General features: G+C 59.2%; 48 protein-coding genes and 1 riboswitch (2 of these 49 cut by a window edge). Of the genes, 30 read left to right on the top strand and 18 right to left on the bottom strand.

From position 1 onward, the window contains the following. Nucleotides 1–876, top strand: the 3' portion of a protein-coding gene (locus tag NF685_RS02060) for a zinc-binding metallopeptidase family protein (protein WP_252848392.1). It extends 255 nt beyond the left edge of the window; the window shows 876 of its 1,131 coding nt (coding positions 256–1,131); the start codon falls outside the window, past its left edge; it ends in the stop codon at nucleotides 874–876. 148 nt (nucleotides 877–1,024) lie between these two features. Here the strand turns inward: NF685_RS02060 and NF685_RS02065 are convergent, their stop codons facing one another. Further along, on the bottom strand, nucleotides 1,025–1,771 hold the full coding sequence (locus NF685_RS02065; RefSeq protein WP_252848393.1) for a methylenetetrahydrofolate reductase: 747 nt from the start codon (nucleotides 1,769–1,771) through the stop codon (nucleotides 1,025–1,027). Then, nucleotides 1,768–2,664: a bifunctional methylenetetrahydrofolate dehydrogenase/methenyltetrahydrofolate cyclohydrolase FolD gene (gene folD, locus NF685_RS02070; protein ID WP_222546629.1), complete on the bottom strand. Its 897-nt coding sequence runs from the start codon at nucleotides 2,662–2,664 to the stop codon at nucleotides 1,768–1,770. Before folD ends, NF685_RS02065 begins: the two co-directional genes overlap by 4 nt. 75 nt (nucleotides 2,665–2,739) lie before the next feature. Between folD and NF685_RS02075 the strand changes: the two genes are divergently transcribed. Further along, nucleotides 2,740–3,786 (top strand): threonine aldolase family protein, encoded by a 1,047-nt coding sequence (locus NF685_RS02075; protein ID WP_252848394.1) that lies wholly within the window; start codon nucleotides 2,740–2,742, stop codon nucleotides 3,784–3,786. A 106-nt stretch (nucleotides 3,787–3,892) separates the two neighbouring features. Here NF685_RS02075 and NF685_RS02080 read toward each other — a convergent pair whose 3' ends face one another. After that, complete coding sequence (locus tag NF685_RS02080) at nucleotides 3,893–5,080, bottom strand: outer membrane beta-barrel protein (protein ID WP_252848482.1); 1,188 nt, start codon at nucleotides 5,078–5,080, stop codon at nucleotides 3,893–3,895. 538 nt (nucleotides 5,081–5,618) lie between these two features. Here NF685_RS02080 and NF685_RS02085 point away from each other — a divergent pair. Both NF685_RS02085 and NF685_RS02090 read left to right on the top strand, forming a co-directional pair. Next, on the top strand, nucleotides 5,619–6,272 hold the full coding sequence (locus NF685_RS02085; RefSeq protein ID WP_252848395.1) for an SGNH/GDSL hydrolase family protein: 654 nt from the start codon (nucleotides 5,619–5,621) through the stop codon (nucleotides 6,270–6,272). Between the two features lie 130 nt (nucleotides 6,273–6,402). Continuing rightward, a complete protein-coding gene (locus NF685_RS02090) occupies nucleotides 6,403–8,655 on the top strand; it encodes a TonB-dependent siderophore receptor (protein WP_252848396.1) in 2,253 nt (750 codons plus the stop codon). A gap of 103 nt (nucleotides 8,656–8,758) precedes the next feature. Here NF685_RS02090 and NF685_RS02095 read toward each other — a convergent pair whose 3' ends face one another. From NF685_RS02095 to NF685_RS02105, 3 genes are all read right to left on the bottom strand, one after another. After that, nucleotides 8,759–9,703, bottom strand: a complete 945-nt coding sequence (locus tag NF685_RS02095; RefSeq protein ID WP_252848397.1) for a nucleoside hydrolase — start codon at nucleotides 9,701–9,703, stop codon at nucleotides 8,759–8,761. A gap of 4 nt (nucleotides 9,704–9,707) precedes the next feature. Further along, nucleotides 9,708–9,965 carry a DUF3297 family protein gene (locus tag NF685_RS02100; RefSeq protein WP_222546638.1) on the bottom strand — a complete coding sequence of 86 codons (258 nt, stop codon included), beginning with the start codon at nucleotides 9,963–9,965 and terminating at the stop codon, nucleotides 9,708–9,710. 207 nt (nucleotides 9,966–10,172) lie between these two features. Continuing rightward, nucleotides 10,173–11,669 (bottom strand): CoA-acylating methylmalonate-semialdehyde dehydrogenase, encoded by a 1,497-nt coding sequence (locus tag NF685_RS02105; protein ID WP_222546639.1) that lies wholly within the window; start codon nucleotides 11,667–11,669, stop codon nucleotides 10,173–10,175. 654 nt (nucleotides 11,670–12,323) lie between these two features. Between NF685_RS02105 and NF685_RS02110 the strand changes: the two genes are divergently transcribed. After that, on the top strand, nucleotides 12,324–13,475 hold the full coding sequence (locus NF685_RS02110) for an alpha/beta fold hydrolase (protein WP_252848398.1): 1,152 nt from the start codon (nucleotides 12,324–12,326) through the stop codon (nucleotides 13,473–13,475). Nucleotides 13,476–13,764: 289 nt separating this feature from the next. Here NF685_RS02110 and NF685_RS02115 read toward each other — a convergent pair whose 3' ends face one another. Next, complete coding sequence (locus NF685_RS02115) at nucleotides 13,765–15,456, bottom strand: hypothetical protein (RefSeq protein ID WP_252848399.1); 1,692 nt, start codon at nucleotides 15,454–15,456, stop codon at nucleotides 13,765–13,767. A gap of 143 nt (nucleotides 15,457–15,599) precedes the next feature. Here NF685_RS02115 and NF685_RS02120 point away from each other — a divergent pair, with 143 nt between their 5' ends. Together NF685_RS02120 and NF685_RS02125 are read left to right on the top strand one after the other, a co-directional pair. Further along, nucleotides 15,600–15,980 carry a hypothetical protein gene (locus NF685_RS02120; protein WP_252848400.1) on the top strand — a complete coding sequence of 127 codons (381 nt, stop codon included), beginning with the start codon at nucleotides 15,600–15,602 and terminating at the stop codon, nucleotides 15,978–15,980. Further along, the gene (locus tag NF685_RS02125; RefSeq protein ID WP_222546643.1) at nucleotides 15,977–16,165 is read left to right on the top strand and encodes a helix-turn-helix transcriptional regulator; all 189 of its coding nucleotides are present in this window, start codon (nucleotides 15,977–15,979) and stop codon (nucleotides 16,163–16,165) included. Before NF685_RS02120 ends, NF685_RS02125 begins: the two co-directional genes overlap by 4 nt. Before the next feature lie 62 nt (nucleotides 16,166–16,227). On the opposite strand, the gene serB is transcribed toward NF685_RS02125, so the two are convergent. After that, on the bottom strand, nucleotides 16,228–17,118 hold the full coding sequence (gene serB / locus NF685_RS02130) for a phosphoserine phosphatase SerB (RefSeq protein WP_222546644.1): 891 nt from the start codon (nucleotides 17,116–17,118) through the stop codon (nucleotides 16,228–16,230). 41 nt (nucleotides 17,119–17,159) lie between these two features. Between serB and miaA the strand changes: the two genes are divergently transcribed. Genes miaA through ilvC form a run of 4 tightly spaced genes read left to right on the top strand, consistent with a single transcriptional unit; the run spans nucleotide 17,160 to nucleotide 21,518 of the window. Continuing rightward, complete coding sequence (gene miaA / locus NF685_RS02135) at nucleotides 17,160–18,143, top strand: tRNA (adenosine(37)-N6)-dimethylallyltransferase MiaA (protein WP_252848401.1); 984 nt, start codon at nucleotides 17,160–17,162, stop codon at nucleotides 18,141–18,143. A 32-nt stretch (nucleotides 18,144–18,175) separates the two neighbouring features. Beyond that, nucleotides 18,176–19,972: a biosynthetic-type acetolactate synthase large subunit gene (ilvB, locus tag NF685_RS02140; RefSeq protein ID WP_222546646.1), complete on the top strand. Its 1,797-nt coding sequence runs from the start codon at nucleotides 18,176–18,178 to the stop codon at nucleotides 19,970–19,972. Beyond that, nucleotides 19,972–20,499 (top strand): acetolactate synthase small subunit, encoded by a 528-nt coding sequence (gene ilvN / locus NF685_RS02145; RefSeq protein WP_222546647.1) that lies wholly within the window; start codon nucleotides 19,972–19,974, stop codon nucleotides 20,497–20,499. The genes ilvB and ilvN overlap by 1 nt, the downstream gene beginning before the upstream one ends. Then, the gene (gene ilvC, locus NF685_RS02150) at nucleotides 20,499–21,518 is read left to right on the top strand and encodes a ketol-acid reductoisomerase (protein WP_222546648.1); all 1,020 of its coding nucleotides are present in this window, start codon (nucleotides 20,499–20,501) and stop codon (nucleotides 21,516–21,518) included. Before ilvN ends, ilvC begins: the two co-directional genes overlap by 1 nt. A gap of 156 nt (nucleotides 21,519–21,674) precedes the next feature. Here ilvC and NF685_RS02155 read toward each other — a convergent pair whose 3' ends face one another. Beyond that, nucleotides 21,675–22,121 (bottom strand): DMT family transporter, encoded by a 447-nt coding sequence (locus NF685_RS02155; protein WP_252848402.1) that lies wholly within the window; start codon nucleotides 22,119–22,121, stop codon nucleotides 21,675–21,677. A gap of 511 nt (nucleotides 22,122–22,632) precedes the next feature. Between NF685_RS02155 and NF685_RS02160 the strand changes: the two genes are divergently transcribed. The 3 genes from NF685_RS02160 to NF685_RS02170 all read left to right on the top strand — a co-directional run bounded on the left by NF685_RS02160 (nucleotide 22,633) and on the right by NF685_RS02170 (nucleotide 26,569). Then, on the top strand, nucleotides 22,633–24,726 hold the full coding sequence (locus NF685_RS02160; RefSeq protein ID WP_252848403.1) for a hypothetical protein: 2,094 nt from the start codon (nucleotides 22,633–22,635) through the stop codon (nucleotides 24,724–24,726). Beyond that, the gene (locus NF685_RS02165; RefSeq protein WP_252848404.1) at nucleotides 24,723–25,433 is read left to right on the top strand and encodes a histidine phosphatase family protein; all 711 of its coding nucleotides are present in this window, start codon (nucleotides 24,723–24,725) and stop codon (nucleotides 25,431–25,433) included. The genes NF685_RS02160 and NF685_RS02165 overlap by 4 nt, the downstream gene beginning before the upstream one ends. 212 nt (nucleotides 25,434–25,645) lie before the next feature. Then, nucleotides 25,646–26,569, top strand: a complete 924-nt coding sequence (locus tag NF685_RS02170; RefSeq protein ID WP_252848405.1) for a polysaccharide deacetylase family protein — start codon at nucleotides 25,646–25,648, stop codon at nucleotides 26,567–26,569. Nucleotides 26,570–26,648: 79 nt separating this feature from the next. Here NF685_RS02170 and NF685_RS02175 read toward each other — a convergent pair whose 3' ends face one another. Continuing rightward, nucleotides 26,649–26,936, bottom strand: a complete 288-nt coding sequence (locus tag NF685_RS02175) for a putative quinol monooxygenase (RefSeq protein ID WP_252848483.1) — start codon at nucleotides 26,934–26,936, stop codon at nucleotides 26,649–26,651. A gap of 261 nt (nucleotides 26,937–27,197) precedes the next feature. On the opposite strand from NF685_RS02175, the gene NF685_RS02180 reads away from it, so the two are divergent. The 3 genes from NF685_RS02180 (at nucleotide 27,198) to NF685_RS02190 (ending at nucleotide 31,990) form a co-directional block, all read left to right on the top strand. Then, a complete protein-coding gene (locus NF685_RS02180) occupies nucleotides 27,198–28,226 on the top strand; it encodes a LacI family DNA-binding transcriptional regulator (RefSeq protein ID WP_252848406.1) in 1,029 nt (342 codons plus the stop codon). Beyond that, complete coding sequence (locus NF685_RS02185) at nucleotides 28,223–29,104, top strand: sugar phosphate isomerase/epimerase family protein (protein ID WP_252848407.1); 882 nt, start codon at nucleotides 28,223–28,225, stop codon at nucleotides 29,102–29,104. The genes NF685_RS02180 and NF685_RS02185 overlap by 4 nt, the downstream gene beginning before the upstream one ends. 363 nt (nucleotides 29,105–29,467) lie before the next feature. Beyond that, a complete protein-coding gene (locus NF685_RS02190; RefSeq protein ID WP_252848408.1) occupies nucleotides 29,468–31,990 on the top strand; it encodes a membrane-bound PQQ-dependent dehydrogenase, glucose/quinate/shikimate family in 2,523 nt (840 codons plus the stop codon). A gap of 212 nt (nucleotides 31,991–32,202) precedes the next feature. On the opposite strand, the gene NF685_RS02195 is transcribed toward NF685_RS02190, so the two are convergent. The 3 genes from NF685_RS02195 to NF685_RS02205 form a co-directional block, all read right to left on the bottom strand. Then, nucleotides 32,203–34,914 (bottom strand): glycosyltransferase, encoded by a 2,712-nt coding sequence (locus NF685_RS02195; protein ID WP_252848409.1) that lies wholly within the window; start codon nucleotides 34,912–34,914, stop codon nucleotides 32,203–32,205. A 144-nt stretch (nucleotides 34,915–35,058) separates the two neighbouring features. After that, complete coding sequence (locus tag NF685_RS02200; protein WP_222546658.1) at nucleotides 35,059–36,498, bottom strand: beta strand repeat-containing protein; 1,440 nt, start codon at nucleotides 36,496–36,498, stop codon at nucleotides 35,059–35,061. A 672-nt stretch (nucleotides 36,499–37,170) separates the two neighbouring features. Next, on the bottom strand, nucleotides 37,171–39,207 hold the full coding sequence (locus tag NF685_RS02205) for an NAD(+) synthase (protein WP_252848410.1): 2,037 nt from the start codon (nucleotides 39,205–39,207) through the stop codon (nucleotides 37,171–37,173). A 188-nt stretch (nucleotides 39,208–39,395) separates the two neighbouring features. Between NF685_RS02205 and NF685_RS02210 the strand changes: the two genes are divergently transcribed. Then, nucleotides 39,396–39,566, top strand: a complete 171-nt coding sequence (locus tag NF685_RS02210) for a DUF1328 domain-containing protein (protein ID WP_222546660.1) — start codon at nucleotides 39,396–39,398, stop codon at nucleotides 39,564–39,566. A gap of 159 nt (nucleotides 39,567–39,725) precedes the next feature. Here NF685_RS02210 and NF685_RS14255 read toward each other — a convergent pair whose 3' ends face one another. Both NF685_RS14255 and NF685_RS02220 read right to left on the bottom strand, forming a co-directional pair. Beyond that, nucleotides 39,726–40,427 (bottom strand): hypothetical protein, encoded by a 702-nt coding sequence (locus tag NF685_RS14255; protein ID WP_264813726.1) that lies wholly within the window; start codon nucleotides 40,425–40,427, stop codon nucleotides 39,726–39,728. A 330-nt stretch (nucleotides 40,428–40,757) separates the two neighbouring features. Further along, complete coding sequence (locus NF685_RS02220; RefSeq protein ID WP_306414245.1) at nucleotides 40,758–41,381, bottom strand: DUF721 domain-containing protein; 624 nt, start codon at nucleotides 41,379–41,381, stop codon at nucleotides 40,758–40,760. 9 nt (nucleotides 41,382–41,390) lie between these two features. On the opposite strand from NF685_RS02220, the gene NF685_RS02225 reads away from it, so the two are divergent. Together NF685_RS02225 and NF685_RS02230 are read left to right on the top strand one after the other, a co-directional pair. Continuing rightward, entirely contained in the window at nucleotides 41,391–42,431 is a 1,041-nt protein-coding gene (locus NF685_RS02225; RefSeq protein WP_252848411.1) for an A/G-specific adenine glycosylase, read from the top strand. A 135-nt stretch (nucleotides 42,432–42,566) separates the two neighbouring features. After that, nucleotides 42,567–43,169: a hypothetical protein gene (locus tag NF685_RS02230; protein WP_222546662.1), complete on the top strand. Its 603-nt coding sequence runs from the start codon at nucleotides 42,567–42,569 to the stop codon at nucleotides 43,167–43,169. Between the two features lie 45 nt (nucleotides 43,170–43,214). Here NF685_RS02230 and NF685_RS02235 read toward each other — a convergent pair whose 3' ends face one another. Beyond that, nucleotides 43,215–44,663, bottom strand: coding sequence for a cryptochrome/photolyase family protein (locus tag NF685_RS02235; protein ID WP_252848412.1), 1,449 nt, complete (start codon nucleotides 44,661–44,663; stop codon nucleotides 43,215–43,217). Nucleotides 44,664–44,961: 298 nt separating this feature from the next. On the opposite strand from NF685_RS02235, the gene NF685_RS02240 reads away from it, so the two are divergent. From NF685_RS02240 to NF685_RS02275, 8 genes are all read left to right on the top strand, one after another. Continuing rightward, nucleotides 44,962–45,156: an entericidin gene (locus NF685_RS02240; RefSeq protein WP_252848413.1), complete on the top strand. Its 195-nt coding sequence runs from the start codon at nucleotides 44,962–44,964 to the stop codon at nucleotides 45,154–45,156. 162 nt (nucleotides 45,157–45,318) lie between these two features. Continuing rightward, nucleotides 45,319–45,466: riboswitch (FMN riboswitch) on the top strand. A 124-nt stretch (nucleotides 45,467–45,590) separates the two neighbouring features. Continuing rightward, nucleotides 45,591–46,640 carry a bifunctional diaminohydroxyphosphoribosylaminopyrimidine deaminase/5-amino-6-(5-phosphoribosylamino)uracil reductase RibD gene (gene ribD / locus NF685_RS02245; RefSeq protein WP_373317832.1) on the top strand — a complete coding sequence of 350 codons (1,050 nt, stop codon included), beginning with the start codon at nucleotides 45,591–45,593 and terminating at the stop codon, nucleotides 46,638–46,640. Next, entirely contained in the window at nucleotides 46,640–47,251 is a 612-nt protein-coding gene (locus NF685_RS02250; RefSeq protein WP_252848415.1) for a riboflavin synthase, read from the top strand. The genes ribD and NF685_RS02250 overlap by 1 nt, the downstream gene beginning before the upstream one ends. After that, nucleotides 47,248–48,537, top strand: coding sequence for a 3,4-dihydroxy-2-butanone-4-phosphate synthase (ribB, locus tag NF685_RS02255; RefSeq protein ID WP_373317828.1), 1,290 nt, complete (start codon nucleotides 47,248–47,250; stop codon nucleotides 48,535–48,537). Before NF685_RS02250 ends, ribB begins: the two co-directional genes overlap by 4 nt. A 10-nt stretch (nucleotides 48,538–48,547) precedes the next feature. Beyond that, a complete protein-coding gene (gene ribH, locus NF685_RS02260) occupies nucleotides 48,548–49,021 on the top strand; it encodes a 6,7-dimethyl-8-ribityllumazine synthase (RefSeq protein WP_252848416.1) in 474 nt (157 codons plus the stop codon). A gap of 115 nt (nucleotides 49,022–49,136) precedes the next feature. Further along, nucleotides 49,137–51,731 (top strand): MMPL family transporter, encoded by a 2,595-nt coding sequence (locus NF685_RS02265; protein WP_252848417.1) that lies wholly within the window; start codon nucleotides 49,137–49,139, stop codon nucleotides 51,729–51,731. Between the two features lie 131 nt (nucleotides 51,732–51,862). Then, complete coding sequence (locus NF685_RS02270; RefSeq protein WP_222546669.1) at nucleotides 51,863–53,317, top strand: carbohydrate porin; 1,455 nt, start codon at nucleotides 51,863–51,865, stop codon at nucleotides 53,315–53,317. Nucleotides 53,318–53,425: 108 nt separating this feature from the next. Continuing rightward, nucleotides 53,426–54,214, top strand: coding sequence for a TIGR00266 family protein (locus NF685_RS02275; RefSeq protein WP_252848418.1), 789 nt, complete (start codon nucleotides 53,426–53,428; stop codon nucleotides 54,212–54,214). A gap of 7 nt (nucleotides 54,215–54,221) precedes the next feature. Here NF685_RS02275 and cysE read toward each other — a convergent pair whose 3' ends face one another. Both cysE and NF685_RS02285 read right to left on the bottom strand, forming a co-directional pair. After that, the gene (gene cysE / locus NF685_RS02280; protein ID WP_252848419.1) at nucleotides 54,222–55,052 is read right to left on the bottom strand and encodes a serine O-acetyltransferase; all 831 of its coding nucleotides are present in this window, start codon (nucleotides 55,050–55,052) and stop codon (nucleotides 54,222–54,224) included. Next, nucleotides 55,049–56,263 (bottom strand): UbiH/UbiF/VisC/COQ6 family ubiquinone biosynthesis hydroxylase, encoded by a 1,215-nt coding sequence (locus tag NF685_RS02285; protein WP_252848420.1) that lies wholly within the window; start codon nucleotides 56,261–56,263, stop codon nucleotides 55,049–55,051. The genes cysE and NF685_RS02285 overlap by 4 nt, the downstream gene beginning before the upstream one ends. Nucleotides 56,264–56,442: 179 nt before the next feature. Here NF685_RS02285 and glnK point away from each other — a divergent pair, with 179 nt between their 5' ends. Together glnK and NF685_RS02295 are read left to right on the top strand one after the other, a co-directional pair. Continuing rightward, entirely contained in the window at nucleotides 56,443–56,781 is a 339-nt protein-coding gene (glnK, locus tag NF685_RS02290; protein ID WP_023977809.1) for a P-II family nitrogen regulator, read from the top strand. Nucleotides 56,782–56,819: 38 nt separating this feature from the next. Then, on the top strand, nucleotides 56,820–57,671 hold the 5' portion of the coding sequence (locus NF685_RS02295) for an ammonium transporter (RefSeq protein WP_373317831.1). 447 nt of this gene lie beyond the right edge of the window; 852 of the gene's 1,299 nt are visible here — the first part of the coding sequence; it begins with the start codon at nucleotides 56,820–56,822; its stop codon lies beyond the right edge, outside the window.

The raw sequence follows: 57,671 nt of genomic DNA on the forward strand, positions 1-57,671 counted from the left end.
TGCTTTGCCTGTCAGTTCAACCGCACCATTCCCGATCTCAACGATCCCCATAACCTCGAACGCTGGCGCAAGATCGAAACCGCGAAGCATCGTCTTTTCCATGCCCTGATCCGGCTCGACCTGCCTATGGTCAATAGGGGTCAGGATCCTGAAAACGGTCTCGCTTTCGACTTTCTCGATGATGGACCGGAAGGTTCGGCTCCTGTCATGACAGGACATGATAACGGACTCATCACACTTGCCGTACGCGAGGCGGATGACGATCAGCGTGAGCGCATGCGTGTCGAAATGGGGGAGTATTACCGCACGCTGCTCGGTCATTTCCGTCACGAGATCGGTCATTATTTCTGGAACGTCCTGATACGCGACGGCGGCAGGCTGGAACGTTGCAGGGCGATATTCGGCGATGACAGGCAGGATTATCAGGAGGCCCTGAAGGCGCATTATGCCAGCCCGCCCTCGGAGGACTGGAGAGAGACGCATGTCAGTGTCTATGCAGCGTCTCACCCCTGGGAGGATTTTGCCGAAACCTGGGCGCATTATCTGCATATCGTCTCGACGCTGGAGACAGCCTGGCTCTATGGCATCGCTATCGCTCCCAGAACCCCCGAGGCAGCGCAATATTCAAGTCCGGCCTTGCGCGGCGATCCATATCACGACCTTGGTATCGACGATATCATGAACGCCTGGCTGCCTTTGAGCATGGCCGTCAACAGCCTGAACCGGTCCATGGGGCTACAGGATTTCTATCCTTTCGTGCTGACCCCTGCCATCAGGCACAAACTCGCGTTCATCCACGATGTCATCAGGGAAACACAGGCGAGCCGCAAGCGCGACGAAGCCGGTTCTGCTCAGCCTCTTGCCAGTCCCACATAGCCCGGTCTCAGAGCGTACAGGGCTGGCTCCTGTGGGGGAGGCAGGTTGCGTTGGAACCGCTGGCGGGTGCTGAGCGCCGGTAATGCAGGGCCTCTAACCCGATATCGGTCAAGCCAGTCGGCAGATATCTTGCCCCGGGGGCTCGGGTTCAGGCCGTCAGGAGATCGGCCAACGGCGCAAGATAGGCTTCGAGAGGCACGCGCAGGGGCATGAGATAGGCACTCTCGCCACGGGCACGAATGGCTGTAAGGATCGTTCTGGCGAAAGCAATGTTCGCTTCAAGCGCAGGTTCGAATTCCGACGGGAACACCACGTGATTGACGCGCTCCCAATAGGCTCGGGCTTTCGGTCCGATGACAGGCGAAAGTCCCCAGAAGACATCGTCGTTTTCGAGCCAGGAGGCACAGAGATCGAACATGCGCATGTCGAAAAGAGGCTGGGTGAAGAACCCTGCAGCGCCAGCATCGCGCTTTCTCTGAATATCTTCGAGTTCCTGCCATGGCGCACGCCGGTAGGGATCGAATGCGGCGTAGATCCTGAGATGAGGCGCCTCCCGCCGGTAACGGGCGATGATCGAGGCGCTGCTGTTGGGCCAGGTGCGATGCGTCTCATCGGGCGGCGGATCGCCGGCGATAACCAGAACCTCCTGCAAACCTTCCTGTTCGGCGCAGGGCAGGGGGCCATCAGGATCGATATCGATGGCGCGTATATGCGGTATGGCGGCATAGCCCTGTGCGCGGGCAAGGTCGGCACCCTGCCAGGAACGCAGGGGCAGGCGCAGCAGATCGGGCAGATTGATGGTCGAGACTGAGGACGCAATGCGCTTTACGGTAGCCAGATCGTCGTTCAGACAATCGGCATCGCGTGGGATCAGCTCGATGGCAACGCGGCTCATGGGGTCTCGCTATCCAGAATCTGTCGTGCGGCCTGCAGGGTGTTATGCAGCAGGCAGGCAATCGTCATGGGGCCGACACCGCCCGGCACGGGGGTAATGTGCCCGGCAATGGGCGCTGCCTCGTCGAAAGCGACATCGCCCACCAGACGAGTCTTGCCATCGGGCAGGGAAATGCGCGTGATGCCGACATCGATCACCGTTGCGCCGGGTTTGATCCAGTCGCCACGCACCAGACCGTTCTTGCCTGTAGCGACCACAAGAATATCGCCCTCACGTGCAAGGGCACGCGTATCGCGGGTGTCGATATGTCCGATGGAAACCGTGCAGCCCTCCTTGAGCAGAAGCTGCGCCATGGGTTTGCCCACCAGATTGGAGGCGCCGATAATGACGGCATTGAGTCCGCGCAGTTCGGGCAGCGTCTCTTTCAGCAGCATGAGGCAACCCAGAGGGGTGCAGGGTACCAGCCCGTCTATGCCAAGGCTCAGCCTGCCGGCATTGACCTCGCCAAGCCCGTCCACATCCTTGTGAGGTGCGATGGCATTGGTCACCAGAATGGGGTCGATCTGCTTGGGAAGGGGAAGCTGGACAAGAATGCCATGGATCTGCGGATCCGCATTCAGGCGTTCGATCAGCTCCAGCAGCTCGTCCTGCGAAGTGGTTTCAGGCAGCATGTGCATGAAAGAGCGCATGCCCGCGCGATGGGTCTGGATGGCCTTGTTCTTGACATAGACCTCGCTCGCCGGATCGTCGCCCACCAGCACCACGGCCAGACCGGGTATCTTGCCCGTACGTTCGCGCAGGGCCTCCGCCTCGGCCTTGACGCGATCCGTCAGGCGACGCGCGATGGCCTTGCCGTCGATGAGCTTTCCTGAAAGCGCCGGATCGTGTTTCATGGCTGAAATTCCTGTGGCAGGGGGACGCGAAGGGCAAAGCCCCGGGGCGGCCTCGAAAACAAGTGAGGAACAGACGTGACCGAGGCAATACGCAAGAACTTTGCAAGTGACAATATTGCGCCTGTCTGTCCCGAGGTGATGGCAGCGCTCTCACGGGTCAATGAGGGCTCTGCCCCAGCTTATGGCGAAGATAGCGAGACGCAGCGCCTGTCGACCTGCATGGAGGAATGTTTCGGCGCGCCTGTCTGGGTGTTTCCCGTTGCGACGGGCACGGCTGCCAACAGTCTTGCCCTTTCTGCAGCAACGGCACCTTTCGGCGCGGTTATCTGCGATCAGAGCGCCCATATCGCCAATGATGAAGGGGGCGCACCGGAGTTCTTCATGCATGGGGCACGTCTCATGCCCTTGCCCTCACCGGATGGGCGTATGGACCCGGTTGCGCTCGATCGCGCCATGATCGCTAATGTCGGGGGAGGGGTCCATACCAGCCCGATACAGACGCTTTCGCTGACGCAGAGCACCGAATGGGGCACGATCTATACGCTTGATCACCTTAAGGCTCTCACAAAGCGTGCAAGGGAGGCGGGTCTTGCGACCCATCTTGACGGAGCGCGACTGGGTAATGCCATTGCCGCACTGGGATGCGCACCTGCCGATGTGACCTGGAAGGCCGGGTTCGACATGGTCAGTTTCGGCGGCACCAAGAACGGCGCCATGGCCGCAGAGGCCGTGCTGATTTTCAGGGAAGACCTGGCACAGAATTTTGCACGTCGTATCAAGCGCAGCGGGCATCTCTGGTCAAAGCAGCGTTATCTCAGTGCGCAGCTTGTCGCATTGCTTGAAAACGGTCTCTGGCTGCGTCATGCCGCGCACGCCAATACCATGGCCCAGAGACTGGCTCACGGGCTGCGCCGCCACCCGGCGGCTTCGCTTCCTTTCGAGGTGCAAAGCAACGAGGTTTTCGTGGTGCTTCCCGAACGCACAGTCGAGGAACTCGAGGCGCAGGGCTTCGAGTTCTATCGCTGGGCTACGCCGCCGGGGATCGACGGGGTACTGATCCGCTTCGTTACCTGCTGGGCCACGGAAGCACGTGACGTCGATCACCTGCTCGACGCCCTTTAAGAACCTTTATCCGGCCCGAACCTACTGTTGATTTATCGAACGAAAGGGGCGTCAGGATCATTCCTGACGCCCCTTTTGCATTGCGGGTCAATGACGGGGTGAGCGCTTAGAAGCCGATCATCGCATCGCCACCGAAGGTGAAGACGCCGGTATTACGGTTATTGTTGAATGGCGAGGTGCCGTTGAGAGAACGGTCGAAACGGATTTCCGGACGTATGGCAAAAACGCGGACATGATGACCCAGATCCGGATGATAGGTCACGCCAAGGGTCAGGGCACCGTAGGTGGTCGGCGCCGCAGTTTCCGCAGGAGAATACTTGCCGGCGATGGCATCCATGTAGGACTGGTTGGTCAAAAAGCTCGCCACGAACAGACCTGTATTGTCGCGATAGAGCTCGCCACGATAGTTGAATGTCAGGCTGGGCGTGATTTTATAGGCGGCAAAGGTCACGACACTCCATGTCTCGGCCCGTAGCCCGTCATCATGAAGGAAGTTGAATTCGCCCGTCAGGCTGAGCTTGTCGTTGACCGTATAATAGGCCGAGATATCGTTCCACCAGCGCTGCGCCGTATTGGCGCGCGGGCCGAGAACCGAAACCGCATTCTCGGGTCCGACACGCGATAGCTCGACGATATTGAGCTTGCCATCGGCAAGCCCGTTGACATTGAAGCCGAAATACCCGGCAGCGGCGTTGTTGTTGTCGCTTTTGCCGAACGTGGTCTGGTTGCCCGTATCGACGCCGAAATTGAAATCGAATGTCTTGTTGATATGCCAGTGGAACATGGCGCCGAGATGTTCGAACGGCACGGAATACTGCGATGTATAGGCCAGCGTATAGAACGGACGCACGGTCGGATCGAGCACCTCAACCCCCATCGGAGCCTGAAGAATACCGGCCTGCATATCGAGACCGCCCTTGGTCACCCAGGGGAGGTGCACATCGACATGGGCCTGCGCCGGAATGATCTGATAGCGGTCTTTCATCCATACATCCGAGACGCCGAGCAGATGATAATAGCGACCGTCCGAACCGTAGAGACCCTGCAGGACAAAGCCGACCTGATAGGCGTCTTTTGTGGGGTCGATGGCTTTGGTGAGCGTGAGATCGACCTGGTTAAGCTGGGGCTGATTGGCCCTGTTGCCGAAGAAGTTGCCGAAATCGACCCCGTTATCGGGACGGGCCGGGTTGGCCGTGATGCCGCCTTCGAGCAGTCCGGTCAGTGCGATATCCTGCAGCCATGGGCTCTGGGCCGATTTGAAAATGGCGATCTGCGCATGGGCCTCATTCTGCATCGCCGCAGTTGCGACGACCGTGAAAGCACCAGTTGCAATCACCTGACGAAAACGGCTCGAAACACGGCTGAGCAGGTCCATGAGCGATTCCTATTCCAGGGCCACGGGGGCGGGTCGATTCAATCCGTCTTTTTTATTTTGGATTGATAATTGTATCAAGAAGGCAACATATTTTGTTGTCCATTGTGGTTTTCAGATAACAGAGTCCGGCCGCATGCAACGATGCGATGTAGAGCAGGAATTCGCTCGTCCTTGGTGTATTATATTATAATATGTGGCGCGTCTTTGTAGAATGAGTGCTTTGTATGGGAGGGGTAATTATCTATTTACATTATGTGGAACTGATAAATATAGAAAGATTCCATATCGAAATAAGAAGCAAGGGCAGATCCGGCATTTCTGAATGGGCCTGAAACCCCCTGATGCCGACGAGGGTGAAGCACCTGAGCCACGATGAAAGTCTCTCCTTTTCATGGGTCTTTTTCAGGCTCATGATTTCTGTCCTGACAAGGTGCCCGGACTCGACTGGAGTTGAGACATGACCATCAGACATATCCTGTGTTTCGGCGATTCCCTGACCTGGGGCTGGAAACCTGTCGCGGAAGGAACGCCCACGACGCGCTACGCTTTTCACGAGCGATGGACCGGTGTCATGGCCGAAACCCTTGGCGAGGGATGGTGCGTAATCGAGGAAGGGCTGAGCGCACGCACGACTTCCATCCTCGATCCGAACGATCCGAGGCTGGACGGGTCTGCCTATCTGCCCGCAGCTCTGGCGAGCCATATGCCGCTCGATCTGGTTATCATCATGCTTGGCACCAACGATACCAAGAGTGCCTATAAACGAACGCCCCATGAAATCGCCCTGGGTATGGCGAAGCTCGAAGCGCAGGTGGCGAAAAGCGCAGGCGGGGTCGGGACAGCTTATCCTTCACCGGCCACGCTGATCGTCGCACCGCCCCCTCTGGGGTCGATATCCGGGTGGCTGGCAGCGCAATTCGACGGAGCCGATGAAAAAGCCAGGGCCTTGCCTGCGCAATATGAGGCTCTTGCTTGCGCCCGCAGGGCCAGTTTTCTCGATGCCGGAAAGCATATGACGACGGATGGATCGGATGGCGTGCATTTCACAATCGAGAATAACCGTGTTCTGGGCCGGGCGATGGCGGCGAAAGTAAGGGAAATTCTCGTATGATCTCCCATCACGAAGGGGTGATATTTTGGCCACAGTCCTGCGAGAGAACCTGACTAAAGTGTTAACTTAAATTGCGAATGACTCGCAGTATCGATATGTCTCTGCCGTTTCTTACGACAGGACATTTTTCATGCGCGCGGATTTTACCCGAACGGGTCTGGTGGTTTGTGTTTCCCTAACGGCGCTGATGGCGGGAAGCGCTTACGCCCAGGACAAACAGGAAGCGCCGGGGCAAGTGGGAGACACGCGCCACGCACAGACCGCGGCTGCACCGAAAATCGTGACGAGAGGGACCGGGTCGAGAGGGGCTGCGGCACCCGTGAAAGAGCCTTCCCCGAAGACAGAGCATCTTGTCGTGCGCGGCCAGAAAGCGGCCACAATGGCGTCTTCCGCCACCAAATCGAACACACCGCTGATCGAGACAGCACAATCCGTGACGGTGATAACGCGTAATGAAATGGATATACGCGGCGTGCTGACACTCAATCAGGCTGTACGTTATGCCGCCGGTATCACGCCCGATCTGCGTGGCGGTGTCGGAACACGCTACGATCTGTTCCAGCTGCGTGGCTTCACCATTCCCGAATTTCTCGACGGGTTGCGCCTGCAGGACAGTCCGACCGGTTATGCCATCGCGCAGATCGACACATCGCGCCTCGAACGTCTTGAAATCCTGAAAGGTCCCGCTTCGGCACTTTACGGACAATCGAGCCCCGGCGGTCTTGTTGCCCTGCAGAGCAAGCTGCCTACGGACAAGGCATTTTATGGCGCGATCAACAGCACGGGTGGTATGTTCGACCTTTATCGTGTCGATGCGGATATGGGCGGTTTCGCGACGAAAGACGGCCAGATACGCTATCGCCTGTATGGCACGGTCAACGGCCAGCATACGCAGCTGACACGCACGGGAAGCCGCCGTTTTTCCATAAGTCCGTCTGTCAGTTTCGGCGGCAATGGCCCTGACACACTCACCCTGCTGGGTAATTACCAGTACGATCCCGAAGCCGGCACCTATGGCGGCGTGCCTTTGCAGGGCTCACTCAAGCCGGCCCCGTTTGGCGGATATCTGCCACGCAATTTCTATGATGGCGATGCGCGGTTCGAGAAATTCAACCGCAAGCACGGTGCCTTCACCTATATCTATAACCATCGTTTCAACGAGGACTGGAATTTTTCGACCCGCGGGCGTTACGACGATATCAGGACACAGTATCGCAGCGTCTATAATGCGGGCTACTGGGACAGCGACAGCCTTCTGCCGCGTTATGGTTTCGGAACCACGGAACACACACGCAACCTTGCGTTCGACAGCAATTTTCATGGCAAGCTGCGCACCGGCCCCTTCACCCATCTGCTCATGACGGGTTTCGATTATCAGCAACAATGGGCCAATGAGACCGCAGGGCAGAGCGCTGCCCCCGACCTGGATGTGTTTGCGCCGAATTACGACATGGGCATTGCACCGCTTGCAACCTATGCGCGCTACAAGGTTGATTCACATCAGATCGGTGCTTACGGGCAGGATGAGATTCACTGGGGCGGGCTGGTACTGACCGGAAGCATACGCAATGACTGGTTCCGCTCGCGCCAGATCGAGTATTACTCGGCGTCGAATTCCAAGCAGAGCCCGAGCCAGATTACCTGGCGTGCAGCAGGGCTGTATCATTTCAAATTCGGCCTCGCGCCCTATATCAGCTACGCCACCTCATTCCAGCCCCAGACGGGTGTGGTCTCCAATGACGGTGGCAAGACGCAGGGTCAGGCCAGCCCAAGCATTGGCAAGCAGCTAGAGGGCGGTCTGAAATATCAGCTGCCCGGTACCCCCATCCTGCTGACCGCCGCCGGGTTTCACATCGAGCAGACCAATGTGCTCGTTTCGGTGCCCAACACGGTTTACAGCGTGCAGAACGGTCTGGTCCATTCCGATGGGTTCGAATTCGAGGCCCATATCGATAACTGGCATAACTGGACGGTCGATGCGGCTGTCAGTGTGCAGCGCGTCAAGGATGACTCGACCGGCAAGCCTCTTATCCAGTCCGGTCGTGGCAATGCATCCCTGTTCGGGTTTTACACGATTCCCAAAGGGCGTCTCAAATCGCTGGGTCTGGGCGCGGGTATGCGTTATTCCGCATCGGCCTATGGTGGCGAGGCCAGCTATGGCAGTGTGAAAGTGCCGCAATATGCGCTGTTCGATGCATCGCTGCGCTACGATCTGGTCAATGTTTCGAAATCGCTCAAGGGCTGGACGGTTGGCGCCAGTGTGCGCAATCTGTTCGACAGGAATTACGTGACCAACTGCCTTGCCTATGCCTCTTACGGGCAGGAATTCTGCTATTATGGCGAACGCCGCAATGCGCAGGGTACGATCGGATTTGCCTGGTAAAGGCGTCAGGTAAGGAAATCCTGGCCGGAACGATTTCCAGCCCGATATGAAAAACCCCGGAGTGCCAAGGCATTCCGGGGTTTTCCTGTGGCGGATGGCCGGTTTACGGCAGGCGTGACAGACGTTCTGTCAGCACCTGATAAAACCCGTCTGAATCCACATCGCGCATATAAAGTGCGTTGGCGGGGCGTCCCGTTACGCTCCAGTAATCGACCACGGTCTGACCGGCAGAGAGCGGGCTTTGTGTCTCGATCTCGACATTGATCAGACGCCCCTGGAACAGATCGGGGCGCAGCAGCCACATGATGGTGCAGGGGTCATGCAAGGGGGCGCCGGGCCAGCCGTATTTTTCGAGGTCGAAACGCTCCGAAAAGCCCAGCATACCGCCTACGCAACGTCCGGCAGCATTGCCGATGGCACGAATGCGCCCAAGACGTGATGGGGTGGTGAGCACCTGATGCGTGACATCGAGCGGCAGCATGACGACCGGCACGCCGGAGGCGAGTACGATGGCAGCGGCCTCGGGATCGACATAGGCATTGAATTCGGCGTTGGGGGTAATATTCCCCCCTTCGAAACAGGCACCCAGCATGGACACGACGCGATTGATGCGCGGTGCGATATCGGGAGCCTTCTGCAGGGCCGTGGCCAGATTGGTCATCGGGCCGAGCGTCACGATGGTCAGGCTGCCTTCGGGCTCATGGCGCAGCGTCTCGATCAGGAATTCCACGGCATGAGGGGAGTCGGCCTGTTTTGTCGGGGCGGGGAGATCCGCACCGTCCAGTCCGCTCTCGCCATGAACATGATCGGCCCGTACGGGTGGGCGCTTCATCGGCAGGTCGCATCCGCTATGCAGCGGGATATCCGCACGTCCTGCCAGTTCCAGAATAGCGGCGGCATTGCGCGTGGTATTGGCGATGCCGCTATTGCCGCCCACAGTGAGGATCGCCTCGACCCTGATATCCTCGGGTGAAGCCAGCGCCAGAAGAATGGCGACGGCGTCGTCCTGACCGGGGTCGGTATCGATGATGATCCGTGTGGGCGTCATGGGCTTATTCCTTGCTGTCTTCCTCAGGACCCTTGACCCAGGCTTCGACCTTGCCGGAGACCTTGATGGTCATGGGGTTGCCCTTGCGGTCGAGCGTCTTGCCGACGGCCAGACGCACCCAGCCTTCGCTGATGCAGTATTCCTGCACATTGGTGCGCTCCTCGCCATTGAAGCGGATGCCGATGCCTTTTTCCAGCAGGGCCTCGTTATAGAACGGGCTGCCCGGTGTGGCGCTCAGACGGTCTGGCATGGTGTCGCTCATGGGAATTCCTCCGGTTTGGCGCGTGTTCCAGTTCTTGTCATGGGACATAGCCCGAGTTCCGGCCAGCGCAAAGCGCCGGAACGCAAAACGGGCGCGAGGGGGATACCCTTGCGCCCGTTTGGGGCCGTTTTGCGGCGGGTTTTCAGTCTGTCATCCCGGTCGTGCCGATCTGACAGACTGGCCGATTTGACAGACTGCCCCGGCGGATCAGCCGAGCGTCGGCATGACGAAATCCGCGCCCTGACGGATGCCCGTCGGCCAGCGCGAGGTGACGGCCTTGTATTTGGTAAAGAAGCGCACGCCTTCGGCACCGTGCATATGATGATCGCCGAACAGCGAGGCTTTCCAGCCGCCGAAGGAGTGGAACGCCATGGGCACCGGAATCGGCACGTTCACGCCTACCATGCCCGCCTGCACACGATGGGTGAACGCACGTGCGCTATCGCCATCGCGCGTGAAAATCGCCGTGCCATTGCCGAATTCATGCTCGTTGACCAGTTTCAGCGCGGTCTCGAAATCGGGCACGCGTACCACGGCCAGAACAGGGCCGAAGATCTCTTCACGGTAGATGCGCATGTCAGGCGTCACATGATCGAACAGCGATCCGCCAAGGAAGAAGCCATCAGGATCCTGGGTCGATCTGAAATCGCGTCCGTCGACAAGAAGCTTTGCCCCTTCCTCGGCGCCGAGCGTGACATACGAGGCCACCTTGTCGCGGTGAACCTTCGTGACCAGCGGCCCCATTTCTGTCGCATCATCGGTGCCGTTGCCGATTTTGAGCGCCTTGACCTTGGGGATCAGTTTTTCGATCAGCGCATCGGCCACGGGGCCGACAGCGACAGCCACGGAAATGGCCATGCAACGCTCACCGGCCGACCCGTAGGCCGCGCCCATCAGGGCATCGACGGTCTTGTCGAGATCGCAATCGGGCATGATGACGGCATGGTTCTTGGCGCCGCCCAGAGCCTGAACGCGCTTGCCGTGAGCGATGCCGGTCTCGTGGATATAACGCGCGATCGGGGTGGAGCCCACAAAGCTGATGGCCTGCACATCGGCGTGCTTGAGCAGGGCGTCCACTACGGTCTTGTCGCCATGCACGACCTGGAACACGCCATCGGGCAGACCCGCCTGCTTGAGCAGATCGGCCAGGATCAGCGAGGCCGAAGGGTCGCGTTCCGAAGGCTTGAGAATGAAGCAGTTGCCGCAGGCCAATGCCATGGGGGCCATCCAGAGCGGCACCATGACCGGAAAGTTGAACGGTGTGATACCGGCCACCACGCCAAGAGGCTGGCGCATCGACCAGGCGTCGATGCCGCGGCCGACCTGTTCGGTAAATTCGCCCTTGAGCAGTTCGGGCGCACCGGTGGCAAATTCCACCACTTCCATACCGCGCGTGACTTCGCCCAGCGCATCGGAGAGGACCTTTCCATGCTCTGAGGTAATGACTGCAGCCAGATCGCGTGCGTGTTTCTCGATCAGATCGCGAAAGCGGAACAGGACGCGTGCACGCGCCAGAGGGGTCGTCTGCGACCAGGCAGGGAAGGCGGCTCTGGCAGCAGCCACGGCATCATCGACGTCCCGTGTGTCACCCAGAGTCAGCTGGGCCGTCACTTTGCCCGTTGCCGGGTTGAACACGTCACCGCGGCCGCTTCCATGACCGTCGGTGCGCGATCCGTTGATGTAATGCTGGATCAGACTGCTCATAAACGTCTTCCTCTCGTCTGCGGCCTTGCAATGGCCCCACTGGACCGTTGCGCTTTGTCCGCCTTATAGCATCCGTCCCGGCTTGAGGATTTCAACTCTTGCGGCAGGACTCCGCCATTGCCTATATGGAAATTAATATTCTCTTTTGTATCTCAGAAAAGAAAAATTATTCTATTTATCGCTTCGAGCAGTCACGTTCCGGTGAACTTTCGGGCTCGGTTCTGTTGTCCGCAGCTTCCTTGAGAACGAGCGAAGGGCAAAATCCGGAAGACAGGATAATGCCCCCATAGCTGGGCGTATGGGCGATAGCCCCTTGTCTGGTCTGACACGCGGTCTGGACAGGGACAGGGGAGGCGGGTTCGGGCTGTGTCGATGGCTGTTGACCGGAAAATTCCCTTTGGCCGTTCAATCGTGTCCGATAATTCCGCACATATGAGAAAACATCTGGCCCGACGCAGAAAGCTCCGGCAAAACCTGTCATGATTTTGCCGAACCTGCAGGTCAGGTTCATGCTTTCGGGACCTGAACCGGCAGGATCGGCGGGCGTTTCCCCTGTCTTCGCTCCCCTGTTTCCGCCGTTCAGGTTTCACTCCATGCCGGACACATTTTCATCGGTCCGGACGGATTTTCCACTTTTACGATCGACGAGGTCTGATGCGTTCTGCTCTTGCCATGATGGCCATTTCCGCCCTGACGCTCACTGCCTGCGCCATGGATGCCGATGAGGATGCCGAATCCCGCTACGCACCCGTGGCAGCCGGGCAGGCCATCAAGCTCGAACAGAAAAACGCCCCCATTCCCGGCACGGCCTATCGCATGGCCTATCGCAGCACGGATGCCCATGACCCGACCCATCTGGTGGCGGTCTCGGCCGAAGTCATGCTGCCACGCGGTACGCCGCCTGCGGGCGGCTGGCCTGTCATGGCCTGGGCGCATGGCACGAGCGGTATCGGTCTGACCTGCGCGCCGTCCATTATGGGGATTGGCGGCCCGCAGGCCAGTTTCTATGGGAGCTGGCTGCGTCGTGGGTATGCCGTAGTGGCAACCGATTACCCCGGTCTCGGCGAGCCGGGTGCCGCACTCTATCTGAATGCGAAATCGGAAGGCATGGCAGTGCTGGACTCGGTACGCGCTGCGCGCCGCCGTTTCTCCTCGCTCAGCGGTCATGTGGTCCTGCTCGGTCACGATCAGGGGGCACAGGCGGTGCTTGCCGCTTCCGCCCTTGCCCGATCCTACGCGCCGAGCCTGCAGATCAAAGGCACGATCGCACTCGGTGCGCCCTATTTCGACGGGGATTCGGGCCATATCCTGACGCAATCCCATGGCGCGCGCCGGTTCGCCCCCGGGGTGGTGTACGGGCTTCTGCTCGGGGCATCGCTGGGTAAGGCAGATCCGTCTTTCGACCCATCCTCCGCATTCAAGCCCCGTGCCTTGCCGCTTTATCGCAAGGCTTCGGAGCTTTGCCGTGGCGATTTCTTCGGGGCGGTCGAACATGCTGGACTGACGCCCGACAACACCTTCCAGCCCGATGCTGAAAACGCCCTTGCTCCCGCGCTGCAATGGGCGCGTTATCCTTCGCTCAAGCTGTCTTCACCGGTCATGCTCGGCATTGCGTCCAACGATACGCAGGTGCCCCCCGCCCAGCAGGAGAAGCTGAAGCAGGCGCTATGCTCTGCCGGAACGGTCGTGAGCGTGCATCACTATCGCGTCGAGCATTCTCCCTTGCTGAATGCAGCCGAAAGCGAGGCACAGGCCTTTGCCGATCGCAGCCTGCAAGGCGATGCGATTTCTTCTGACTGTCAGTAATCGCGGGCGGTATCTGGAGGCTGACGGGCCCGGTGCGGATCTTGGGATCGTCAGGAACAGCTGTGCCCTGAGAAGCGTGCAAGATTACCCGCAGGCCCCTCTCATTCCCCCTCTCATGTATGAGAATGAGAGGGGGAAGACAGCAGGACAGGCTTGGGACGAGCCCGGAAGGGGATGGGAGGTGACCGGGAGGTCATAATGACTGGCCTGCCGAAACAAATCTCCCCCGGTCCGTGCGATGGCTCACAATGCCCCGCAGGATGACTGCCGGAATTGGGGCCTGCGCTCTTCAGAAATCCGAGAGTGCGCTGCGCCGCCATTTGTCGGGTGCTACGCAAACATAATGATAATTCTGGTCGTCCTCGAATTCGCCTGGCTTGCAGGGTGACGAGCTGCTTGCGGGCGTAGCGATCGATCCCTGAAACCGCGCGCCCTCAATGAGCTGTATTCCACCAGTGACCTGCATTGAGTTCGTGGAAACCCTGAGAGCGGAGCCGGTCGCCCAGATGGAACTGGTGCGCGTATGTGCTCCGACGCCGAAAACCAATGCGTCCTTTCCAGTCAGGTTGATGTTCCCATCGCTTGCGAGGTCTGGTGTGTTTTGGGTCCGCAGCAGTGTACGGACAGGCGTCTTCATATCGTCGATATGATCATTATACATATTGTTCGCGAGTGTGATGGATGGGCCATTGGCATTATCCGAGAAGCTGCTTCTGGTAACGATGGAAATGTTCCCCGTTATGGCGACATTGAGGGATGATCGGTCTATCTGTAAGGGGCCATTATTCATGGCTTCCATGACGTTGCCCATAATTGCGGTTGTTTCTGCCGCGTTCACGTCTCGGCCCTTGTCGTCGTTCATTTTCGAAAACCGAATTCCGGTGGAGTTTTGGCCGGATCTGAGAAATCCGTAGAATGAGTTGCCGTTGAATGCGCTGCTGCTTGCATTCAATGCCCAGATGCCCGCCCATCCGGGGCTCGCGGCTGAGAAAGTGCCGTAGTCTCGCGGAAGCTGTGCATTAGGGCCATAGGCGACTGGAGGCAGCGCGAAAAACAGATTCCCCGTGAAATTCAGATTAGAGGCATTTTCTGCGTAGATGCCGGCGACGCTCGTGTTGAAATGGCTGCCTGAGACGCTGATCCATGACGCACCATTCGATCTGAGATCGGCAGGAGCATACAGACCATAAGAAGCACCGACGATGGTGGCAGCACTGATCTGCAGGCCCTCGCTATGATTATCGATCCGGATGCCGGCAAAACCACCCGTCATGACGCTGTCCGTTATGTGGTTGTCTATGCTGGCATTGATCCTGGCTGGATCTGGCGTCGTGTAGAGCCATATGCCCGTGCCTTGGGTCGGATCTGCATTGAAGGCGCCCGGCATGGCTGAACGAAAGCCTCGTATCGTCGCATTGACCGGATTTTCCAGTTTCAGGCATGCCATGAAACGACCATCGCATCGCAGGTCGCTTGCAGTAATGCGCATCTTGCCGCCGCCCTGATTTTGGGGAAGACCCAGAATATCGATACCGTCGCCGGTGATATGGCTTTCTGGTGTGTCATTGCGCCTTGTCACCGTCAGTCCGTGTACGATGACCCGCGATATGCCACCATGTGCTCTCGCCACCTCGCGTATGATCACCGGTGTTCGATCCTCGGCCTCGACCAGGGAGGCACCCGCTTCTGCCTCGATTTCGAGACTGCTCGATTGCGGAAGGGCGATAGGTCTGGCGTTGCGAAGGATGTATTTTCCTGGGGGTATCAGGAACCTGACTGAGGCACCGTCAGAGAGACGCTCGTTTATCCTGTCCACAGCAGAGTTATAGGCGTTCGTATCGTCTGAAAGATTGTCGCCTCTGGCACCAAATTCTCTCAGGTTGATTGCGCTATTGTCGAGGGTCGCTCCCGAGGCAGAATGAGGTGCGACCAGGAAGCCGATGGCAGCAGAGAGTGATACGCATGTTATGAGCCGAAGCACTTAGATTCTCCCATTACTGCTGCCAATATTGTGATGACTGCTTTTTACAGCATTGCCCGAATGGGACATCACAGTGAAATTCAGCATTGTGCCCAACAATTTCTGGTATAGATATGTAAAGCAAGCTTTACATGGGGGGTGATATGTTCAGATCTGGTCGTGCAGCTTACGAGCTGGGCGCAGCCCTTGCGCTCTATATAGTCCTGCTTTTCGCGGCGAACATCATACTCTCCATGTATCGTCCCGCCGGGCTCTGGCTGTTTGCTTTGAGTATGGTGCCGATGATCGGTGCCGTCGCCATGGCATGGACCGTATTGCGCGGGCTTCATCGTATGGATGAACTACAGAGACGGATTCAGTTCGACGCGATCGCGATCGCGTTTCTGGGTACGGCGCTGATAACTTTCGGCTGGGGATTCGGTGAGGTTGCCGGACTTCCCCCTCTGCGTGCTTTTGCTTTCTGGCCGATCATGGGGAGTCTGTGGTTCATCAGCGTCATTTTTGCCAGCCGGAAATACCGTTGAAAAACCGTATGCGCGACCTGCGTCAGGGGCAGGGCATGAGTCAGAATGCCCTGGCCGAGGCGCTCGGTGTTTCGCGCCAGACGATCAACGCCATTGAGAACGAGCGCTACGACCCGAGTTTACCTTTGGCTTTCGCCATCGCGAAAATCTTCGGTCTGAGCATCGAAGCGATCTTCACCCCCTGAATAGAACGGGATGAAAGGGGCGCTGCCCCTTTCCGGGGGATGGGGCAGCGCCTCATGAGCCCTTAATCGACGAAAACGCTTGCCGGATAACCCTGAGCGAAGAGATGCGCACGCAGGGTCGAGTGATTGACCTGCATGTCGATCATCTGGCGTACTTTCGGCTTGCCCTTATAGGCAATGCCGAGACCGGCCACGGCCAGCATGGGCAGATCATTGGTGCCGTCACCCGTGGTAAGGGCTGCCGAAGCCTTTACGCCGCGCTCTTCGAGAAGGCGGGTCAGATGCTCTTCCTTGCTGTTCGGCCCCAGAACCGGACCCACAAGTTTGCCGGTAAATACGCCATCTACAATGTCGAATTCATTGCCATAATGTTCATCGAAGCCGCAGGCTTCGGCCGCGCGGCTGGTGAAATAGGTAAACCCGCCCGAGACGAGCGCTGTGCGGGCATTATGGGCGTGCATGGTCTGGACCAGTGTGCGTGCACCGGCGTTGAGTTTCGTGTTCTGCCAGACGTCTTCAAGACAGGCAGCCGATTTGCCTTCGAGCAGGGCCACGCGCGCGCGCAGGGACTCTTCGAAGTCGAGACGACCGTTCATCGAGGCCTCGGTCAGTTTGACGACCTCATCGCCGATGCCGAGTGCAATAGCCACTTCATCGAGGGTTTCGCCATCGAGAATGGTGCTGTCCATATCGGCTACGAGTACGGCCTTGCGACGGCCACGTGTCTTGACCAGCAGGGTATCGACCTTATGGCGGGCAAGCGTGGCGCGTATGGTCGCGATAGTGGGCGCACCCGGTGCCGGGGTAGGGCAGGGGATCTCGACGGCCTCGCCGGCAGAAAGAACGACGGGGTTCTTGCCCTTGACCATGTTCCGCGCAATGTCGATGGCATCTTTGGACAGGGTGCCCTGTGCAGGGTCGGCAACGAGAACGAGAACGTAAGGTAAGGTCATCTTGGCCCATCTGGTAGAAACGCTTGGGACAGTTAGACAGAATGGCTGATGCCCCGATTGCCCTTATTGTGGCGGGACCGACCTGTTCGGGCAAGTCGGCCCTGGCACTCGGGCTGGCCGAGCGCTTTGGCGGCACGATCGTCAACGCCGATTCCATGCAGGTCTATGCCGATCTGCATGTGCTGACGGCCCGACCCGATGCGCAGGACGAGGCGCGTGCGCCCCACAGATTATACGGCGTACTCGACGCCGCCCAGCCGGGCAGCGTCGCCTGGTGGCGCGAGGCGGCCCTTGCGGAAATGAACGCGGCCTGGGTGCAGGGCCGCTTGCCGATACTCTGCGGCGGGACCGGCATGTATCTGCGTGCGCTTCTCGATGGTCTGGTGGAGGTGCCGGAACCGGGGGATGCAGCACGCGACTGGGCACGCACTCTTGTCGAAACGCAGGGGAGCGAGGCTGCTCACGCGCTTCTGATGCAGGACGATCCCGATACGGCGCAAACCCTCAAACCCGGTGATGGCCAGCGTGTAGCCCGTGCACTGGAGGTGCTGCGCGGCACCGGCCACGGGCTCACTTACTGGCGTGGTCAGCCGGGATTGCCTGCTGCGCCGTGCCGCTTCGTTTCTGTCAGACTGCATCCACCGCGGGACAGGCTGCGTGCCTCGATTGCCGAACGGTTCTCGCGCATGATGACCTTGGGAGCCATGCAGGAGGTCGAACGCCTTGTCGCACGTGGGCTTTCGCCCGCTCTGCCGGCCATGCGTGCCCATGGCGTGCCGGAACTGAGCGCTGTTCTGGCAGGGACGCTCGCGCTCGATGAGGCCATGACGCGCGCCGTGATCGCTACGGGGCAGTACACGCGGCGTCAGGCCACATGGTTCAACCATCATGCACTGGGTGCAGAGCAGGATTGCATGATTTCCTTGCAAAGATATGATGAAGGTACGCAATTTTCGGAAAGAGAATTCGAAAATATAGCAACTTTCATACAATCCGCCATTGACGAATCCTCAAACCCGTCATAAACCCGCCCGCTCAATGAAAGGGGTGCGCTCACATGAACGCGTCAACACAGCAGACCGGAAAAACTTCGACAGCGCCGCTCAATGGTGCCGAGGTGCTCCTGCGCGTGCTTGTGGAACAGGGGGTCGAGGTTATTTTCGGCTATCCCGGTGGCGCGGTGCTGCCCATCTACGATGCGCTGTTCAAGCAGAACCATATCCGTCACGTTCTGGTGCGTCATGAGCAGGCTGCCGTTCATGCAGCAGAAGCCTATGCACGCTCGACCGGCAAGGTGGGCGTGGTGCTGGTCACCAGCGGCCCCGGTGCCACCAATGCCGTGACCGGTCTGGTCGACGCGCTTATGGACTCCATCCCGCTCATCTGTCTGTGCGGTCAGGTGCCTACGGCGCTGATCGGCAACGATGCGTTTCAGGAAGCCGATACGACCGGCATTACGCGCCCGGCCACCAAGCACAATTATCTCGTGCGTCGCGGTCAGGATCTGGCGCCGATCGTGCGTGAGGCATTCGAGGTTGCGGCTGGCGGTCGCCCTGGCCCCGTGCTGATCGATCTGCCCAAGGATGTTTCGGTCGGCAATGCGCCTCTGCCCGCGCCAGGCGAGGGTCGACTGCATCGCCCCTATCGTCCGAATCTGGATGCCGATGGCGAGGCGATCCGCCAGACCATCGCCGCCATGAAGCGTGCCAAGCGTCCGCTTCTTTATACGGGTGGCGGTGTCATCAATGCCGGACCCAAAGCCTCCGAGGCTTTGCGCGAGCTGGCGCGTCGCACCAATTTCCCGGTGACGTCCACATTGATGGGTCTGGGCGCATTTCCCACCACCGACCGTCAGTTTCTGGGCATGCTGGGTATGCATGGCAGCTACGAGGCCAATCTGGCCACGCATGGCTGCGACCTGCTGATCGCGCTTGGCTCGCGCTTCGACGATCGCGTGACTGGGCGCGTGGATGCGTTTTCGCCGAATTCTTTCAAGGTGCATGCCGATATCGATCCCTCGCAGATCAACAAGATCATTCGCGTGGATGTGCCGCTTATCGGCGATGTTGGTCGCACGATCGAAGCGCTTCTGGAAGCATGGGATGGCGAAGGTCAGGATCTGAGCCCCTGGTGGGCACAGATCGAGGGCTGGCGCGCGCTGGATTCCTTTGGCTTCGTGCAGGATCAGACCCCGAGTGCCATTATCCGCCCGCAATATGCCATTCGCCGTCTTTATGAAGCCACGCAGGCTCTGGGACGCGATACATTTGTGAGCACGGAAGTCGGCCAGCACCAGATGTGGGCCGCGCAGCACTTCCAGTTCGACAAGCCCAATCGCTGGCTGACATCCGGCGGCCTTGGCACCATGGGTTATGGTCTGCCTGCCGCTGTGGGCGCTCAGGTGGCCCATCCCGATGCGCTGGTGATCGATATTGCCGGCGAGGCCTCGACGCTCATGAATATTCAGGAGCTCGGCACGATGGCGCAGTATCGCCTGCCGGTGAAGCTGTTCATCCTGAACAACCGCTATATGGGCATGGTGCGCCAGTGGCAGGAGCTGCTGCACGGTTCGCGCTATTCGCAGTCCTACAGCGAGGCACTGCCCGATTTCATCCGTCTGGCCGAGGCATTTCACGGCAAGGGCCTGCGTGCCACCTGCGTGGGTGAGCTGGATGGCGTGATCGACGAAATGCTGCGCCATGACGGCCCGGTGGTGGCGGATATCTGCGTGGCTCAGGATGAAAACTGCTTCCCGATGATTCCATCGGGCGCCCCGCATAACGAGATGCTGCTCGGTCCCGATCAGGAAGCCAATGCAGCACGGGTTACACAAGAAGGCATGATGCTGGTCTGATGGCACAGGATATCCAGAGAGCCGTCATCGCGGTTCTGATCGAAAACGAGAGCGGTGCTCTGGCCCGCGTCGTCGGTCTGTTCTCAGGGCGTGGCTATAATATCGAAAGCCTCACTGTTTCTGCCATCGATGCCAGCCGCAATCTGTCGCGCATCACCATTGTGACCTCCGGTACGGAAATGGTCATTGCGCAGATCAAGGCGCAGCTCGACCGTCTCATCCCGGTGCATGGCGTGCGCGACCTGACCGAATGCGGCCCGCATGTGGCGCGCGAACTGGCACTGATCAAGGTGGTCAGCAAGGGCGAGATGCGTACAGAGGGCATGCGTATCGCCCAGGCGTTTCGCGCTCATGCCGTCGATACGACGGCAGGGTCTTTCGTTTTCGAACTGACGGGAAGCGCCGAGAAGATCGATGCTTTCGTCGAATTGATGCAACCGCTTGGTCTTGCGGAAGTGTCCCGGACCGGAATCGCCGCCATAGGCCGTGGTACCGAAGTCTTTCAATCCATCGAGGAGTCTTTCTGATGCGCGTCTATTACGATCGTGACTGTGATCTGGGCCTGATCAAGGGCAAGAAGGTTGCCATCATCGGTTACGGCAGCCAGGGCCACGCCCATGCCAACAACCTGAAGGACAGCGGCGTGACCGATATGGTTATCGGCCTGCGTCCCGAATCCTCAGCCGTGGCCAAGGCAGAAGGCGCTGGCTTCAAGGTCATGACGCCTGCCGATGCCGCTGCATGGGCCGATGTCGTGATGGTTCTGACGCCTGACGAAGGCCAGGGCGCACTCTACAAGGAGTCGCTCGAGAAGAACCTGAAGCATGGCGCAGCGCTCGTTTTTGCGCATGGTCTGTCGATCCATTTCCGCATCATCGAAGCCCGTCCCGATCTGGATGTGTTCCTCGTGGCGCCAAAGGGCCCCGGCCATACGGTTCGTTCCGAGTACCAGAAGGGTGGCGGTGTGCCGTCGCTCGTCGCTGTTGCCCAGAACGCAACGGGTCAGGCGCTCGAAATCGCCCTGTCCTATGCTGCGGCCAATGGTGGCGGCCGCGCCGGCATCATCGAGACCAGCTTCAAGGAAGAGGTCGAAACCGATCTGTTCGGTGAACAGGCTGTGCTTTGCGGCGGTCTGGTCGAGCTGATCCGTGCCGGCTTCGAAACGCTGGTCGAGGGCGGCTACGCTCCCGAGATGGCCTATTTCGAGTGCCTGCACGAAATGAAGCTGATCGTGGATCTGATCTACGAAGGCGGCATTGCGAACATGAACTACTCGATCTCGAACACGGCCGAGTATGGTGAATATGTCACCGGTCCGCGTATCGTGACGGCAGAAACCAAGGCCGAGATGAAGCGCGTTCTGACAGACATTCAGGACGGCACCTTCGTGCGTAACTTCATTCTTGAAAACCAGTCCGGCGGCGTTGGCTTCAAGGCCATCCGTGCGCGCAACGATGCTCACCAGATCGAAAAGACCGGTGAGAAGCTGCGCGGCATGATGCCCTGGATTGCCAAGGGCAAGCTGGTCGACAAGGCCAAGAACTGAGTTCTCTCCCCGCAGGGAAAGAACGGAAAGGGGGGCTTTGGCCCCCTTTTTTATTTGCAGAAAACCGCTGAGACTGCGTGTGCGGGCAGTTGGGCATTAGGCACGCAGGTCGTCGCAGCCCGTTAATATTGCAATGGCCGATATCTCGGCGAACGCTCAGAAGCGTGCGATCAGCGCGACTCCTGCAATCATCAGCACGGCACCTGCAATGCGATAGGGGTTGAGGCTATGCACTTCCATACGCAGCAGGCCGAAATGATCGATCAGCAGGCTGGTCAAGAGATTGGCGGTGATCGTAAGCCCGTTGACCGGTCCTGCCCCCAGCTTCTGGATTAAAAGTAGTCCGGCGAAGACGGCGACAGCGCCTGTAATGCCGCCCAGCGGAGCCCACCATGGCATTGAAGCAAGATCGCCAGCGCTGGGAAGCGGGCGCGGCATGCAGGCGAAAAGCGCAATCGCGAGAAACAGAACGAGCAGGAACGACACGGAGGTCGCAAGCCAGGGGTTTACCAGTGACTTGCTGAGCGCCCCATTCATGGTGGCTCCAAGGGCCTGCAAGACACCGGCAATCAGGATGAAGGGAAACGCCCAGGCAGCATTCATGACATCATCTCTCCGAAAACAGAGGCACTTCATGCATTGGACCTGTCGAACGGTCTTCCCGGTTGAGGTGCTGATTCCACCTTTCGACGGCCGCGGGCTCAACGCTGGACAGGACCCGAGGCTTCGCAGGGATGATGATTAAATTAGTGATCGGCAAGAAGTGGCGCTGCGCGATGAAAGGCCAGAGTTGCGACCGGCAAAGCTGCCGCGCGGGTGGAGCTGACACAGGGCTGTCCGTTCAGAAGGTTGCAGCGAGATTCAGGACGCTCTTTTGCGTAACGCAGGGTCATCATGCCTTTTTCGGTCTTGCCGCAACAGCCTGTCTGCCGTGGACCGATTTGGCTCCCTGTGTTCCATAATCCAGCTCTTTTGCGCTCAACGGATACTACCCGGTTCGGCTGTCGGATCATGCCCTGGAGCGACCATCAGGGCGATTATTGGCGTCGCGTTAATTTGGGGTTCGTCCGGGCATGGGCTATAACGCCGGGGCTCCACAGGGGAATGATACGGCGTGTTGGCAGAAGACATAACAGACAGCTTGTTTGCGGCGCTCGATCGCCCTGATCTGCAAAGCCTGTCCGATCGTGTCGTGGTCAATCTCTCTCCCCGTCTTACCCATCCCTTCACGATCCGGGACAAAACGATCACGCTCGGTGCCGTAGCGTTCGAGCGCCCCGAGATCGCGCCTGTACTGCAGCGCTATGCGATCGAACTGGGATTTCTGATCGACGCCTTGCCCGCGCATGAGGCGCCTCTGGCTTTTGTGGTCGCTGCACGCGTCACCGCGCTGTTCCACCGGCTCGATTGTGAGACCCTTTCCTTACCGCCGTCGCTTGCCTGGCTTGAGGATTTTGCCGCGGATAGACCGCCCACAGCCGGACATATCCAGGCGCTCTGGCCTGTTCTCACCCAGTTCTGCCCGGACAAGGCGCATGGTAAGGCAGATTTCAACAGGCTGGTGGCGTGTCTTGCCCCTCTATGGGCCAGTCTGGCGCCTGCCGAATTTCTGATGGCCGATGGCGGCGATGAGCGTCTGGTTATCAATCCGCAGACCGGGCTCAACCGTTATGGCTGCTCGCACAGACCGCGCCCCTGGGCAGTCACCTTTTCCTCATCGACAGCGTCGTCTCTTTCCGAGCGTGGCTATCTCGGAGCCGAACGTGCACGTCGGGCTTTTCTGCTCGATGCCCTGACGCGCCTCGACGGCTCCTCTGCGCGCGAGGCCGCCTGTCTCGATGTGCGCGACAGACTTGCCGCGCTTTACGGGCTTGGCGGTCGCGATAATATCGTGCTTGCCGCATCGGGTACGGATTGCGAACTTGCCGTGCTGGCCATGGGTATGATGCGCGCCCAGGGGCAGGCGATCGTCAATATCCTGATTGCGCCGGACGAAACCGGTAGTGGTGTCCCTCTGGCGGCACAGGGGCGGCATTTCGCTGCCGGGACGGCCCTTGGCGCGGCAGCAGACAAGGCACATTATCTGGACGGTTTTCCGACAGACACGACCCTGATCGGTATTCCCATACGCACTCCCGAAGGCACACCGAGGCCCTGCGTGGATCTCGATGCCGAGGTCGAGGCAACCGTGTTACGCGCGCTTGAAGTCGGGCATCATGTGATCCTGCATCAGCTCGATATGTCCAAAACGGGTCTGGTTGGTCCCTGTGCCGGCATGCTGTGTCGCCTTGCTGCCCGCTATCCTGCCCGTATCACGCTGGTGGTCGATGCCTGCCAGGCCAGACTGGCACCGCATCGTGTCAGAAACCTCGTGAAGGCCGGCATGCTCGTCATGACGACCGGTTCGAAATTCCTGACAGGACCTCCGTTCTGCGGGGCGATTCTTCTGCCAGACTCATTTGTTGCGGCTCTGGCAGGCTATGCCCTGCCGCAAGGTCTTGCGGCCTATTTCCATCATTGCGACTGGCCGCAAACGGCTTCGCCATCTGTCCTCTCTCATGAGGGCAATCTCGGTCTTGCTCTTCGCTGGCAGGCGGCACTGGCTGAGAGCGAGGCCTTTGCCGCAGTGCCTCCGGCGCGCATTGTCGATACGTTGCGCCGTTTCGAGCACAACGCGCATGAAGCCATCGGGGCGCATCCCGCCCTGACGCTGCTGACCATGCCGGACTTCGACCGCAATCCGGTGGAAGAAGAGGTCTTGTGGGATACCATCCCGACCGTATTCTCCTTTCTGGTGGCCGATCCGGAAAACCCCGAAAAACCGCTCGACCTGGAAAGGTCGCGTGCCCTGCATCGCTGGCTCAATGCCGATCTCTCACCGTGGATTGCCGAACATGATGCCGCGGGTGAGGGGCTTGCGGGGTTGCTTTGTCATCTCGGTCAGCCCGTCCCCGTGCCGCACCCGGATCTGGGTGGTGAAAATGCCGGTGCATTGCGTTTATGCGCAGGTGCGCGCCTCGTATCGGGCGAGCCCTCTCATGCCGGCCTGACGGACGATGTCCGTCTGGCCCGTGAATTTGCGGATGTGCGCAGGGCTCTGGCCAAAATCACGGTGATTCTTGATCACTGGAGCGTTCTTGCACCGGTCGATCCCCAGCCACGTTACGCCCCTTATTCCTATCAGCCGAGAAAGTCCGGTTTATCATGACCCAGTCTGACAAGACGCCTGCAACCGACCCGAAGGCACATGGTCATTTTCTCGATTCCATGCAGCTTCCGTCTGGTGTCACACGGTTCTGGCTGATCCGTCACGCCATTGTGGAAGCCTCGGCGCGCATGCGTATCTATGGGGCGATGGATGTCGAGCTCTGCTCGGAACATCTCGCCCTGCAGGTGCCGTATTACACCGCGCTCGGGCGTCGCCTGCCGCAGGATGCCAATTGGGTGGTCTCGCCCCTCAAGCGTGCGCAGGATACGGCGCGTGCCATATTCGACGCCGGATACGGCGTTCGCAACCTGACTATAGAGCCGCGCTTTACGGAACAATCCATGGGAGAATGGCATAATCTGCCCCACGAGGAACTCCCGCTGAAACTGCGCCAGACCGCGCATAATTTCTGGTCTCTTTCTGCCTCCGAGCAGCCGCCGGGCGGTGAAAGCATGCTTGATGTCTGCGCCCGCGTCGGCCATTCGCTCGATGAAATGGCAGATCTTCATGCGGGGCAGGATACCGTGGTGGTCAGCCATGGCGGGGCTATCCGCGCCGCCCTGTCGCATGCGCTCAATGTCCACCCCGATACGGGGCTGCGCTTTTCCATCCAGAACCTGTCGCTCTCGATCATCGAGCGTATCAACGGTGTCTGGCGTGTCGTGACCGTCAATGAACTACCGGCAGCACTTACTATCGCAGAATAATTTCCATAATCGTCACCTGTATGAATGCAGGGAGAGCACTATAACACAATAAAAACGTATTTCCTGTTGATACTCGTTGCGTATCCGATCTGAAACCGGCGCATCGCGGGATAGCAGAAGAAATGAAGAAAAAAGCCTCAGACAGGCATAAAACGCACCAAGGTATGTTTTGGCTTTGTGTCACGCTTGTATGCGGGACGATATCCAGCCTCTTGCCCTCAGCTTCGGCAAAGGCAGAGGTCGCGCCTCACGATGTCGCCCTGACTTTCGACGATCTGCCTTACGTGACGCGCGACACCCTCTCTCCGTCTGAGGCGCAAGACGCCGCAGTCAAAGCCAATGACGCTATCCTCGCTGTCTTGCGACAGGAGGGCATAGCCGTAATGGCCTTCGTCAATGAGTCGAAGGTCGAGGCGCTCGGCTCTGTCGGGCCGCAAATCCTGTCGCAGTGGAATCAGGCCCCTTTGCAGCTCGCCAATCACGGCTATCATCATTTCGATAGCAACAAGCTGTCTCTCCAGGAGATAGAAGCCGAGATTGTGCGGGGTGAGGCAACGATACGGCCAATGGCTGAAAAGGCCGGGCGGCAACTGGAATTCTTCCGTTTTCCTTACAATCATGCGGGCAATACGGAGGCCAGGCGGCGTGCATTGTCCGGGATATTACACAGACACGGCTATCGTCTGGCGGCAACCACGATCGACGTTGAGGACTATATTTTCAACGATGCTTACGAATGTGCCCTGTCCCGTCATCGCCATGACGATGCCAGCCGGGTCGTCCGAGCCTATCTCGACTACATCCGGATCGAGGTTCCGTATTATCGTGCGCTGGACGCGAAGGTCATGGGGCACGAAATTCCTGAAATCATGCTCCTGCACAGCAATGCGTTGAACGCAGCTGTCTTGCCAGCGGTCATTGCGATATTCAAAGCGGACCATACCCGTTTTATCAGTCTTGCGGACGCCCAGTCCGATTCAGCCTATGCATATGAGCCGAAAACCGCGACAGCGTACGGGCCAATGTGGGGATATCGCTGGGCGAACGAACGACATATCCCGGTTGATGGATCCCTCGAAAAAGAAGCCCCCCAATGGGTCGTATCGTACTGCGATCAATCCGGTCGCGCTCGTTAGGGCTTTGCCGGTCTTCCTGTGATTTTCCAAGATGTCGGCCCCATGACGCGTCATTGCAAGCGCCACGGGGCCTGTTCAGTTATTCCACCAACAGACACCACATATTGTCGATCTTGCCGCCGATCTTGCCGATATCATCGAAGACCTTGAGGACGTGGTCTGTTTTAAGATGACGCTGCAGGCTGCTTTCGTCTTCCCACTCCTCATTGATGGCGAACCGGCCCCTGTTCTCCTTGTCCTCATAGACGACAAATCTGAGGCAGCCATCATCCCGCCGCGCCAGCAGGGAGATATCATGCAGGAGGGACCGGCATTCGACATGGCGTTCGGCCGGGACGGTGACAGTCGCGCTGACGCATGATTTCACTGACAAAAGAGTTCTCCCCTCGAGGCTGATTTACAGAGTCAGCCCCTCTACGTGCGACGTAGCGTATGGTTTGCAGTTTGTCGGCTGCTCGCGATCGCAATGCGGCGCTGTAGCAACGACGGATGTGACTAAGGGCACATGCCTATCCGCCAGCCAACATGGCATCATGCGACTTGATGACAGAAAAGTCATTTACAGGAAATGACTTGTTCATCTAGGAATTGGGGGCTGGGTTAAACGTTTAACCAGAAGGTCCGCTCAATGGCACGCAAGACCGCGAAGATATCGATACGCGATGTTGCCATGGCGGCAGGCGTGTCGGTTGCAACCGTTTCAAACGTGGTGCGCGATCGGAAACCTGTTTCGGCTGCCGTGCGGGCTCGTGTCGAAAAGGCAATCGATACGCTTGGATATATGCCTGACCGGGCCGCCATGCAGCTGCGTGAAGGGCGCAATCGTATTGTTGGCGTGCTGGTGCCCAGTCTGGACAACCCGTTTTTCACGGCCATCATTGCCTGTCTTGAAGACTGCGCGCGCCGCGATGGCTACGACATTATCGTCGCCAGTGCAGGTGAGGACAGTGACCTTGCTTCCTCACGGCTCAAAGCCCTGCTGTCGTGGCGTCCGGCTGGCATGATCGTTCTTCCAAATGACGATCGCTTTGCAGATTCGGTTCTGCTCGATACGGCGGGTGTGCCCTATGTGGTGATCGATCGCCTGCCGTCTTCCTGTCATGCCGATACGGTCGCGGCTGAAAACGAACATGCGGCTGCCGAGGCGGCTGCCTGTCTTGCCGGGCTGGGTCATCGCCGCATGGCCGTGGTCGCCACGACGCTTTCACTCGCCAATATACGCGAGCGTTGCGCGGGTATCCGGGGTTTCTGCGCCAAGCAGGGACTTCCCGAGCCGCTGGTTCTGGAAGTCGGCCATCATGCTGAGGACGACATCCCGGCATTGCGCGATCTCCTGGCGGGTGAAGACGCGCCCACGGCGATTATCGCGCTGACCAATTCCGTCACTCTGGGGGTACTGCGTTGCCTGAACCAGAGCGGATATGCCGTACCCGGTGATGTGTCACTTGTCGGGTACGACGATTACGCATGGATGCGTGCCACGCTTCCCCCCATCACGGCGATACGCCAGCCGGTGGAAGAGCTTGGGGCACAGGGCTGGACGCGCCTCATGCACCGTATTGCGGGCGAAAGCACTGCTTATCTGCAGGTCCGGGTGTCCTGCACGCTTGCGGTGCGCGGTTCGACCGCACCTCCCAGAACAGGACAACCTTCATGAACAAGCTTGGACTCCATGCCTTTGTCTGGACTGCTGGCTGGACGCGCGAAGACGCCGCCATGGCCATCCGTTCGACGGCAGAACTCGGTTATGATCTGATCGAGGCCTCGACCATGGACCTCAAGGCGTTCGACGTGCCTGCAACGCTGCGCGAGCTGGAAGCCAATCGCCTTGGGATCACCATGTCATTCGGCCTGACCGCCGATATGGATATCTCCTCGGGCGATCCCGAGCGTATCCGTCGGGGGGAGGCACATCTGCTCGATGCCATTTCTCTCGCCCGGGATGTCGGTGCGACTCATGTCTGCGGCATTCTCTATTCCGCTTTCCAGAAATACGCGACGCCGGTTACGGCAGAAGGCATGCGCGGCTCTATCGAGGTGGTGCGTAGTGTCGCTGAAAAGGCGCAGGCCAGTGGCATCACACTGGGCATGGAAGTGGTCAATCGCTACGAATCCAACGTGCTCAATACAGCCCGTCAGGCCATTGCCTATGTGAAGCGTGTGGAGATGCCTAACGTAAAGCTGCATCTCGATTGCTATCACATGAATATAGAGGAGGCCGATTCAGCCGAGGCCATTCGTGAGGCGGGCGATTTGCTGGGTTATTTCCATACCGGCGATTCCCATCGCGGCTATCTTGGATCGGGTTCGGTCGATTTTCCGAGCATCTTCCGCGCGCTCGAAAGCATCCACTATCAGGGGCCGATCACCTTCGAATCTTTTTCTTCTGCGGTGGTCGGTCAACCGCTCGAAGGTATTCTCGGTATCTGGCGCAATCTCTGGGAAGACAGCCGCGATCTGGCCGCCCATGCCAAGGCCTTCACCGATGTGCAGATGAAATCGGCGCGCGAGGCGCTCAGGCATATAAAGGCCTGATGCTCCGTTTACCTCGGATGAACGCCTGGGTGAGGTTCCTGCCTTCCATCATCGGATATCAGCGCCTGTGACAGGAATGAACAATACTGGTTCTGCAATACTGCCGGATGACGCACCGGCAGTATTATCCGTTGCCGGCAAACACATCTCGGTGAAGATTGCTGTATAGTAAAGATGTGATGACGGTTTGTTCATGAATTAGGTCAACACTGCCCATACCCTGAGCTTTGGGAACCGGTTCCGCGTTTCGTCATCCGGCATGGCCTTACCGGTCCGAACAGCTCGAAGCACCATCGGCTTGCGGTGTGGCAGGTCCGTTTACCGGATAGCATCGTCACCCAGAGCCTAGCCCGAGGATGATCCGTGAGTAGCCCCGTTCGTTTTTTGAGTATCGTCTTGGGCCTTGTCATAGGCCTGCTTGGCGTCGGCCTGACCCTTGGAGGAATAGATCTTGCCTGGCTGGGTGGCAGCTGGGCCTATATCCTGCTCGGTTTCCTGATGGCCTGTGTCGGCTTTGCTGTCATGGCGCGTCGCGCCATCGCCCTGCCGCTTTCCATCCTGCTGAGTCTGATTGCCGCTGGCTGGGCTTTTGGTGAAGTCGGCGATGTGTTCTGGCTTGTCGTGCCGCGCGTCGTCGTGTTTCTGGCTCTGCCGATTATTGTCGGTCTTCTCTCTCCGTCTTTCCATGCTTCCACGCGCGATCGTAGCGGCGCATTGCGGTCCGGTGGTGTGCCACGGGCATGGGGCTTCGGCATCGCTGCGCTCTATGCCATCGTATTCTGTGGCATCTCGCTTGGCATGTTCCAGCCGCATGCGGAAGTGACCGCTAATGCTTCAGACGAGCCGAAGCGCGATACGTCTCAGGGGCAGCAGAACGGCAATGACTGGCCGGCCTGGGGCCGCAACCTTACCGGCGACCGTTTTGCCCCCTTCGTACAGATCAATGCCAGCAATGTGTCGGATCTCAAGCTGGCATGGAGCTATCATACAGGCGATCTCGCTATCGATGGATCGGAATATCAGGTTACGCCCCTGAAGATTGCCGATACGCTGTATCTCTGTACGCCACTGAACAAGGTCATTGCGCTCGATCCGGTCTCCGGCAAGGAGAAATGGCGCTTCGATCCGCATCTGCAGATCACGCGTGGAAACAAGGGCTGGAAGCGCTGCCGTGGCGTCAGCTATGCAGACCTGACGACGATGTCGCTTCTGGCGCCCGATGCAAAAGCTTTCGGTCCTGAAGAGGCATCGACACCGGCAGCCGATCCTTCAGTCACGACTGCACAGGTTATTCCCGCGCCTGCACCGGCCAACACACCGGCCGTCGCTGAGGCTCCCTGCGCGCGACGTATCGTCAGCACCACCAATGATGCCCGTCTTTTCGAACTCGATGCCGCGACAGGTGCGCTGTGTCAGGATTTCGGCGATCATGGCATGGTCAATCTGCTCGAAGGCCTCGGCCCGACTGCGCCGGGTTCCTACTATCTGACCTCCGCACCACTGGTGGCCGATGGTGTGATCATGGTCGGCGGCAAGATCAACGACAACATGACCGTCGGTGAGCCTTCAGGGGTTATCCGTGGCTACGATGTCCGGACGGGTCGTCTTGTCTGGGCGTGGGATGCCTCACGTGGCAATCGTGACAGCCGTCCGCTGCCCGCTGGTCAGATCTACGCAATCGAAACCCCGAATTTCTGGGGAACAGCCTCCTACGATCCCAAGCTCGGTCTCGCTTTCATCCCGATGGGCAACCAGACGCCCGATTTCTGGACCGGAAACCGTCATCCCTATTCCGACGAATACAATGATTCCATTCTTGCGCTCGATATACGCACAGGGCAGGAGCACTGGCATTTCCGCACAGCCAATAACGACATGTTCGACTATGACGTGACGTCGCAGCCGATCCTGTACGATATGCCTGATGGCAATGGAGGCACGACGCCGGTCGTTGTTGCCCTGACCAAGCGCAGCCAGATTTTCGTGCTCGACCGTCGTACCGGCAAGCCCGTCGTGCCTGTCACCGATCGTCCTGTCGCGACGGATGGCATGCCCGGCCAGCATATCAGCCCGGTCCAGCCTTATTCCGAGCTGTCTATCGGTGTTGCGCCGCTCAAGGAAAGCGACATGTGGGGCGCGACGATTTTCGATCAGCTCTACTGTCGTATCGCTTTCAAGAAAATGCGCTGGGAAGGCGAATGGACGCCACTGAGCGACAAGCAGAAGACCCTGATCTGGCCCGGCTATTACGGTGGGTCAAACTGGGGCGGCGGTGCGCTCGATCCGCAGACGGGCGTGCTGGTCGTAAACGATATCCGCATGGCGATGTGGGGGCAGTTCATCAAGCGTGAGGAAGCGGCCCATGCCGGGCTCGTACCGTCCACGGAAGGCGAATATTCAGAGCAGCTCGGCACGCCTTGGGGTGTGGAACGCTCCATGTTCGTCTCACCGATGGGTGCGCCCTGTTTCAAGCCGCCTTATGGATCGCTGACGGCAATCGACCTGAAAACACAGAAGACTCTATGGCAGGTACCGGTAGGCAGCATTCAGGATGCCGCCATTCACGGCGTGTTCGGTGAGAAGGGGATTATTCCGCATATCTATATCCCAGTCGGCATGCCGACGATGGGTGGTCCGCTTGTTACAGGTGGTAACCTCGCCTTCTTCCACGGATCGCTCGACAATTATCTGCGCGCCTTCGACCTGAAAACAGGCAAGGAGGTCTGGCGCGAGCGTCTGCCGGTTGGCGGACAGGGGACACCGATGAGCTATATACAGGACGGAAAGCAATATGTCCTTGTCGTAGCAGGCGGTGCCACGCGCACAGGCACCAACGCCAACAAGGGTGACTACGTGCTGGCCTACGCACTTCCCTCGACGCACTGAGAGCGTTTGTGCCCTACCGCCCCTCGGGAAGACTGAGAGGTCGCGGTGGGGCGCGTGAAGGGAGCTCGTTCTGGCAGTATCAGGGTCTGACCACGTGCAGTCGTGAATCTCTCAGATTGAGCGGGACGGTAAAAGAAGCCCGGCAGACTAGTGTGTCTGCCGGGCTTTTCATGTTCACGGGTGTGATGGCGGCCGCTCGGAAGCGACGTCGTTCAGGCGGGCTTTTGCAGAATGCTTCTGTAGAGCGTGGCCAGTTCCAGAGCCTGATCTTCATAGGTCGGCAGGCTGGATTTGTTCGGGTTCACATAGTGATCGAATCGATCCTTCTGATCGAGCAGGGATTCGATGGCCTCCTGCAGCGGCGCAGGGTCGTCGATGATCGGGATCAACGTTCCGTTCACGCCATCCTCGATTTCCTCTGCCTGACCGCCCGGCGCCGTGGAGACGACCCAGACATCGCGAGAAAGGGCCTCACGCACCGTCAGGCCGTAGCTTTCGCGCCATTGCGAGGGGAATAGCAGTACATCGACCTGATCGTAGAAATCATCCAGCCCGGCCTGGTTATAGGCAGGCACGGTTCTGATCGATCCCTTGACGAGCCACTCGGAGGTATCGATGGACGGAAAGCCCAGATTGAGCGTGTTATCGACCAAGACAAGTTCCCAGTCATCGCGCGAGGTGCGTTCGAGCGCCTTGCGGATCAGCTCATATCCCTTGACGAAGCCAATTCCACCCACGAAGCCAAAGCGGAGTTTCGAGCCAGGCTCCCGTTTCGCTTTCGGTCGGGAAGGCCAGGTGAACCCGTTTCGATTGATCAGAATACGCTCAGCCGGCACACCGTTACGGACATACAGGCTCTTGTGTTCTTCAGAGGGGCTCAGAATTGCAGCAGCCCCGGCAAGGGCATGGCGCATGACCTTGCGGCGCTCGTTCAGATAATAGGCCCGTGTCGATTCACCGGGCGCGAGAGGCACATCGGTATTTTCCAGGTGATATTGTCCATCGTCACGTGTGATGAACAGGGTATCGGACAGCCACCAGCAATCATGCAGGCTGATGACATAGGGAATACCCTTTTCCTGACAGGCCCGTGCCATGCCCACACCCATTTCCTGTATGGCGTGAAAATGGACGAGATCGGCATCCCATGCCTCCATCCAGCGATCGATCTGACGGGCAATCGTCAGATTATCTGTGGCACCGTTACGCCCGGCCACAACAGAAAAGACGTCTGTATCCAGTATGTTGTATCGAAGCGCCCCGTCAGGCAGATCGTCGAGCACAGGCCGCGTCGTCATGACGCTGTTCTCGAACCCGGCCGCAGCAAGCGGCTTCAGCAGCGCCTCCACAACGATCGTTGCCCCACCGAACGAGCGCGGGGCCATGAATACATTGACCTGAAGGACACGGGGAGCCTTGTGAACGAAGGCCGGCGGGTGACCGAAAAGCGGGCTGGCCTGCTCGGAGAGAATACGCTCCGGAGCATAAAGCCCCAGGGCGGTTTCTCTTGCCTTTTCAGCGATCGTACGACGCAGGGCAGGATCGTGCGCCAAGGTCAGAATGGCGCTCTCCCATTCCAGGGGCGTGCGAGCCAGCAGACCGTTTTCACCGGACTGAATGACGCGTCTATAGGTGTCGGTAGGAGAGCAGACAGAGGGAAGAGCAAGAATAGCGGCTTCAAGGAATTTGATATTGCTTTTACAGTCGTTGAAGATCGTTTCCTCAAGCGGCGCAATAGCGATATCCGCCTTAGCCAGCTCTGCAAGATAATGGGCATAGGACAGTTCGTTGCGTCTTTGGACACGTGCACCGAACTGGGCAAAATCAGGTGAGATTTTTAGTGGGCCGATAAGCAGGAGGTCGAGTCTGGGCTCGGCTTTCATGGCGGCGATCAGTCCCGCCTCGGCAATTCTGAAGTCCATATCGTGCGCGCGGCTACCCGAGCCGTAGCAGATGCTGATTCTACCGTCTTTGGATGGAGGAGGTGCGTCGAGCAGCGTTTCGGCAACACTGAGCGTTTGCACATCCAGAGCATTCTCCAGCACGACAACATCATCAATGCCGATCTTGTGCATCTCTCTCGCCAAAGCCTGCGTAGAGGCTATTCCGCGCCCACAGGCGCGGAGCGCACGCAAATAGAGATCAGCGAGGTGATAGAGTCCTCGTCGCTCCGTAAATGTCAGCGTCGTCAGATTGCCGTTGCGTCGATACAGGATTTTATTGAAGAGAAGATCGTCTATCTCCCAACGTGGCTTGAGGCCAAGACGCTTTGCCTCTTCAATCAGAGAGAGCACCGAGGCCGTTCCGGGAACACGGTAGAAAATGACCTGTGTCGCAACCTGTAATGTGGAGAGCGCCTCGCCACTGTCCTGCCAGTCGACGATACGGACTGTCCAACCCAGCTGGCGCAGAAGTTCTGCCTTCTGTGTGACACGGTATTTGGTGCATTGCTGCAAACCGAGATCGGCAATCAGCAGATAGCAGGGGCGAAGCATGAGCTCCGCTTGGCGGGCAGGCCGACGCATAAACGCTGCCTGAGCTTTGGTCGGGACGAAAAGCGGGTCGCTTGCCTGATCGCGATGTCGCAGAAGCTTCCGCTTTGCAGCCCCTCCGGCGAAGAAGCGATTTATTGCCTTGCTAAGGCCCTCCGCACGCAGAGAGTCCTGCCACTGCTCCCAGGCTTCCGGTAGCGGTGTTCCACGGGGCAAGCGCCCAAGGGTAAGCGCACGAACCCATCGCAGCGGTTCCATGACGCGCCAGGAAAGAGAGCGCTTCATAAGCTTGAGCTGCTGGTTTGCCAAACGGAGTTCGGCCTGTAGCGAGTCCGCGCGGATTGTCGCCAGATAGGAAGCCGCCTCTATTGCTTCGTCCCGATCATATGCGGGCTGAAGGGAAGAAGGTCGGGAATTGGGAAATTTGTGCAAGACTTACTCATTATCTGGCGCAGGCAAAGTGCCACCGTTTAAAGGCGGGCAAATTATAACCCAGTTTCACCAGATGGAAAAATGAAGGCCCGGTCATGAGACCGGGCCTTCATTGCGCGAAGTCTTCGCAACAGTCTGTAATCGTTAGCTGATAACGATGTTCGACGCCTTCAGATCGGTCACGCCGAGGAAGGTCACCTTCATGTTATTGTCCAGCTGCAGCGTGGTGTTGCCGCCGTTGACCGTAGCTGTGGCGAGCAGATCCTGGATCGCCTTGTCTGCGTCGGCAGGCTTGTAGTTGTACATGAAGAACATGTTGCCAGCCGCACTACCGAAATCGGTGATCGTGATATCACCGCCATTATGGCCGGCCAGCACGCCGAAGGTGTTCGCTGCGCCGTCACCACCGGTCACGGTTGCATAACTGTCGCCATTCGAGTTCTCGAACTGCGTGCCGAATACGAAGTGGTCGGAGCCCGACGTACCGATGACCGTGTTGTTGCCAGCACCCGTCCAGGCTTCGAGCGTGCCCTTGGACGAGGCCGCGTCGATATACTGGCTGCCTGTTGTATTGGGCTGGTTCGCAGTGAACAGGGCAAGACCGTTTGTATCGATCGTCGCGTGCAGGTCGTTGGCACCCCAGATCGTGCCGAGCCCGGCATTGATCGAGGTTGTACCCGTGCCGGAGATGAATTTCAGTGCACCGGAGACGCTGATGGCCTGATCGCTGCCGTGGTAGACCTGAAGATCGCCAGCAGCAGAGATGGTATCGCCAACGGCACCGACGATCGTCCCTGTTGAACCTGTAAAGTTGACGGTCGATCCTGTGCCACCGAAGATCGTGCTGTTGATGCCGACAGAAATCTTGCTGCCAGAGAGCGCTGAATCGACGATAAGCGAATTCGATTTCAGATCGACAACGGAGTTGCCACCCAGCAGTGTGACGGAGTCCGAAGCATTCTCGACGCCAGTGATCGTGTCCTGACCTTCGGAAGCAACGAAGTTTGCGCCGGTGCTGAGGGTGATAATGTTCTGACCATCGCCTGCACGAATGTTGTTTGTGCCTGCCGCTGCGATGATCGTATCGTTGCCGTCGCCGGTCGCAATGGTCCAGTTGCCCTTGTGACCGCTGCCATCGAACAGGTTGTTACCCATGGTCGAGACGAAAGTACCATTGTAGTTGCCAGCATAGAAGCTGACGCCTGCCGTGTTACCTGCCAGAACGGAAAGATTGGATGCCGTAGCACCTGTGCCGTCAACCGTAACAGGAGATGACAGGGGCGAAACAGGCGCATCCTGCGTAGCGCTACCGAAAGCGCCACCCTGCGCGCCGATGACAAGGTTCGTATACGAACCCTGCATCGAGAAAGCACCACCCGTGGTGATGACTCCCTGAAGAACGCTGGTCGTCGAGGAAGGGGCAGAATTCGATCCGTTGACAAGGTCGACCGACGTCATATCACCAGTTTGGGTCGCATTCAGAATCTGCTTCGCATAGCTCGAAGCAAGAGTCTGCATGCGGGCACCTTCCACAGTGACCTGCACAGTCATACCTGACGAACCGACTACCGTTACGATCGCCATGCGATCAACTCCTTTATTATTTTTGGAGGCTTACGACGCAAAACGTTACACTACCCCGGAATTGCAAGTTCCGATGCGCGGCCGTGGTTTTGTTATCTGATAAGACCCGCTTTGACCAACAACTTTTTTATAAATGTCTTAACCTTCATGATGAGTCAATAAAATGAAGGTATTGGAAATCATTCGATATCCGATTTCTGAGAACTCATATTCTGGGAGGTGATTTCACAAGTAGAAATATTTTGTTAAGACATGCTTGGTTGATAAAAAAGCTAAGCCATTGAATCTAAAATGTAAGTGAGTTCGTCTTCTGTTCCGTTTGCTCACGATTTGGTGAGAAAAAGCCATATTTTTTGATCGTGAATCAGGCTGGGGCCGACATTGTAATATTGCGAGATTAAGTAACAAAACTTCTTCTATTGTCCATATGTTGCGATGCCTGTCGCTGAGTGACGCATATTTGTGTCAAATAATACAATTTATGTTACCCAAACTAGGTGACGCAAGACGCTGAAGAACAGTATTATTTTCGTCAATTCTCGGGATATTGACGAAAAACCGCTGGACGTCGCAAATCTCATTGCTGAAAAATTATCAATAGATAACTTGCTATCCCTATCGATTGGTGATCGCGGGATTGTGAGCTGTTTTACCCGATTTTGGCGAGGAAATTCAGAGAATCACCCGTGCCAATTCCTCCAGCCAAGCAGCTGCCGTCCCGTCGGAAGGAGCGCGCCACTCGCCACGGGGGGACAGGCTTCCGCCCGAGGAAAGCTTCGGACCATTGGGCATGGCGGAGCGTTTGAACTGGCTGAAGCCGAAGAAGCGTCTGATGAACAGTGAGAGCCAGTCGCGTATCTCGGTGGCATTGTAGGAAATCCGACGGTCGTCTGGATAATGAGCGGGCCAGATACCCCGGTTCTTGTCCTCCCAGGCCTGGATGGCAAGGAACAGGATCTTGCTCGGTCTGAAACCGTGGCGCAGCGTGTAATACAGATTGAAGTCCTGAAGGGGATAAGGCCCGATCTTTTCTTCTGTCTTCTGTACGCCCTGGGTGTCTGCGGGAACGAGTTCCGGGGTGATTTCTGCGGAAACGATGGAGTCCAGCACCGGTGATATGGCTTCGCCAAGGCTTTCCTGACGGGCCAGCCATCGGATCAGGTGCTGGATGAGCGTTTTCGGCATGCCTGCATTGACATTATAATGCGACATCTGGTCGCCGACACCGTAAGTACACCATCCAAGCGCCAGCTCGGACAGATCGCCGGTCCCTATGACGATACCGTTGCACTGGTTTGCAAGACGGAACAGGAAATCGGTGCGTAGCCCTGCCTGTACGTTTTCGAACGTCACATCATGCGTTGCCTCTCCCGAGGCAAAAGGATGGCCGATCGTGTCGAGCATCTGCATGGCTGTAGGGCGTATATCGAGTTCATGCGCACACACACCAAGCGCGCTCATCAATGCATGAGCCAGACCGAGGCTCGTTTCCCCGGTTGCAAAGCCCGGCATGGTATAGGCATGCACCCGGTCCCGCTGCCATCCCATTTCATCGGCGGCTCTTGCGGCCACAAGCAGGGCGAGGGTGGAGTCGAGACCGCCCGATACGCCAATCACGACACGTTCGACGCCGCTGGTTTCGAGCCTCTGGGTCAGGGCGCGTACCTGTATGGTCCAAGCCTCATAACAATCCTGATCCAGTCGCGCGGGATCTTCGGGTACGAAGGGAAAGCGCGGAACAGCGCGTCTGAAACCGATATCGTCCAGCGACGGTGCAAGAGAGAAGGTCACCCGGCGCCAGGTTGTCCCTGCGTTCTGCCGGGCACAATCGTGGAAGCTGCCCATACGCATGCGTTCCTGACGCAGCAGATCCAGATCGATATCGGCAAGGGTTACTTGGGCGGTTTTCGGAAAGCGCGTTGATTCGCCCAGAAGGCGTCCCGCCTCATATACGGAAACCTGTCCGTCCCACGCGACATCTGTCGTCGATTCTCCTGCGCCTGCCGCAGCATAGACATAGGCGCAAAGCGCGCGCTGAGATTGTGCGCGGCACAGCAGGTGACGATCCTCGGATTTGCCGATGGTGATGGTGCTGGCAGAAGGGTTGCCTATGATTGTCGCCCCGGCCATGGCCAGTGCGGTGCTGGGTGGGCTTGGAACCCATAGATCCTCGCAGATCTCGATCCCGAGCGTGAAACCGGGAAGGTCGGATGCTTCGAACAGGAGATCGCTTCCGAACGGAACCTCATCGGTCCCCAGCCTGATCGTCTCACCTGCAATGCCGGCACCCGGTGTGAATTGCCGGGAGTCATAGAATTCGCGGTAATTAGGCAGATAGGATTTCGGAACGACGCCCAGAAACTTCCCACGATGAAGAATGACGGCGCAGTTGAACAGTCTTGCACGGTGGACGAGAGGCGCCCCTACCACAGTCACGCATCCCCAGGCCTGCGAGGCTTCGCGCAGGGAAAGCAGCGCGGCCATCACACCATCCAGCAGAGCATCCTGCTGCCTCAGATCGTCGATGGCATAGCCGGACAGACACATTTCTGGAAATACGGCGACAGCGGCGCCTTCTGCAGCACATTGGGCTGCCAGAGTGCAGATCTGGGCGAGGTTGTGTTGCGGGTCGGCCAGACGAACGGGCACGGTGCAGGCTGCAACGCGTGCAAAACCATGCCGGTACAGAGACCTGAAAGGGTTCGTCATTTCGTCTCCTGTCCTGCTCTTGCGATCCGCAGTGTGGCCGGGTGGGGGCATATTTCCGACCAGAAACGTCTTTCCGGATTAAAAAACAAGAGTTCCTGTCGAGGCAGCAAACCTGTCCGGCTTTCACCCGTTCACGATCAACCCCGGATCATGACGATTATGTTATGTTCCTTTACGGAGTTTTCGTCATGGATCTGCTGCGCTGGACAATCGTCTTTCTGGTTCTCGCCCTTCTTGCTGGCCTTCTCGGCTTTGGCGGTATCTCGGCCGACTTCGCGTCGATCGGCAAGATCCTGTTCTTTATCTTCCTCGTTCTGTTCGTCGTCAGCTTCATCTTCGGTCGCGGTCGTACGCGCTGAGGTTTTCTGCCTTCGGTCTTCAGCGGACGGTGCAGCCCGGCCTATGCGCCGGGCCCATACGGCCCCAGTCCGGATGTGGAGGGTTATAGTTTCGTCGTGGATACCTGCGGCGGCTTCATGGGGAAGAGACCACGTTGGTTTCTTCCCCTTTGTGCGTCTCTAGTATCCGCCCGGAGACGGGTCGCCAGGATAGGTGCCCGGATAGGCATAGCCCTGCTGTGGATCGCAATTGACGTAGCCCCCGCATGCATAGGTATAGGGTGCCGCCACATAAGGCTGCGCAGGATAGGGTTGGGCATAGTAGGGCGCAGTAACCGCTGCGCCGATCACCGCTCCGGTTGCAAGGCCGAGGCCGAGGCCACCCCAGCCTGCACCCCAACCACCCCAGCCCCATCCGCCGCCCCAGCCGGGCATACCCCAGCCATAGCCTACCCAGCCGGGACCGCCCCAGCCCCAACCGGGACCACGCCATCCGCCGCCCCATGGACGCCCCCATCCGCCACCCCAGCCACCACCTCGTCCGTACCAACCGGGGCCGCCCCTTCCTGGACCACCCCAGCCAGGACGACCCCAGCCGGGACCACCGCCCGGACGACCATATCCGGCATGACCAAATCCTGGGCCGCCTCCGCCCCAGCCCCCGGGGCGACCGCCACCAAATCCGCCGCCTGGACCGCCGGGACCGCCGCCATGAAAACCTCCGCCGGGGCCGCCGCCCGGTCCACCCCCATGGAAACCACCGCCGCCACCGCCATGGAATCCACCACCGTGCTGCGCAAAAGCAGCCGGGGAGACAAGCAGGGTTGAGGCAGACAGGGGAACGACAAGCAACAGGGAGCCTGCCTTAAGCGCTTTACGCATGGATGATATCTTTCCCGGCTTGGAAAGCGGTGGAGTCCGTTTCTCTTCCCTACGATATCGTGTGGGTGCAGGGCGGAATAAAGACGAAAGCGTAACTGCGCGATATCGTTTCGTGACAAAATATTCTGGTCTTTGCCTATATGCGTCCCATGAGCCGCACGCGATGCGGAATTATGCTTCGGGCCGAAGGCGCACAGTTAAAAACCGGGCGCGTAGCGATACAGGGAAGGTGCGTGGATTCTCAGACGATGCCTAGGAATATCTTCTGTGTCCGGGCTGGATGCGGGGCGTTCCGTACCGGGACACTCCTGTAAAAATTCTTGCCTGAGGTCAGCGTCTCGGTCGCCTGCGTATATGGGCGCCCAGACGGGCCAGAGTATCGTGTAATTCTCCGTCCTTGATGCCGGGAATCGCAACGGGCTGAGGGGTCGGTCTGGCGGCAGGCGAGACGGGGCGCAACACGGCAGGGTCCTGCACGATACGTATCTTTCTGACCAGAACCGTCCCGTCATCGAAACGCAGGTCGCGCCCGCTCCTGAGCGGGCCGCAATGCGTGTTGATGCGCTCGATCAGCTGCGGTGCAAGATGTTGCAGCTCAAGCGCGACAGGACCGGTGCAGGCAATTGTCAGCGTGCCTGCACTGACTCTGCGTGGCTCGCTTTGCGCTGCCAGCGCTGCACCCACGATTTCTGCCCAGTCCAGAATGAGCCGCACCGCCGGAGCGGGGCGTTTTGCAAAAGCGGGTCGGGTGATCTGTGGCAGGATCGCGCCCAGCGCACGCCCTGTCATGATCCGCTTTTCGTAAAGAGCGGGGGATGAGGTCGTGCCACCGGCAGGAGTCGCCGATCCCGCTGCTTTCACGCGTGGTTTGTTTGTGCTGGCTGCAACGCGCGAAGGGTCTTTTACAGCTCCGGTGCGGGAAAAACCCTTGTCCGATCGGGTATCACGTTTCATATCGCCGGGGTGACTCCTTCTGCTTCCGATCTGCTGGACTGGTACGCGCGCCAAAGGCGTGTCCTCCCATGGCGTGCTCTTCCTGGGCAGGTAGCCGATCCCTATGCTGTCTGGCTGAGCGAAATCATGCTGCAGCAAACGACAGTCGTGACCGTTATGCCGTATTTCGAACGCTTTCTGAAGCGTTATCCGACGGTCGATGCTCTGGCTTCGGCCCCGCTTCAGGACGTGCTGGCAAGCTGGGCAGGGCTTGGATATTACAGCCGTGCGCGCAATCTGCATGCATGTGCCGTGCTCGTTTCCGACCGGGGGGGCTTTCCCGATACGGTGGCGGGCTTGCAGGCCTTGCCGGGCATCGGGGCCTATACGGCACGAGCCATCGCGTCGATCGCCTTTGGGGTTCCGGTCGTGCCGGTCGATGGAAATGTCGAGCGGGTCACTGCACGGCTGCATGCTTTCGAGACACCTCTCCCCGCGGGCCGGCGTGCGCTGGATCAGCTCGCTTCGATGCTCAATGACGATCCTGCAGCACAGGCCGCGCCAAGTGACTTCACCCAGGCATTGTTCGATCTCGGAGCTGGCATCTGCACGCCACGCCGTCCCTCCTGCCTCATGTGCCCCTGGCGGGTATCCTGCCGTGCCCATGCCGGAGGCGAGCCGGCGCGTTTTCCGGTCAAGGCGCCGCGCAAGGCCAGACCTGAGCGTCATGGCGTGGTGTTTGTGCTGGAGGATGCGACCGGCGCGATCTGGCTCAGGCATCGCCCCGAGCAGGGATTGCTGGGAGGCATGACCGAGCTTCCCGGAACGTCCTGGCAGGACCGGCCTGTCGCGCTTTCCGACGCCTTCAGTGAGTCGCCCGCTGAAGTGACATGGAAAGTCGCTGGACAGGTGAAGCATGTTTTTACACATTTTACGCTTAATCTGACGGTCGTCAGGGGCGCGGTAGAGAATTTCAGGATGCTTCACAATCAGCCGGGATTTGCCTGTCCGCCACACGCCATTGCAGATCAGGCCCTGCCGAGTGTCATGCGTAAATGCCTGGCCCTGTGATCCCTGACTTCAGGAGAATGCGGTCCGGCACCCGCTATAGGATCAGTTCCGGCCCGGTCGCCCGGGTCGAGCGCGTAATCTGCCGTGTCGTTTCGGGCGATAGCGCAGAGCGATAGATGAAAGGGACGCCTGTCCATGCTTTTTGCCTCCGATCGGTTCTGGCTTCTCGATTTTTTTGGACATGTGGTCGATCACGATCCGCTGCGTGATTGTCTGTTTTCTGTCGTGCCACCGCCCGGGCGCTATCCGGGTCTTTTCTTTTTTGCCGACACCGTATCCCAGCCGCAATTTGCCGTAACGCTGCGCAAGGCCGTCTCGCTGCCTGTGCCTATTCCCAAACTTCTCGCGACGCGTCAGCCGAGCGGTGTCGTCACTCTCCAGCGTCTCGACGGGTCAGGGCGCTATCTGCGCAGTGTCGAGAATGACGGAATTGATTTTCTTGCCACCGAGGCCAAGGACTGGGAACAGTTCTTCATCCTGTCCGAGCAGATGATGCATGCCTATGCCATTCTCAGTCAGGCCGATGTGAGCGTCATTACGCACCAGGAAGGCGAAACCCTGTCGCCCATGACGTTTGCGCAGGGGCATCGCGGGGTTATCGGACCGGTCAGCTTCTCTCTGGCGGCCAATCTGCCCGAGCTGGAAGCGCTGGCGATGCTCGAACCAGGGCAGGCGGCCGACCTCGCTTTGAAAACCATCGAGGGTGAAACCGTTACCCTCAGCGTCAGGCGGACATAAAACCGACCAGAGATCCGTTTTCAAAGGTCGATCGGACCGGACGTGTCAGGACCGGGTCTTGCGATAAGCCGCCATGGCACGATCCCGTCCCTCTTCGAGCGATACGACAGGTTCCGGATAGTCACGGCCAAGCCTGATTCCAGCCTTGCGCAGAACGGTATCATCGGCTTTCCAGGGGGCTGCGATATCCGCGTCGGGGAGTTTGGCCAGTTCCGGCACCCAGCGCCTTATATAATCGCCCTTGGGGTCGAATTTCTCGGACTGACGTAAAGGGTTGAAAATGCGGAAGAAGGGAGAGGCTTCAACACCTGTCCCCGAAACCCACTGCCAGTTGACGGCATTCGATGCCGGATCGGCATCGATAAGCGTATCCCAGAACCAGTCTTCTCCCTTGCGCCAGTCGATCAGCAGGTGCTTGGCCAGAAACGAGGCCACGATCATGCGGGCGCGATTATGCATCCAGCCCGTTTCCCAGAGCTGACGCATACCTGCATCCACGACTGGAATGCCAGTCCGGCCACGCTGCCACGCCTCAAGATCCTTGCTGCTCCGTCGCCAGGGCAGGGCGTGGAATTGCTCTTTCAGGCTCTTCGTCGGCAATTCGGGGTTGTGATAGAGCGTGTACCAGGAGAAGTCGCGCCAGCCGATTTCCGACAGGAAGGTCTCACGATCTTCAGGGTCTCCCTTATTGGCGCAATGATGCCAGACCTGCCGGGGCGATAGCACGCCATGCCGAAGATAGGGCGACAGGCGTGAGCTTTCCTCGGCTGCCATGTCATTTCGGCCCGTGTCGTAATGGCCCAGATTATGCTTGGCAAAATCGTGCAGCAATTCGTGTGCAGCTTCTTCACCGTGCTCCCAGTATTCCGCCATTTTCGTTGCCCAGTCCGGCTTGTTAGGCAGAAGAACGCGATCGATGGAGCAGGGGGTAAAAGCCGATTTTTTGCCCTCGGCAAATGTGAGCGGCATGAAAGAAAGGGTCGAAGGAGCAGGCAGGGGGGCAGCAGGCGTACCGAGGCTTTTGAAGCCTTTCCACCATGCCGAGAAAATCTTGTAGGGCGTGCCTGTTTTGGTCACGACCGAATCAGGATTGCGCAGCACTGTGCCGTGCAGTTGCGTCATGCGACAGTTACGGTCTTCCAGCGCCTGGGCTACGGCCTCATCCTGCAGTTTCGCCTCTTTCTGATAGCGATGATGGCAGAACAGCGCCTGCGCACCGGTCTCCCTGACCAGATCGGGCAGTATCTGTACCGGGTCACCCTCAAGTATCAGGCAGTCTCCCTCTCGTTCCTGGAGCGACTGCCGGAAGGCGGAGAGTGCGCCATGAAGGAACCATTGACTGGCACCACCCTGCTTACGCGTCGTGCCCGAATTGTCCAGAATATAGACGCACAGGATTTTTCCGCCTTTCTCACTGGCAGCATGCAGTGCCGGGTGATCCTGCAAACGCAGGTCTTCGCGAAACCAGACGAGTGAAACCGGGCTGTCGGTCATGATGATTTTGCCTGACTCTCGATCACGGGTGGGGGCATGGCGGGACGATCGGGCGCCATGCCCGGGAATGGGTGCAGGAATCGTACAAGGGACTTGCACAGGGGAGACAGGTTCAGCGCGGCAGGGTGTCCGGGGTTCACTTGCATGCGTCACAGGTCCGATGATCGGGCGGTCATCGGACATTCATTGGGCCGCCTGCGATCGGGGTAGGCCATGCGACGATGCCGAATTGTAACGAAGCGAACCCATATGCTGGAAGTGCGTTTATTACCGCAGACTTTCTGAAAGGACATGTTTCATGACCAAGGCTTCCTTCCTCCGCACCGGTGCTCTCGCTGTCATGCTGGCACTGCCCGCCCTCGGGCTTACGGCCTGTAATACGGTCGATGGCGCAGGTCGCGATGTCAGCTCGATCGGCCATAATGTGAGCAACGGCGCGAGTGCGACGCAGGGCGCTATTCACAATTCCGTGCCGCAGGCGGCGACGCACTGAGCGACGCACTCCCTTTCGGGCAAGGCTGAAAAGGCGGGGGAACACCCCGCCTTTTTCGTGTCCGCCTTTCCTTCTCCTGCGGGGCGGGATGAGCCGCTACTTGCAAAACCTGTCGGAGAGGGCACATAGTGACTGACCGGTCATATCGACCGGTCTAGAATTCGACGTTCTCGGGGCGGGGTGAAACTCCCCACCGGCGGTAGGTGCCAAGGCACGAGCCCGCGAGCGCCTTCACTGTTTGCGTGAGGGGTCAGCAGATCCGGTCAAACTCCGGAGCCGACGGTCACAGTCCGGATGAAAGAGAACAGGACATGTCCCGGCAGGGTGCGCTTAGGTGCGCGCCGTGCAGGCAGGTGGGATGTTCGCGCCCGGAGACCGTCCTAGATGGATGGGATCGCATTATCGTGTCGGGAGTTTTCGCCCCCGGAACGCCCATAGCCCACGAGGAGCGCGATGCGCTTCATCGCAAGGCTGTCCGTTCGGGTTTCGAGGCTGCGCTTGCCGAGGCAGCGCGTTATCTTGGCGCCACCTCTCCGAACCCGGCTGTAGGCTGTTGTCTGCTCGATTCCGCTGGAACGATTCTGGTGACGGAAGCCCATCACCGCACCGGTGCACGCCATGCCGAGGCGCTTGCCCTGCATCGTGCCCGCGAGCTCGGGGTGATCGACCGTGTGGCCACAGCCCTCGTAACACTCGAACCCTGCAATCATGTCGGGCGTACGCCACCCTGTAGCGAGGCGCTGCGCGACAGCCCTGTGCGCGATGTCTGGGTCGGTATGCGCGATCCCAATCCTGTCGCCGGGGGCGGTATCGCGCGGCTGCGCCAGATGCCCGAGGGGCGCAATGTCTTTCTGCTGGAAGACTTCCCGGAACTTGCCGATCTTCGCGAAGGCTGTGCAGCACTTCTCGCACCCTTCGCCAGTCGCATTCTGCGACAGCGTCCCTGGATTACGGTCAAGCAGGCCCGCAACGAAGTGGGTTCGATGATACCACCTGCGGGGCGCAAGACATTCACCAGTCAGGCCTCGCTCGAGATCGCCCATCGTCTGCGCCGTGCCAGCGATGCCATTATCACAGGCATCGGCACCATTCTTGCCGACAGCCCGCGCTTCGATGTGCGTCATGTGCCCGATCATGAAGACAGGGCGCCACGACTGGTCGTCGTATGCGACAGGCAGAACCGTCTGCCGGATTCATGGCGCGAGAAAATGATCGGCAGCGGCTTTCGTGTCGTCGTCTCACGCGAGCTGGGCGAGATACCCTCGCTTCTGGCCGATCATGGCGTGAACTGGGCGATGGTCGAGGCCGGGCCGGGGTTGCTTGGCGAGATCGGGCGGCTCGGTCTGTGGGATGACTGGCTGGATATCCAGACCACCGGAAATGGCCCCGATCGGTACAGGGTCTTTTCTCATGGCCCCACCCCCTTGCGTTTCATTCTTGATGAAGGGGTTCGTCCTCTTCCTGCTGACGAGGCTGTTTTCTGATGTTTTCAGGCATTATCGAACATATCGGTCGTATCCGTGCTGTCGAGCCGCGCGATCAGGCAATCCTGCTTCAGGTCGAGACCGGCCTGTCGGATATGGATCTGGGCGAGAGCATTGCCGTCAACGGCGTCTGTCTTACGGTTGCGGCGTACGACTCATCGGGGCTTGCCGATTTCTTCGTCAGCTCGGAAACCCTTTCACGCACGGCGCTGGGCAGGCTCAAACCGGGCGCGCGTGTCAATCTGGAGCGGGCCAGCACACCGGCCACGCGTCTTTCCGGACATATCGTACAGGGTCATGTCGATGGGCTGGCGCATCTGGTGGCGATCCGCTCGGTCGGTGAATCGCATCATATTACCTTCCGCCTTCCGGCTGCCTTGCGCGGCTATGTGGTCGAAAAGGGATCGATCGCCCTCGATGGCGTCAGCCTGACCGTCAACGAGGTGAGCGACGTGCAGGATGACGCTTTCACCATTGCGCTCATGATCATTCCACACACATGGGATCATACGGGGCTTTCCGAACTCCATGAGGGCGATCCGGCCAATGTCGAGGTCGACGTTCTGGCCAAATATGTCGAGAGCCTGCTGAAATACGGGGTACGGTCATGAGCACGATGCTGTCCCATACGCTGGCGCGGGCCATCACGGCCATGCGCGAAGGGCGTATGGTGATGATGGTCGATGACGAGGCGCGCGAGAACGAGGGCGATCTGGTCATTGCGGCCCAGTTCGCAACACCCGATGCCATCAACTTCATGGCCGTACATGCGCGCGGTCTGATCTGTCTGCCGCTCGAACCCGAGCAGATCGACCGGCTGGACCTGCCCATGATGCCCCGTCGCGGTCATGATCCACGTGGAACGGCGTTCACCGTGTCGATCGAGGCCACAAGCGGCATCACGACGGGCATCTCGGCCGCAGACCGGGCCCGGACGATTCAGGTTGCGGGCCACCCGGATGCGAAGCCGGAGGATATCAGCACGCCCGGTCATATCTTTCCGCTGCGAGCCCATCCTGATGGCACCCTTGCGCGTGACGGTCATACCGAAGGCGCAGTCGATCTGGCGCGTCTGGCGGGGCTTTATCCTGCAGCCGTCATCTGCGAGGTGATGAGTGCCGACGGTACGATGGCCCGTCTGCCCGAACTGCGCGCGTTTTCTGTCCGTCACGATATCCCGGTGATCAGCATCGAGGAAATCGCTGCCTGGTGTCGTGTCCATGGTCGCGGAGCGCTTGGTGACAACATCGTACCCGAGCCGGTTCCCCCTGCAGTCGAACGTATTGCCGAGGCCGCACTCCCCAGCATCTATGGCGGTCACGATCTGCGTATCCATGCTTTTCGTGCGCCTGATGGCATAGAGCATGTTGCTCTGGTCAAGGGCGATCCGAGCCAGGGCGTTCCACTGGTTCGCCTTCATTCCGAATGCGTGACGGGCGATGCGCTCGGGTCGCTGCGTTGCGATTGCGGCCCGCAACTGCGCGAGGCGCTGGAGCGGATCGCCGCCGCACCTAGTGGCGTGCTGGTCTATATGCGCGGCCATGAGGGCAGGGGGATCGGTCTGGGCAACAAGATACGTGCCTATGCCCTGCAGGATCAGGGCAAGGATACGCTCGAGGCCAATCTCGAACTCGGATTGCCCGGCGATGCGCGCGACTGGGTGGCCGGGGCGGCCATTCTGCAGTCTCTCGGTGTCGACGCGCTGACCCTGCTGACCAATAATCCGACCAAGGTATCGGGTCTCGAGGCGGCCGGGTTGAAGGTGGTCAGCCAGGAGCGGCTCGAAGCCGGATCGAACCCGTTCAATCGCGCCTATCTTCATGCCAAACGGACCCGGATGGGGCATCAGCTGAGCGATGTCTGGCCCGAACTCGTTGAGTCAGTGATACAGAAGTAAGGATCTCCCCATGAGCAAATCCATCCCCGTTGCCCCCGATCTTACCCTTGTCCCTACGCCCAAGCTCGCTCTGCTGGTCAGCCGTTTCAATACGGATGTCACGCATGGTCTTCGCGATGGTGCGCTCGAATGGCTGGAAGAACATGGCATTCGCGATGTCGATGTGTTCGACGCACCCGGTGCGTTCGAACTGCCCCTGATGGCGCAGGCTCTGGCCAAGACCGGCACCTATGAGGGTGTCATCTGCCTTGGCTGCGTGATCAAGGGCGATACGGCGCATTTCGAGTTCATCAGCCTCGGCGCGACGATCGGCATCATGCAGGCCCAGCTGACTACCGAGACGCCCATCTCCTTTGGTGTGCTCACCACCTATACGGACGAACAGGCCCAGGCCCGCTCGCGCAAGGACGTTCACAACAAGGGCCGCGAGGCCTCGGCCGCCTGTGTCGAGACCCTCGCTTTCCTGCGCAATACGCGTAGCTGAGGCGTTTGTTACAACGCTGTGACGTGACTCGTTTCCCATTCGGGTAACAATGCTCTAAACCTGCCCGGACCATGACGCCTAAGCGTCTCTCCGTGGCAGGGTTCATTACACGTCAATGCTTGCAAATCTCATCGGATCGATCGTCTCGTTCTGCACAAGGCGTGCCCTTGTCATCGTCGCCCTCTTTACGGTTCTGACTGCCGGGAGCCTGCTGGTTACCGCCCAACGTCTGGGTGTGACGACCGATACCGACGAGATGTTCGCCGCGAACCTGCCCTGGAAGCAACGTGGTGCCGAGCTGAGCAGGCTGTTTCCGCAGAATGACGACCTGATGGTGGCCATCATCAAGGCCGATATGCCCGAGCAGGGGCGCGCTACGGCGCGTGAGCTGGCCAAGATCCTGCGTGCCGACCACAAGAATTTCCGAACCGTCCGCCTGCCTGACGACTCGCCCTTCCTTGAAAATCACGGGCTGCTCTATCTCGACAAGCCGGTTCTGGGCTCGCTGCTCGACTCGATTGTCGCTGCGCAGCCTTTCCTCGGGACGCTTTCTGCCGACCCATCCTCGCGCGGCATCTTCACGGCTCTCGGTCTGCTGGGTGAAGGTCTTTCTGCGGGTGAGGATATTCCGGACAGCTTCACGCCCGAGCTGCGGGGCTTTGCCACGGCGCTGCACGATGCAGCCAGCGGTCACCCCAAGGACCTGTCCTGGCAGAATCTTCTGGCCGGTCCACTGGGCGACATGGCGGGCAATTACCAGTACGTCATGACCCAGCCGCATGAGGATTTCGGTTCGCTCCAGCCGGGCGGCGAGGCAAGTGCTGCCATGCGTCGTGCCATCGATTCCCTGCCTTTCGTAAAAAGCGGCAACGCCATTGCGATGATTACTGGCCCCGTGCAGCTGAGTGACGAGGAGTTCTCGACCGTTGCGCATGGCATGGGGTTCGGCCTGCTGACGTCCCTTGTGCTGGTGGCCTGCTGGCTGGTTCTGGCTGTGCGTTCCGTACGGGTGATCGTGCCGATCCTGATTACGCTGGTCATCGGTCTGCTGCTGACCACCGGCTTTGCCGCCATTGCCGTGGGCAAGCTCAATCTGATCTCGGTGGCTTTTGCGGTGCTGTTCGTGGGCATTGCCGTCGATTTTGCAATCCAGTTCTCTGTCCGTTTTCGTGGGCAGCGCCTGCCGTCAGGCGAGCCTATGACCCCAGCCGATGCGCTTGCCGAGACCGGGCGTGAGACGGGCCATCAGATTCTGGTCGCCGCACTGGCGACGGCAGCAGGTTTCCTTGCCTTCGTACCGACCAGTTTCGTGGGGGTGGCACAGCTTGGTCTTATTGCCGGTATCGGCATGATCATCGCTTTTCTGTGCACCATGACGCTGCTGCCCGCGCTGCTGCATGTGTTCCGTGCGCGCGTGAGCCGCGGCATGCCCGGATTTGCACGCCTTGCGCCGGCAGATCGTTTCCTGCGCCATTTCCGCAAGCCTATTCTGGCGTTCTATGCGGTTCTGGCCCTGATCGGCCTTGCGCTGATTCCGCGTCTCACCTTCGATGCCGACCCACTTCATACGAAAAACCCGAATACCGAAGGGATGCGCGCCCTCCATCTTCTGGAGCAGGACCCGCGTGCCTCGCCTTATGACGGTGAGGTGATCGTTCCCAATCTGGCCATTGCTGCCCAGCGCGTGAAACAGTTCGAGGCACTGCCCAGCGTATCGTCCGTCATGTGGCTTGGCATGTTCGTGCCTGAGAACCAGTCCGAAAAACTGGCCATGATCAAGGATACCGCGTCGATCCTTCTGCCGACGCTGGTCGGGCAGGAGGTTCAGGCTGCGCCCGATGCCGATGCATTGCGTGCAAGCGCTGCCTCTGCTGCGGGCAAGCTGGGTGCTGTGATCGACAAGACTGCACCGGACTCTCCGCTGCGCGACATCCAGAAATCGCTGGCCATTCTGTCGAAGGCGCCGGATGCGCAGATCATGGCCGCCAATACGGCGCTGACGCGCTTCCTGCCGGAGCAGCTGGCCCAGCTTGTGGATGTGCTTCAGCCGACACCTGTGACCATCGAGAGCATTCCGCAGGATATCGCGCGCGATTATGTGGCTCCCGACGGGCGCGCCCTGCTCAAGATCCTGCCCAAGGGGCGCATGTCCGACAGCAAGGTGCTCTATCGCTTCCTGAGCGACATGCTTTCTGTCGACAAGAACACGGCAGGCACGGCGCTTGAAGTGGTCGAGAGCGCCCATACCATGGTGCATGCATTCTCGACTGCCGCGATTTCCGCGCTGGTGATGATCGCCATCATCCTTTTCGTGGCGCTGCGCCGTGTGCTGGACATGGCGCTCGTTCTGGCACCGCTGCTGCTTTCGGCGCTACTGACCGTTATTCTGATCGTGACGGTGCCCGAGACGCTCAATTTCGCGAATATCATCGCACTTCCCCTGCTGCTCGGGGTCGGTGTGTCGTTCAACATCTATTTCGTCATGAACTGGCGTGCGGGCATCAAAAGCCCACTGACATCGCCAACGGCTCGTGCCGTGCTGTTTTCGGCTCTGACGACCGGAACGGCTTTCGGATCGCTTGCCGCCTCCCAGCATCCCGGCACTGCCAGTATGGGGCGTCTCCTGCTGATGTCGCTCGCCTGTACCCTGCTTGCAACGCTGACATTCATTCCGGCCCTGCTGCCCAAACGCAGCATCGACAAGGAGTAGCGAAGCCGGGCTCGACCCTGTGCCCTGCCTGTCGATGCAATTCCGGGATGCGGAAAATCGGACTGGTCAGGGCCTGATAGAGAGTGTTAGGGGGAGGCATCCTAACGCTTTCGTGAGCCTTGTCCTTGGTGTTGAGCCCGTTTCTTCGCTGGAGCCTTGCTGTTGCATGTCTTGTCGGAATGTCGGTTTCCACGCCGGGCCGGGCCGCAGATAACAGTGATGAGGAAACGGGATCGGAACCGAGTTACCAGATCAACGATCCCTTTCCCGACCGGCCATTGCAGCCCACCAGCGTTCCGGATTTCGGGCAGCCCAAAGCTGTTTTCTATAACCCCTTCGGACTGACCGACTGGCTGCGCCGTCATGGCATCGGGGTTCTTCTAGACAACATCAATGAATATGCGGCAGCTGTGACGACACCCACGAAAAATGTGGGGAATTATCGCCAGGGGTCGAGCAATGCCGGGCAATATGCCCTCTCACTGAATGTGGACTGGGAGCGCATCGCTCATATCAGGGGTTTTGCAACCCATATGGTCGTGACAGGCCGTTATGGCACGCCGGCCAATCGCATGTTCGGTGACTGGCTGAACCACTCTTCCGAGATCTACGGTGGCGGTGGCAATGTGGTGGTACATCTCGTCATGGCCTATGGCGAAGAGACGCTCTATGGCGGCAAGCTCTCGATCGCTGCCGGACGTATGGCCGAGCTGTCCGATTTCGTGGCGAGCCCGCTTTTCTGCACGTTCCAGCTCAACGCCATCTGCGGGCGTCCCCGTGCTGCGGCCGATACGGGTTACGCCTCCTCCTTTCCGGCAGGGAACTGGGGCCTGCGCGTCAGAGGGCGACCGCTGGCCCATTCCTATGTCCAGCTCGGTCTCTACATGACCGAAGAGGGCATGTTCTCCTACGCGATGAACAGAAGCGGATTCAAGTTCAACGGGGCCTATATCAACGGTGTGAGACTGCCTCTGGAACTGGGCTGGGAACCCAGATTGCATGGCTATCTGCCCGGTCATTACAAGGTGGGCGCGGCACTGACCACGACGCCGCTTTCGGATATTCATGAGGACCAGTACGGCAAGCCCTATGCACTGACCGGACTGAGCCAGCGCCAGCATCGCGCAAGCTATAATGTCTGGGTGCTCATGGATCAGAAACTCAGGACCTATCGCAGGGACAGCACAGGCAAGAATGCAGATGCGGGTCTGACAGCACTCTGGGGATTTCTATACAACGATCCGCATGTGGCGCTGCGTCACTGGCAGGTCTATGGCGGGCTTATCAGCCGTGGCACATGGGCATCCCGTCCTGATGACACCATCGCGGTTGCTTTCAGCTATACGGCGATCTCACCAGGCGTGCAGCGCACCGAGGAACTGCTGCGCGCCAGAGGGGCAGTGCTGCCTTATCGGGCGACGGGCATCCAGCGCCATGCAATCGTGATGGAAGCCAATTATGGCTGGCATGCCTGGCGCGGCATTCTCATGCAGCCCATGGTTCAGCTTTTCGTCAGGCCCAACGGGCAGGGTAACCTGAAAAACGCAGCTTTGCTCGGGTTCAAGACCCATGTGGAGTTTCTCTAGGCATACGGCACTGTCGTATGCTGCGATGACGCTTGCTGCCATGGCGCGTTGGCGCGCGCAGCCCTGCGAAACCGGTATGATTTTGATCATGCATGAGGCTGCTTTTTCATGTCATGTTTCCTCACTGTGTTTCATGGAGGATGGCGCATGGATGCGCAGATCGACGGGTCCCTGTTTCCGGTACTTCGCATCGCCTTGCAGCCCGGCGAGCGTCTCGTGGCAGAAACGGGAGAGCTGTCCTGGAAAAGCCCGCATGTCACGTTGCACACCAGTACATCCGGAGCAGGTCAGAGCGGGTTTCTGGGATCGGTGTCGCGCATGATCGCCGGAGGCGGGCTGTTCATGACCGAGTATCGCGCAGAGGGTGCGCCAGGTATCGTGGCTTTCGCTGCCAAGATACCGGGGCATATTACCGAGCACGATCTCGACGGATCGCGTGCCTATCTGGTGCATCGTCATGGCTTTATCGCCGGGACCGAAGGCGTACGCCTCGACATGGCTTTCCAGCGCAAGCTGGGTGCCGGGTTGTTCGGAGGCGAAGGTTTCGTTTTGCAGCGTATCTCCGGTTATGGTCGCTTCTGGACCGAACTGGGGGGCGAGATCGTGGCCCATGATCTTGCGCCGGGTGAGCAGATCGACGTGCATCCCGGCCATGTCGGCATGTTCGAGGAAAGCGTCCAGTTCGATATCACAACCCTGCCCGGCATACGCAACAAGCTGTTCGGGGGTGATGGCGTGTTTCTGGCCCGCCTCACCGGACCGGGTCGCATCTGGCTACAGACGCTGACCCTGTCGAACCTTGCCGGGGCTATCGCGCCCTATCTGGGCGGAACGGAGGCAAAGGGCGCGGTAGAGGGGACACTGCTCACATCACTGGTGCGTAAGGTGCTGGACTGAGACACTCTCAGATCACGTAATCGACCGGGGGCAGACGCTGGTCCATGCCGAGTGCAGGCATATTGGTGTGGCGCGTGCCTATGCGGCGGGCCGGATTGCCGACCACCGTGGTATAGGGCGGCACGCTTTCGAGCACGACCGAGCCGGCTCCGATCTTGGCGCCCTCGCCGAGTTCGATATTGCCGAGCACGATCGCTCCGGCCCCCACAAGCACGCCCCGCCTGACCTTGGGGTGACGATCGCCTGTTTCCTTGCCTGTACCGCCAAGAGTCACGCCTTGCAGAAGCGAGACGTCGTCTTCGACGATGCAGGTTTCGCCGATGACGATACCCGCGCCGTGATCGAAGACGAGGCGCCGACCCAGGCGGGCCGCGGGATGGATATCGAGACCGAAACGCTCGCTCACCAGACTCTGCAGATGGCGTGCCAGATGCTGGCGGTCATGCTGCCAGAGCCAGTGCGCTATACGATAGGCCTGTATGGCGTGATACCCTTTGAAGAACAGAAAGGGCGTCACGTAATCCGGGCAGGCGGCATCGCGCTCGAAAATGGCGATCATGTCCTCTGCGGCGGCCTCGGCAATCTCGGGTCGCTCGGCAAGCGCAGAGGTGACGAGTGCGGACAGAACCGGAGCAGAAAGTGCGCGATCGGCCAGCTTCGTTCCCAGAAGAGCCGCCAGCGCCCCCTGAAAATTGCGATGATCGCTGATGCCTGTGGCAAAGACACCCTGAATCAGGACATCGCAGCAGACATCGCTCTGCTTGAGCATTTCCTGCCAGACGACCCCGAGATCGGGAGGGGGCGGAATGGCAGATGACAGATCGGGGGTTTCGCTCATAAACCCATGGCCTTTTTCACGAAGGCACGACGCAGGCCAGGCAGGCGGCTCATGGCCCCAAGACCCAGATCGCGCCCGAAGCGCAGCAGTGGATTATCGTTGCCGAACAGGCGCTCGAGTCCATCGCAGGCAGCCATCATCGCCATGTTGCCGGGGCGTACCTGACGCTGATAACGGGCAAGCAGATCGGCCCCACCGAGATCACCCCCGGTCGCGAAGCGTGCTTCGAGAAGAGCTGTCAGGGCAATGATGTCCTTGAAACCGACATTGAGCCCCTGACCGGCGATGGGATGGAGCCCGTGAGCGGAGTCGCCGGCCAGCGCCAGGCGTGGCGCGGTGTAACGCTGCGCATATTGTGCGGAAAGCGGATAGATCCAGCGACGGCCCACAGGCACGGCTTTGCCGACATCGTCGCCAAGGCGCTGCATGATGGCATTGGCAAAAGCGGTATCGTCGAGCGCATAAAACCGCTCGGCCCGTCGGGTGGCTTCCGCCCAGACAATGGCAGAGCGATGCGGATGTTCAGCCGAAGGGGGGAGAGGGAGGCGCGCGAACGGCCCCTGAGGCAAGAAATATTCAAGCGCCCTGTCTTCATGGGGGCGCTCGTGATGAATGATGCTGATCAGGCCGCACTGGTTGTAGGGCAGGCGCGTGATCATGATACCGGCCTGCTGGCGCAGGGGGCTCTGACGCCCTTCTGCCGCTATGACGAGCGGTGCGCGATAGACAGCACCCGAACCGAGCGTGATATGGACGTGATCTGCTTCGAAAACGAAGCGACCGGTATCGGGCGCGGCGATTTCCAGCGCGCCTTCATGGGCAGTCAGGGCATGATTGAGCGCGGCGCGCAGGTCGCGCGCTTCGATCATCCAGCCGAAAGGCAGAGCCTCGCCGTTCTCGACGGGGGAATCCTCGGGGCCAAAGCGCAGGCCATGAGACGAGGCCGGCTCACCCGGACGACCGTCGCTGACCGTGATGCTGCGTATAGGCTGCGAAGGGGCGGGAAGATGCGGCCAGATTCCTGCATCGGCCAGCATGCGGCGCGAGCCTTCCGTGATGGCATAGGCGCGACCGTCGAGCGAAGGATGCTCCATCCCCGGCAGGGGGGCGCGATCGATAAGAAGGACCCTGAGGCCGGACGACGCCAGACGGCAGGCCAGCGTGGCGCCAACCGGGCCCGCACCGTTGATGCATATATCGACCTGTCGCATGGGGTTCAGCTCTCCGACGCTTTGTTGACCGTGGCTTTTTTAATGCAGTCGGAGGAAATGGGAAATGCACTGTTCTGGCCTCTTGCCAATCTCGTTATGAAACTGGCACGATTTGCATTCATGAGAACTGGCAGGACTGTTTGCAGAAACAGAGGCCTCTTGCAGTGCGGAGGAATGTAATGAAGCTCATCACGGCGATTATCAAGCCGTTCAAACTGGATGACGTGCGTGAAGCACTGACCCCATTGGGAGTGCAGGGCCTAACGGTTACCGAGATCAAGGGTTTCGGTCGTCAGAAGGGGCAAACGGAGATCTACCGGGGTGCTGAGTACCAGGTCAGCTTCCTGCCGAAGGTCAAGATCGAGATCGCGGTGAGTGACGACATCGTCGACGAAGTGGTCGACGCGATTCTGAATGCGGCCCGTACCGGCAAGATCGGCGATGGCAAGATTTTTGTCTCTCCGCTCGATAGCGTTATCCGTATTCGAACCGGTGAGACGGGAGAAACAGCCATATGAGCCGCATCCTCAAGGCGCTTGCACCCCTCTCTGTCGCCATGCTTCCCCTGCCTGCCTTTGCCGCTCCCGCTGCAATCGATACCGGCGATACGGCCTGGATGCTTGTCAGTACGGCTCTCGTGCTGCTGATGACCATCCCCGGTGTCGGGCTTTTCTATGCTGGCATGGTCCGCAAGAAAAACGTGCTGGCCACGCTGATCCAGTCGGTCACGATCTGCTGTATCGCCAGCGTCGTCTGGATGGTCATCGGTTATAGCCTTGCCTTCGGTACAGGAACGCCCTGGATCGGCGATATGTCGCGCTTCATGCTTCACGGCGTCGCCGATCATATCAGCAAGGGCGTCGATCAGGCTTTCGTCATGGGTGCCAATTCGGCCAACCCTGTGGCCATGACCATTCCCGAAAGTGTCTGGGTCATGTTCCAGATGACCTTCGCGATCATCACGCCGGCCCTGATTGCAGGCAGCTTTGCCGAGCGCATGAAGTTTTCGGCGCTGTGCGTGTTCACCGTGTTTTGGTCGATTCTTGTTTACGCGCCTGTCGCACACTGGGTCTGGAGCCCGCTTGGCTGGGTTGCCGGTATCGGCGCGGTCGATTTCGCCGGTGGTACGGTCGTGCATATCAATTCCGGTGTTGCCGGTCTTGTGGCCGCTCTCGTGCTGGGCAAGCGTCGCGGCATGGGGCATGACGATTTCTCGCCCTATAATCTCACCTACGCCATTATCGGTGCCTGCCTGCTCTGGGTGGGCTGGTTCGGCTTTAACGCCGGTTCGGCGGGCGGTGCGAACGGTCGCGCAGGCATGGCCATGCTGACCACGCAGGTCGCGACCGCAGGCGGCGCGCTGGCCTGGATGGCGGCCGAATGGATTCACTCCCGCAAGCCGACGGCG

This window comes from Asaia lannensis NBRC 102526 (genome assembly GCF_024054035.1).
In the GTDB taxonomy this organism is placed as follows: Bacteria; Pseudomonadota; Alphaproteobacteria; order Acetobacterales; family Acetobacteraceae; genus Asaia; species Asaia lannensis.

Excerpts from the sequence above, each read along its gene's own strand:
- NF685_RS02065 (WP_252848393.1), bottom strand. The coding sequence starts at position 1,771 with ATGAGCCGCGTTGCCATCGAGCTGATCCCACGCGATGCCGATTGTCTG.
- folD (WP_222546629.1), bottom strand. The coding sequence starts at position 2,664 with ATGAAACACGATCCGGCGCTTTCAGGAAAGCTCATCGACGGCAAGGCC.
- NF685_RS02080 (WP_252848482.1), bottom strand. The coding sequence starts at position 5,080 with ATGCAGAATGAGGCCCATGCGCAGATCGCCATTTTCAAATCGGCCCAG.
- NF685_RS02085 (WP_252848395.1), top strand. The coding sequence starts at position 5,619 with ATGACCATCAGACATATCCTGTGTTTCGGCGATTCCCTGACCTGGGGC.
- NF685_RS02090 (WP_252848396.1), top strand. The coding sequence starts at position 6,403 with ATGCGCGCGGATTTTACCCGAACGGGTCTGGTGGTTTGTGTTTCCCTA.
- NF685_RS02095 (WP_252848397.1), bottom strand. The coding sequence starts at position 9,703 with ATGACGCCCACACGGATCATCATCGATACCGACCCCGGTCAGGACGAC.
- NF685_RS02100 (WP_222546638.1), bottom strand. The coding sequence starts at position 9,965 with ATGAGCGACACCATGCCAGACCGTCTGAGCGCCACACCGGGCAGCCCG.
- NF685_RS02105 (WP_222546639.1), bottom strand. The coding sequence starts at position 11,669 with ATGAGCAGTCTGATCCAGCATTACATCAACGGATCGCGCACCGACGGT.
- NF685_RS02110 (WP_252848398.1), top strand. The coding sequence starts at position 12,324 with ATGCGTTCTGCTCTTGCCATGATGGCCATTTCCGCCCTGACGCTCACT.
- NF685_RS02120 (WP_252848400.1), top strand. The coding sequence starts at position 15,600 with ATGTTCAGATCTGGTCGTGCAGCTTACGAGCTGGGCGCAGCCCTTGCG.
- serB (WP_222546644.1), bottom strand. The coding sequence starts at position 17,118 with ATGACCTTACCTTACGTTCTCGTTCTCGTTGCCGACCCTGCACAGGGC.
- miaA (WP_252848401.1), top strand. The coding sequence starts at position 17,160 with ATGGCTGATGCCCCGATTGCCCTTATTGTGGCGGGACCGACCTGTTCG.
- ilvB (WP_222546646.1), top strand. The coding sequence starts at position 18,176 with ATGAACGCGTCAACACAGCAGACCGGAAAAACTTCGACAGCGCCGCTC.
- ilvN (WP_222546647.1), top strand. The coding sequence starts at position 19,972 with ATGGCACAGGATATCCAGAGAGCCGTCATCGCGGTTCTGATCGAAAAC.
- ilvC (WP_222546648.1), top strand. The coding sequence starts at position 20,499 with ATGCGCGTCTATTACGATCGTGACTGTGATCTGGGCCTGATCAAGGGC.
- NF685_RS02155 (WP_252848402.1), bottom strand. The coding sequence starts at position 22,121 with ATGAATGCTGCCTGGGCGTTTCCCTTCATCCTGATTGCCGGTGTCTTG.
- NF685_RS02165 (WP_252848404.1), top strand. The coding sequence starts at position 24,723 with ATGACCCAGTCTGACAAGACGCCTGCAACCGACCCGAAGGCACATGGT.
- NF685_RS02180 (WP_252848406.1), top strand. The coding sequence starts at position 27,198 with ATGGCACGCAAGACCGCGAAGATATCGATACGCGATGTTGCCATGGCG.
- NF685_RS02185 (WP_252848407.1), top strand. The coding sequence starts at position 28,223 with ATGAACAAGCTTGGACTCCATGCCTTTGTCTGGACTGCTGGCTGGACG.
- NF685_RS02200 (WP_222546658.1), bottom strand. The coding sequence starts at position 36,498 with ATGGCGATCGTAACGGTAGTCGGTTCGTCAGGTATGACTGTGCAGGTC.
- NF685_RS02205 (WP_252848410.1), bottom strand. The coding sequence starts at position 39,207 with ATGACGAACCCTTTCAGGTCTCTGTACCGGCATGGTTTTGCACGCGTT.
- NF685_RS02210 (WP_222546660.1), top strand. The coding sequence starts at position 39,396 with ATGGATCTGCTGCGCTGGACAATCGTCTTTCTGGTTCTCGCCCTTCTT.
- NF685_RS14255 (WP_264813726.1), bottom strand. The coding sequence starts at position 40,427 with ATGCGTAAAGCGCTTAAGGCAGGCTCCCTGTTGCTTGTCGTTCCCCTG.
- NF685_RS02220 (WP_306414245.1), bottom strand. The coding sequence starts at position 41,381 with ATGAAACGTGATACCCGATCGGACAAGGGTTTTTCCCGCACCGGAGCT.
- NF685_RS02230 (WP_222546662.1), top strand. The coding sequence starts at position 42,567 with ATGCTTTTTGCCTCCGATCGGTTCTGGCTTCTCGATTTTTTTGGACAT.
- NF685_RS02235 (WP_252848412.1), bottom strand. The coding sequence starts at position 44,663 with ATGACCGACAGCCCGGTTTCACTCGTCTGGTTTCGCGAAGACCTGCGT.
- NF685_RS02240 (WP_252848413.1), top strand. The coding sequence starts at position 44,962 with ATGACCAAGGCTTCCTTCCTCCGCACCGGTGCTCTCGCTGTCATGCTG.
- NF685_RS02250 (WP_252848415.1), top strand. The coding sequence starts at position 46,640 with ATGTTTTCAGGCATTATCGAACATATCGGTCGTATCCGTGCTGTCGAG.
- ribB (WP_373317828.1), top strand. The coding sequence starts at position 47,248 with ATGAGCACGATGCTGTCCCATACGCTGGCGCGGGCCATCACGGCCATG.
- ribH (WP_252848416.1), top strand. The coding sequence starts at position 48,548 with ATGAGCAAATCCATCCCCGTTGCCCCCGATCTTACCCTTGTCCCTACG.
- NF685_RS02265 (WP_252848417.1), top strand. The coding sequence starts at position 49,137 with ATGCTTGCAAATCTCATCGGATCGATCGTCTCGTTCTGCACAAGGCGT.
- NF685_RS02275 (WP_252848418.1), top strand. The coding sequence starts at position 53,426 with ATGTCATGTTTCCTCACTGTGTTTCATGGAGGATGGCGCATGGATGCG.
- cysE (WP_252848419.1), bottom strand. The coding sequence starts at position 55,052 with ATGAGCGAAACCCCCGATCTGTCATCTGCCATTCCGCCCCCTCCCGAT.
- NF685_RS02285 (WP_252848420.1), bottom strand. The coding sequence starts at position 56,263 with ATGCGACAGGTCGATATATGCATCAACGGTGCGGGCCCGGTTGGCGCC.
- glnK (WP_023977809.1), top strand. The coding sequence starts at position 56,443 with ATGAAGCTCATCACGGCGATTATCAAGCCGTTCAAACTGGATGACGTG.